Here is a 55,718-nt window from a genome sequence, read left to right as displayed (position 1 = left end):
CGGCGGTGGAGCTGAACGGCTGGGGCGACGATCTCGTGCACGAATACCTGCGCGCCATCGAGGTGGGTGGCCGCATCGGCGTGCTGTACTCGAACAAGGACTACGGCTGCGAGTGGGACTACGACTTCCGCAACAAGCGCTGGCTCGCGGTCGACAACACGCGGTTCGCCGTCAACATCATTCAATATGCGTTAGGAGCCTAGCAAGTGGCAGAAGCTGCATGGACTGAGAACGAGATCGCCGACCTGGCGGCGAAGGTGGACGCGCTCAAGGCGAGCATGGGCCGCGTGATCATCGGCCAGCGCGACGTGATCGATCTGCTGGTGACGTGCCTGTTGGGCGGCGGCCATGCGCTCGTCGAGGGCGTGCCGGGCCTCGGCAAGACGCTGCTCGTGAAATCGCTGGCGCAGGCGACCGACATGCAGTTCCGGCGCGTGCAGTTTACCCCCGACCTGATGCCGTCCGATATCGTCGGCACCGAGATCCTGGAAGAAGACCAGGCCACGCGCCAGCGCGTGTTCCGCTTCCAGCCGGGCCCCGTGTTCACGCAGGTGCTGCTCGCCGACGAGATCAACCGCGCGCCGCCGAAGACGCAATCCGCGCTGCTCGAAGCGATGCAGGAACGATCCGTCACGTTCGCCGGGCAAACGCACAAGCTGCCGAAGCCGTTCTTCGTGCTCGCGACACAGAATCCGATCGAGCAGGCCGGCACGTATCCGCTGCCGGAAGCGCAGCTCGACCGCTTCCTGCTGCGCATCGACGTCGGCTACCCGACCGAGGATGAAGAGATGATGATGGTCGGCGCGACGACGCACGCCGGCCTGCGCGACGCCGATCCCGCGATGGACCTGGAGACGCTGCTGCGCCTGCAGCGGCTCGTGCGCGATATCGAGATTTCGGATGCGATGCTGCGCTACGCGACGCGCCTCGTGCGCGCCACGCGCCCGGCCGATTCGCCGGTGGACGCGATCCGCAAGCACATCGGCTGGGGCGCCGGTCCGCGCGCCGGCCAGGCCCTCGTGCTGGCGTCGAAGGCGCGCGCGCTGATGCATGGCCGCCTCGCCGTCACGCGCGACGACATCAAAGCGATGCTGCTGCCCGTGCTGGCGCACCGCGTGCTGCGCAACTTCGAGGCCGAGGCGGACGGCGTCGCCATCGCGGATATCCTCGCCGCGCTGCACGCCGGGATCCGGGCCGAGTAAGACGTGTTGGCTCCATCGTCGCTGATCGCGCACACGACCAACCTCGACCTCGTGGTGCGCCACGTGCTGGCGGGGCTCGGCCACGGCATCCACGCCGGGCGCGAGCGGGGTGCGGGTGTCGAGTTCTCGGAATACCGGGCCTATGCGCCGGGCGACGAGTGGCGCCGCGTCGACTGGAAACTGCTGGCGCGCGCCGATCGGTACTACGTGCGCGAGGCGGAGCGCGACAGCCACGTCGCCGTCTGGCTCGTGCTGGATGCGACGGCATCGATGGCGGAACCCAGCCGCAGTATCGAAGGGCTCACGAAGCTGCGGTACGCGCGCGTGCTGCTCGCGTGCGTGGCCGCCATCGCGCAGCGCCAGGGCGATGCGTTCGGCCTCGTCGTGTGCCGCGGCGAGCGTGCCGATTTCACGCCGGCGGCGCGCGGGCCGCGCCAGCTGCAGCGCGTGCTGGCGCGCCTGAACGGCGCCGACGCGGGCGGCGTGCTGCCCGGCGCCGACACCCTGCGCGCCAGCCTGCATTTCAGCCGCGCGCCCGGCGTCGTGTGCGTGGCAAGCGACTTCCTCGACTGGCCGTCGCCGCTGTCCGATGCGCTGCTCCGGTTGCGCCGCATGCGCCACGACGTGCGCGCCCTGTGCCTGCACACGCAGGCCGAGGCGGATGCCGCGTTCGACGCGACGCCGGCTTACCGCGACCCCGAGCACGGCGGCGCCGTCTACCGCTTCGGCCGTGACGTGAAGGAAGCGTACGTCCGCAACCGTGCCGCGCATTTCGACGAGGTCGTGCGCGCGTGCCGCAAGAACGACGTGCCGCTGGTCCAGGCGCGCATCGAGCAGGCGCCCGGTGAAGTCCTGCGCGCCTGGTTACGGAGGGCGCGGGTCGCATGAACGGGATGAGCTTGTGGTGGTGGGCGCTGCCGGTCGTGCTGCTGCCCATCCTGTGGCACCGCCAGAAGCGCGAGCAGACGAAGACGGCCTTGCTTGCCTCGGCACGCTTCCTGCCGGCGGCGGAGCCGAAGCAGCAGCGCGTGTGGCGCTGGCACGACGTGATCCTGCTGACGCTGCGCTGCCTGCTGCTGGCGACCCTGATCGCGCTGCTGGCCGACCTCGTGCTGGCGTGGCGCGGGGACACGGTGCTGGTCGTGCCGGGGACGCCGCCGGCGCTCGTCGCCAAAGAGGCTGGCCAGCGCATTACCTTGCCCGATCGCGACGCCGTGACGTGGCTGCACGCGCACGAGCGCGAATTCGAACCGGGTGCGCGCCTGGTCGTCGTCGGCGATGCCGTCATGCCGGCCGTGCTGCCGCGCTTCCGTCACGCCGTCGAGTTGCGCACGGTGGCGGCGCCTGCCGCGCCGGTCGAACGTCACGTCGCCGTCTTCAGCGACCGCGTCGACGACTGGCGCCGGCTGTTCGCGGCGGCCGAGGGGCCGTGGCATATCGTCGTGGATGCGGCGCCCGGTCCGCATACGGAACTCGTCGTGTGGGACCGGTCCGACGCGCCGCCGGCCGGCCTGCGCGCACCGCTGTGGCGCGCCGAGCCGCCGCACGACGCCGACGGTGCCCGCGCCCTGTTCGCCGCCTGGCAGCGCCAGTATTTCGGCGTACGACCCTACACGGCGCCCGCACAGGCGCTCGCGCCGGATGCCGCCGCGCCGGCCGGACCGGCCCCCGGTGCGCTGCGCCATTGGCTGGGTCTCGCGCTCGTCGCGCTGTTCGCACTCGAAAGGATCGTGACCCATGTCCGGCGCCGTTGATCTCGCGCGGCGCTTGTGGCGCGCCGCATTGCTGCGCCGGGCCGGCTTGTGGTTCGTCGGCGCGCTGCCCTGGCTGTTGCTGCGCTCCGGCCCCGGCCTGCTGGCGTGGTCCGCGTTCTGCGCGTGGGACGGCCTGCACCTGCAACGCCGCGTGGCGCATGGCTGGACGCACTGGGTCGACGGCGCCGTGCCCGAGATGGAAGACAGCGCCGCGCTGCTGGCGGAGGAACCGGAGACGCCCGTCGCGCGCCTGCAGCGCGAGCGCCTGCTGAAACGCATCGACGCCGCGCTGCCGCCGCACCGCGTGCGCGCCATCGTGGCCGCGCACGTGCCGTTCGGCTGGACGTGGCTGCTCGCGAATCTCGCGCTCGCGGGGCTGGCGTGGGGTTCGGCCTTGCTGCCGCACGCGGCCGGTCCGCACACTGCCGCTCATGCGGCCGGACGGCCGGCAACCGCGCCCACGACGCATGCGGGACTGGTCGTGAAACTGGCGCCGCCGTCGTACACGGGCGTGGCGCCATCGTCGTCCACACCGAAGGATGCGCAGGTGCCCGAGCAGACCGCGGTCGAATGGTGCCTCGACGACCCACGGAAGACGGATGAAACCATCGAACTGAGCGACGGCCAGGCCCTGCATGCGGGACCGGCGTGCGCGCGCTGGACGGCGACGGAGTCCATCTTCTGGCGCTGGCGCGGCGCGCGCTACACGCTGAAGGTGATCCCGGACCAGCCGCCCGAGATCGCGATCGCGCAGCCCAACGAGATGACGAAGGACCTGCCGCGCGATGCGAAGAACGCGGCCATCGCGGTGACAGTCACCGACGACTACCGCGTCCAGCAGGCCACGCTGCACCTCACGCTGGCGCGCGGCAGCGGCGAGAACATCCGCTTCAGCGACCGCGAACTGCCGCTGCCCGCATCGACCGACCCGCGCCGGCGCAGCTGGAGCCGCGATTGGCTGCTCACGGACCTCGGCATGGAGCCGGGCGACGAGTTGTACTTCTTCGTGCGTGCCAGCGACAACGCGGCGCGGCCGCACACGGTGCAATCGCCCACGGTCACGCTGCGCCTGCCCGCGCCGCCATCGGAACAGGCTGAAGAGACGACGGCGCTGCCCACGCTCGTCAAGCCGGAAAGCCTGCGCAGCCAGCGCCAGGTCATCATCGACACGGAACAGCTGGTGGCGGACATGCGGTCGAAGAAGATGCGAGAGGACGACGTGCGCGAGCGCAGCGAAAGCATCGCCTCCGACCAGGCCGCGCTGCGCCGCCGCTACGGCCAGTTCCTCGGCGAGGAATCCACGTTGTTCGGCAAGGACGACGACCATGATGAAAAGCCGGGTGCAAAGCTCGACGTGCTGCACGAATTCGGCCACGCGCACGACTCGGTCGAGAACGCGACCCTGTTCGACGACGCGACGAAAAAACTGCTGCGGCGCGCGCTGTCCGCGATGTGGGACGCGGAAAAAGCGCTGCGCGCCATCACGCCGAAGACCGCGCTGCCGCCCGAGTACAAGGCGCTGGACGCGATCAAGGCGCTGCAGCAGGCGGAACGCATCTATCTGCACAAGACGGCGTTCGCCCCGCCGGCCATCAAGGAGGACAAGCGCATGAGCGGCGACACGGCCGGCGCGGCCAGCTACAAGCGGGCGCAGTCGGACGCTGCGGAGATCGTGCCGGCGAACCTGCGCGACCTCGTGCAGGCGCTCGGCGGCGACGGTCCGCTGCCCGCATTGTGGACGCGCACGGCGCATGACTGGGTGCGCGAGCGCATCACGGACGACGAGCAGCGGCTCGCGGCGCAGCGGGCGATCCAGGACGTGGCCGACGGCAAGCCGGCCGCGCGTGCGCAACTGGCCGCGTGGCTGCGCGGCGGCGTGCTTGACGCGCCCGTGCTGCTGCAGGCGCGGCCCGTCGTCGAGACGCCGTTCGCGAAAGCGCTGCAAGGAGGCGGGCGATGATTGCCATTGCCATTGCCATTGCCGCTGTCGTCGTTGGCGTGCTGGCCGCGCTGGGGTATGCCGCGCGCCGGCACTGGATCGATGCCGTGCTGGCGCTGGTCGCGGGCGTCGCGCTGGCCGGCACGGTCGGAGAATTTTCGTTGCCGGGGGAGGCGGGGGCCACGCAGATGGTCGATGCGGCCGACCCGCCGCGCACCCTGGCTGGCGTGCGCACCTTGCGCCTGGCCGGCGACGGTCTGCGTGCGGCCGAGTGGGACGACCTGCCGGCCCGTCCGCTCGACTGGAACAAGCCCGACACCCCGGCGATCGATCTCGACTTCCCGCGCACGATCGCGCTGGGCCGCGTGTTCACGCTGAGGGTGCACCGCTCGTGGTCCGCGCCCGGCCGCCTGCAACTGCTGGCGGAAAACGGGCAAGTACTGGCCGAAGCGAAAGGCGACACCGACCTCGCCGTGCAATGGCTGCCGCCCGTCGCGCAACGGCTCGTGCTGAAGGCGCGCCTGCTCGACGCCGCGGGCAAGGTCGTCGATGAAGGCCCCGTGCCGTTCACGGTGACCGATCCCGCGCCGCTGCAGGTGCGCGGCCGGTTCGGCGCGCCGTCGTTCGACCTGCGCGTGCTGGACGACCTGCTCGCGGCGAGCGGCGCCGTCATCGACTGGCAGGTCGAACTCGGTAAAGGACTGGAACGTGCGGAGACGGCGCGCGCGGAAATGGACAAGCCCGAGCTGGAGATCGTCGACGCGGCCTGGTTCGAGCGGGCCGGCGCCGCCTCCCGCGATGCGCTGCTCGCGCGCGTGGCCGGCGGTGCGCGGCTGCTCGTGCTGGGCGCGAATGCGCGCGATGCGAGTACGTGGGCACGCAGCGTGAAATTGCCGCTGGCGCCGCAGCCGGCCAACAAGACCATCGGCACGGTGCTGCCGATGGCGTCCGCCGGCCTGAATCCGAGCGGCGACCGCGCGGGCGAGTGGATCGGCAAGGACGGCCTGTGGACGCGCGACTGGAAAGACGGCCGCATCGCCTGGCTGGGCGTGGGCGACTGGCACCGTCATGCGATCGCGCAGCCGCGCCAGCTGGCGCTGTGGTGGCAGGACGTTCTCGACCACCTGGGCGTGCAGCGCCGCGCGGACGTCGCATGGCTCGATCCGGAGGAGATGCCGCTGCCGCAGCGGCGTCTCGCGATCTGCGCGCGGGGCGTGAGCGGCACCGTGACGGTGGCGGAACTGAAGCAGACGCTCGCCTGGCAGCGCCGCCCGGAACACGTGGACGCCGCCTGCGTGGCCGTGTGGCCGGCGGCCAGCGGCTGGTTGCATCTGCAGACGGGCACGAACGACGGCCAGGTGTACGTGTATGCGCCGGGCGACTGGCCATTGTGGCAACGCAGCGAACGCCGTGCGGCGACTGCGCTGTATGCGGCGCGCACGCCGGCGCCGGTCGCACCGGGCACGCGGCCGCTGCCCGTGTGGCCGTTCGGCGTCGTGTTCGCGCTGGCCATGCTCTCGCTCTGGTGGCGCGAACGGAGGTGAGCCGGCATGAATTTCCCGAACGTGCGATGATCGTTCATCGTCTTTCGATCCATCTCCGCCATGTCTGAATCCACCAACGCCCCACGTCACCCCGACGGCCGTTTCCGCAACGTCGTCCCGCGCCGCCGCCAGGGCATCATGGAGATGCTGGCGCTGTTCTGGAAAGTGTCGACGACGAAGCCGAAGACGGCGGTGCCCGACCAGCCGCTGCCCGTGCAGCCGGTGACAAGGGCCGACATCGAATCCGCGCCCGACGCGAGCCTGTGGCGCCTGGGCCATTCGACGATGCTGTTCAAGCTCGCCGGCCGCTACTGGCTCACGGATCCCGTGTTTTCCGAGCGCGCGGCGCCGGTGCAATGGGCCGGTCCGAAGCGTTTTCACGCGCCGCCGATCGGCATCGAGACGCTGCCGCGGCTGGCCGGCGTGATCCTGTCGCACGACCATTACGACCATCTGGATTACGACAGCATCAAGCGCCTGATTCCCAAGGCCGACAAGTTCATCGCGCCGCTCGGCGTGGGCGACCGCATCGTCCGCTGGGGCGTCGATCCCGCGAAGGTGCGCCAGCTCGACTGGTGGCAGTCGACCGATGTCGAGGGCCTGCGCCTGACGGCGGCGCCGTCGCGGCATTTTTCCGGCCGGAGCTTGAGCGACGGCGACCGCACGTTGTGGGTGTCGTGGGTGATCGAAGCGGCGGGACTGAAGCTGTTCTTCAGCGGGGACACGGGTTACCACGACGACTTCAAGACCATCGGCGAGCGTTTCGGCCCGTTCGACGTGACGTTCGTCGAAAACGGCGCCTACAACGCGATGTGGCCCGAGGTGCACATGCTGCCCGAGGAGACGCTGCAGGCGCACCTGGACCTGCGCGGGCGCTGGCTGGTCCCGGTCCACAACGGCACGTTCGACCTGGCGCTGCATCCGTGGTACGAACCGTTCGAGCGCATCGCCGATCTTGCGCGCGCGGCCGGCGTGAAGCTGGCGACGCCGATGATGGGCGAGCGCCTGGCGCTCGCGCAGCCGCAGGAGGGCGCCGACTGGTGGCGCGAGGCGATGCCCGCGCCGGCCCTGCCGCTCACGCACCCGGCGCGCTGACCACCAGCTTGCGCTTGCCGTTCGGCGCCAGCGGGATGTCGCTTTCTTCCTGCAAGGTGATGTCGAACCGGTCGCCCCAGCGGCGCCGCTGGGCGTCGAGCAGGAAGGCGCGCTGGGCGGCGTCGAGCGGGCCGTGGCGTCCCACCACCGCGAGGACGATCTCGCCGGGACGCCGCTGGCGCACCTGGTACAGGCGCACGACGTCCCACGTGGCTTCGTCGATGACGATGGACAGGCCGGGGATGCGGCTGCCCGCGCGGTCGACCAGGAATTCCTGCGCGCGCCCGTCGATGGCGGCGCAGCGGCCGCCTGCCTCGATCACGCCGTAGTCGCCGGTGCGGTAGCGGATCAGCGGCATCACGTCGTTCCACAGCGAGGTGCCGGCGATTTCCGCGCGCTCGCCGTCCCAGCGGTTTTCCGACCAGCCGTACAGGGGCTGGAAGCGATAGTCCGCGCCCGCAAGCCCGGTGCATGTGGCGAAGGCCAGGTTCGTGCGTTCCGACAGGCCGTAGTTGAGCGAGACGGGGCAATCGAACAGCCGGCGCAGCGCCGCCAGTTGCGCGGGCGTGACGGGCTCGGACGCCAGCAGCACGGCGCGCACGCGGACATCGAGGTCGCCGGGATCGAGCAGTTCGGCCAGCGCGGCCGCGGAGCTGGGATACGCGTGCACGTAGTCCGGGCGGAAGCGGTTGATGGCCGCGAGGATGGCGGCGCGGTGCGCGGCGCCGACGTGGTAGGGCGACAGCATCAGGCGGTTGCCCGCCACACGCACCGGCGGCTCGTGCGCGAGGCGGCGTGCGTCGGCGCCGATGCGCAGGATGCGCGATTTGTCGAACGAGAAGCCGAAGCGCCCCCACTCGTGCGCGAAGAAGGCTTTTTCGATGTCGGCCAGGCGCTTGTTGCGCCACATGCCGATGCCCTGGCCGGACGAGCCGCCGCTCGTCGCGTACAGCAGCCGGCGTGGGTCGAGGCGGCTGTCGAGGAAGTCGCGCTGCCGGGCCATCACCTCGTCCTTGGTCAGCCAGGGAAAGGCGGCCAGCACCTCGGCGAGCGGTTCGTGCGCCGCCTCGGCGACGCCGAGCCGCACGGTGCGGCGGTAGTGCGGCACGTGCGCGAGCGCGTGCACGAGGATGCGGCGCAGGCGGCGCCGCGCGAGCGCATCGACGGCCGCGGCGTCGCCGGCGAGCAGCGCGCGCAGGCGGAAATAGTCCGGGTGGTACAGCAGGCGGGCCGGAAGATACGGGCGCCACGCGTAGTAGCGGCGCGCCAGCCAGCCGTACAGGGCGGCGCGCTCAAGCATCGAGCAGGCGGCGGAAGTCGGCCGCCGAGGCGTCGCCCAGCCCGAGGCTCGCCAGGGTGCGCGCCTCGGGTTCGCTGCGGAAATCGCGGTCGAGCAGGCCCTCGGCGATCACGATCAGCGCATCCGCCACCGGTGTCGGCACGTCCATCAGGCGGCCGATCGAGGACAGCAGGGCGAGGCCCATCGGCACGTCTTCCGTGATGAAGCGCGTCTCCATGCTGGCCGGTCCTTTCGGGCCGCCTTCCCGCGCGTAGCGGCGGAACACGGCCAGCGCGGGTTCGTCCAGGTCGTCGGCGTTGCGGAAGCGGCACTCGTTTAAATACGGCGACGGCTGGCCACCCGTGGCCGCGATGACGGCGTTCTTTTCCGCGTCGAGCCGCGCCAGCAGGCGCAGGACCGAGGGCGTGAACGCTTCGCGGTACATCCAGAATTCGCCTTCCGCGTATTCGATGCGGCTGGCCGAGAGCAGCGTGCCGATGGTGTGCACGACGAGGTTCGGATTGTGCAGCGCGGATTCGACCACGTTGGTGCGGGTCGCGACATACGTCGGGAACAAACGGGCCGCGCGGGCCAGACCCTCGGCCGCGCGGGCCCGCGGCATGAAGGCCAGCGCGTTGCGCACGTTGCGGAACAGGATGTCGACGGTGCCCGGCGCGACGAGGCGTGCGTCGTAGGGCAGGCTTTCGCCTTCGGCCAGCAGGAACCCGGCGCGGGCCTGCCAGGGCAGGAAGTGGAACGACCCCAGGTAGCCGGGCGCCAGCAGCACGAGCGGGCGGCCGTCGAGCCGGGGGCCGATCAGCGCGGCGACGTGCGGATGGCACTGCGTCTGCGTGGTGACGACGACGGCGTCGGGCGCGATGTCGAAGGCTTCGTCCGGATCGCGCGTGGCGAGCGCCAGCGCGGCCGTGCGCGGTGTGCCGTCGCCGGCCTTGCCGTGCACCGTGATCGCGCGTGTTGCGGCGACCGCGTCGAAGTTCTCGTCATGCAGCGCGCGCGACGTCTTGAGCAGGGCGACACGGTGACCATCCAGCGCCAGCAGGGCCCCGAGCGCGCAGCCGGCATTGCCGGCGCCAACCATTAACACGTTCATGCTTGAGCTCCGTCAGAATCGTCGATGACGTTTCATGACAATGCCCATTACACTTTTGGTTGAGTTGCGCTGGCTCAGTCGTATGCGCCGCGCATGACGGAACTATTTGCGGTAGCGGTAGGTCTGCAGGGGACCGTCCGGGAAGCTGACGGTCTCGGCTGCGATGGCCCCGGCTTTCAATGCGACGCGGCGCGACGCTTCGTTGCCGGGCTTGATCAGGCTGATCAACGACGTCATGCCCAGCGTGCCGAACGCGACGTCGCGCACGGCCCGCGCCGCTTCCGTGGCGAGACCGCGGCCGCGCAGCGCGGGCACGATCATCCAGCCCAGTTCCGCTTCGTCCCACCCGGCCGGATGGAACAGGCCGACGCGGCCGACGAAACTGCCGTCGGCGGGATCTTCGAGCATCCACGCGCCGTAGCCGCGCATCTGCCAGTGCCCGATCAGCATGGCGAGGTGCAGCCAGGCGTCCGTCCGGTCGAGCGGGCGGCCCTGGCCGATGTAGCGCATCGTGTACGGGTCCGCATGCAGGGCCGCGAATGCCCCCGCGTGGCGGGCTGCCGGGACGACGAGTTGCAGGCGCGCGGTGCGCAGGAGCGAGATGTCGGTGGCCATGCCCCATGCTAGCCCGAGCGGGGCCGGGGCCGGCGCACGATCAGCCGGCGTGGTCGCGCATCCACTCCTTCAACCCGTTGACCCAGCTCTTGGCCGGCAGGTTGTAGCGCCGCTTGATGTCGGCCGCGCGTTCGTACAGCACGGCGAAGTCGATCTGCGGCGCGTCCTTGAACGCGACGACGACGATGTTGGCGTCGTGGACCTCGGGCAGCCAGACGACGGCGTCGAACGCGTCGCGCATCGCATCGAGGTTCTTGTCGTAGTTGGAAAAATCGCCGAACACGTTGGCGGTCATGACGCCCCCGCTCTTCAGGCAGGCGGCGCACGCGGCGTAGAACTCGGGCGTATCGAGCACGGGGCCGCGCGCTTCCTCGTCGTACAGGTCGACCTGCAGCACGTCCACCGTGCCGTGATTGGCCTCGTCCATCACGAAGTCCAGCGCATCCATCTCGCGCACGTCCAGGCGGCCGTCGTCGGACGGCAGGCCGAAGTGTTCGCGGCAGATGGCGATGACGTTCGGATTCAGCTCGACGGCCGTCACGCGCGCCTGCGGAAAGCGCAGGTGGGAGAACTTCGTCAGCGCGGCGCTGCCGAGGCCCAGTTGCACGATGCGGCGCGGATTCGGCAGGAACAGCATCCACATCATCATCATCTGGACGTATTCCAGCTCGATCGCATCGGGCCGCGCCAGCCGCATCGCGCCCTGCACCCACGAGGTGCCGAGGTGCAGCGAGCGCACGCCTTCGAATTCGGTGATCGTGGCCGGCGGGTGGCCGGGCCGGGCGAAGCGGGGATCCCTGGCGTTGGTCATTACGGCAGCGACCACGCGTACTGGACGGGCTGCCACGCCGCGACCGTATGGCCGTTCTTCAGCGTGGGCTTGAAGCGGCACAGCCGGAGCGCGGCTTCCGCGGCGTGGTCGAGGATCGCGTAACCGCTCGACTTGAGCAGGCGCGATTCGCGCACGGTGCCGTCGCTGCCGACCAGGAAGGCCATCATCGACACGCCGCTCATGCGCGCCTGCAGCGCTTCCTGCGGATAGGCGGGCGGCGCGCAATGCTGGCCCGGCACCTGCTGCTGCGGCGGTTGCTGCGGCTGCGCGGGCGCAGAGGCCGTACGGGTGGCAGGAGACTGGACGCAGCCGGCCAACAGCGCCAGCGCGGTCATGCAAAACAAAGGTAGTCGGATCATTCCTCGCGTACTCCAACGTCGACGAAACCGGGAGTATCGCACGATCGTGCGCTTTCGCGGCAAATTCGGGGTCAGAGCACATTATAAATGGTCGTTGCGCTCAACCTCGCCTATTGTGCGGGCAAGTACGTGGAACGGCGTTCAACCGGCGGAATGGCGTCGGAAAAAAGGGACCTGACCCCGAATCTGAGCAATTTCCTAAAACCGGGCTCTGACCCCGAAGTGTCGAGTTCAGGCGGGCAGGATCAGGGTGACGGCCAGGCCGCCGCCTTCGCGGTTGCCGAGGGTGATGCGGCCGCCGTGGGCTTCGGCGATTTCGCGCGCCAGCGCCAGGCCGAGGCCCGTGCCGCTGCGCTTCGTCGAGTAGAACGGGACGAGGGCGTTCGTCAGCACGGCGTCGTTCATCCCCGTGCCGCGATCGAATACGTCGATGCGGACCACGTCCTGCACGCGCCGTACGTGCAGCTCGACGTCTTCCGGACGCGAGCCGGATTCGTGCGCGTTCTTCAGCAGGTTGAGGAGCGCCTGTTCCATCTGCGCGCGGTCGATGTGCGCCGGAGATTCCGGCAGTTCGCCGCCCAGGCGGAACGCCACCTGGCCCGCGAGGCCGGCCACGAAATCGGCCCACGCGATCGTCTCCAGGCGCGGCGCCGGCAGCTTGGCGAAGCGCGCGTAGCCGAGGATGAAGCTCTCCAGGTGGCGCGTGCGTTCGCCGATGGTCTGCAGGATCTGCGGCAGGCGCTCCGTCTGGCCGCGCCGCACGAGCTCCGCGCCGGAGTGGGCGAGCGATGCGAGCGGGGCCAGCGAATTGTTCAATTCGTGGCTGATGACGCGGATGACTTTTTTCCACGTCTGCACTTCCTGGCGCCGCAGTTCGGCCGTCAGCTGGCGCAGCAGCAGCAATTCGTGGCGCCGGCCGTTCAGGCTGAAGTTGCGGCGGGCGAGGTGGTAGACCTCTTCCTCTTCGCCGTCGCCGGCCGTGAACAGGCCGTCGCCGCCGCGCGCCAGCGCTTCCACGAGGGCCGGCGTCTTTTGCAGCACGTCGTGCAGCGCGTGGCCATCCAGTTTATGGCCCTCGAACAGTAGCTGGCGCGCCGCCACGTTCGCGTAGACGATGACACGGCCGGCGGCGCCCGGCGGCTCCGTCACGAGCAGCATGGCGACGGGCGTGTTCTGCACCATCGTGTCGAGCAGCAGTTCGCGCTGCACGAGGTCCAGTCTCTGCTCGCGCAGCACTTCGCCCAGCGCGTTGTGGGCGGCGATGAGGTCCGACAGTTCGTCGTTCTGCGGCCAGTGCAGGCTGAACGAAAAATCGCCGTCGCGGTAGCTGGTGACCGTGCCCTCCAGCGCGCGGAACAGCGACAGGATCGGCTGCACCTGCGAGCGCAGGGTGATGATGGAAATCGGCACGACGCACAGCAGGCAGATGCCCAGCACCGCGAGCGGACGGCCCGGCAGCAGATGGTCGAGCGCGAGCGCGATGATGATCCCGACCGCCAGCAGCGTGCCGACGAGGGCCGACCAGCGCGTGACGAGCGACAGCCGGAATTTCATGCGGCGCGGTCGATGCCGAGCCGCTCCATGCGACGATACAGGGCCTGGCGCGACAGCCCGAGTTCCGCGGCCGCCTGCGCGATCACGCCGCCCGCGCGCGCGAGCGCCTGCGTGATCGCCTCGCGGTCCGGTTCCGCGTCGAGCGCGGCATGGGCCGGCAGCGGCAGGCCGAGGTCGGGCGGCTTGATCACGTCGCCCTGGGTCAGCAGGTTCGCGCGCGCCATCACGTTCTTCAGTTCGCGCACATTGCCTGGCCAGTTGTGCGCGAGCAGGGCGGCTTCCGCGCCCGGATGCAGGGTCTTGCCGCGCGGGAGGAAGCCGTGCGCCAGCGGCAGGATGTCGCCGGGACGCGCGGCCAGCGCCGGCAGCTTCAGTTCGATCACGTTCAGGCGGTAATACAAATCTTCGCGGAAGGTGCCGGCGCGGATCATCGCCGCGAGGTCCGCGTTCGTCGCGCTGATCACGCGCACCTTCACCTGGCGCTCGCGGTTGGAGCCGAGGCGCTCGAAGCGCCCGGTCTCCAGCACGCGCAGGAGTTTCATCTGGCCGGCCAGCGGCAGGTTGCCGATCTCGTCGAGGAACAAGGTGCCGCCGTCGGCCGCCTCGAACTTGCCTTCGCGCGCCTTCGACGCGCCCGTGTACGCGCCGGCGTCGGCGCCGAACAGCTCCGCCTCGATCAGTTCCGACGGCAGCGCGCCGCAGTTCAGCACCACGAACGGGCCGTCGCGGACCATCGAATTCGCCTGGATGATTTCGGCGATGCGTTCCTTGCCCGTGCCGTTCGGCCCCGTGATCAGGACCGGCACGTCGGCGCGCGCCACCTGGCAGGCGAGGCTCAGCACGCGCTCCGTGGCCGGGTCGGCCCACACGAGGCCGCGCAGGTCGAACTGCTGTTCCAGTTCGCGCCGCGCGCGGCGTTCGCGCTGCAGGCGCTGGCCCAGTGCGCGGTTGGCCTGTCCCAGTTCGATCAGGTTCGTCACCGTCGCGAGCAGGCGGTCGTCGTTCCACGGCTTCGACAGGTAATCGGCGGCGCCGGCCTTGATCAGGTCGACGGCCGCGTCCAGGTGCGTCCACGCCGTCAGCAGGATCACCGGCAGGTCCGGATATTCTTTCCGGATCGCGCGGAACAGCGCGACCCCTTCCTCGCCCGACGTGGTGTCGGCCGTGAAGTTCATGTCCTGGATGACGAGATCGACTTGTTCGCGCGCGAGGAGGGCGAGACCTTCCTCGGGCGAGGCGGCGCGCAGCGAGGCGATGTCGTGCAGCGAAAACAGGACGTCGAGCGCGATGCCGACGGCGGCGTTGTCATCGATGATCAATACGGTAGGCATGCCCGCTAGCATATCACTGCCGGGTCACACGCTGCGCGTCGCGGTGGCCGGCGAAATGCTGGCCGCGCGCCACGCCGGACCGTAGGCCGCGGCCACGCCCAGCAGCCAGAAGCCGAGGGCGCCGAACACGAGATAGCCGGCCGGCAGGCGCGCCATCTCCAGCTTGCTGACGAGGAGCTGGTTCAGCGCGAGGCCCAGCGCCACGCCGCCGAACACGCCGGCGCTCGTGATCATGAAGTTCTCCGTGATGAAGTAGCGCAGGATGTCGGTCTTCTTCGCGCCCAGCGCGCGCCGCACGCCGATCTGCTTGCGGCGCTGCGTGACCCACAGGCTGGCCATGCCGACGATGCCGGAACAGGTGATCAGCACGAGCAGCGCGCTCACGGTGATCAGCATCCACTGCAGCGCGGCGTCGCCGCGGTAGCGGTTCTTGCGGTCGTCGTCGGTGGTCCCGAGCTCCATGATCATCGGCGTGGCTGACGACTTGCGCAGCGCCGCCTCCGCCTCCTTCATCACGCGGTCGCGCTGGCCCTGCTCCGTGCGCACGGCATACAGCGTGCCGCGGCCGCCGCCGTACTGGCGCTGGGGGATCAGCACGGAATGCATGCCGCGTTCCCTGGTCTCGGCGTGCGCGCTGATCAGGTTCTCGACCACGCCGATGATGCGCGCCGGATGCGCGTCGGCGCCGACGCCGAAGTAGATCGTCTTGCCGATCGCGCTCGTGCCCGGCCACAGCTTGTCGGCCGTCGGCTTCGTGATGATGACGCCCGGCGGATACACGTCCTCCGTGCGCTCGTTCACGTCGACGAGTTCCTGCGGCTGGAAATCGCGGCCCTCGACGAGCGTGAGGCCGAACGTCTTGATGAGCGAATCGCCGGACACATAGGTCGATATGTCGGTACTGGACCGCTCCTGGCGCGGGTCGAGCACGATGCTGGTGTTGCTGCCGCTGCGCGACATCGGCACCTGGCTGACCTGGGCCGCGGCGACCACGCCGGGGACGGCGCGCAGGACCTCGGTCTGGCGTCTGATGTCGGCCAGCTGCTGCTCCGGCGTGGCGTTGCTGAGCGTGCGCACGGCGATGTGGAACACCGCGTGCTCGTCGGCGAGGCCGGACGGACGCGACATGACCGCGCGCCGCTCGTTCACGATGTGCACGGCGTTGGCGAGGATCGCCAGGCTGAGTGCGACCTGCAGCGCGACCAGCAGGGGGCCGGTCTTGTTGCGCAGCAGCGCGGATAGGATGGGACGGAATTCCATGGCGTTCTCCTAGGGCCGTTATTGCGATTTGAGCTGGATCGCCGGCGTGACCTGGCACGCGCGCCAGGTCGGCAGCAGGCCGGCGAGGATGGCGGCGCCGACCGAGATCACGAAGGTCAGTCCCAGCATTTCCCAATCCATGTGGGCGACGGCAGCCATCGAATCGCTCGACATGCGGATCAGGGCCAGCGCGCCGAATGCGAGAAGCAGGCCGAGCACGCCGCCGACGAGTCCCACGACGGCGGTCTCGATCAGGAACTGGCGGAAGATCTCGGTGCGTGAGGCGCCCAGTGCGCGCCGCACGCCGATCTCGGTGGCGCGCACGGAAAACTTGGCCAGCAACAGGCCGATGGTGTTCACGAGGCACAGCGCGAGGAAGCCGAAGGACAGCCAGGTCTGCAACTGGCTGTCCTTGCCGACGACGTGCGTGTACTCCATCCAGCCCAGGGCATCGAACAGCTGGTTCGGCGCGTTGCGCGTCAGGCGGCCCAGCTTGCGCTGTTCGGCCGCGTAGCTGTCGAGCCAGGATTGCAGGTCGCCGCGGTCGCCGGACGACGCGGTTTCGAACCACGCGGTGATCCACGTGCAGTCGGACGCGAGGCGCGCGGCGAAGCCCGGCCCGACGTTCGAGGAGCAGCTCATGCCGCCGCGGTGCTGGGTTTCGTGGCGGATGGCGGTCGGTAGCGGAATGAAGAACTCCTCGCCCGTGACGTAGGGCGATCCGCCTTGGAGCAGGTAGACGCGCGGCAGCATCTTCCACTTGGCGGTAACGCCGACGACGGTGAACGGAAAGCCCATCAGGTTCAGGCGCCGGCCGACCGGGTTGACGTCGCCGAACAGCTTGTCCGCCATCGCGCGGCTCAGCACCACGACGTCGGCAGCGCGCGCCTCGTCCGCCTCGGTCCACGGCTGACCGTAGTCGAACGGCACGTCGAACATGGCGAAAAAGTCGCGCGTTGGCGCCAGGCCGCCCATGTTGAACGGGGCGATCTCGCGCCGCGGCGGCTCGACCGACGCTTCGACGCCGTACAGCGCCGTGCGGCGCACGCCCTGGCCGCTCTTGAGCATGTTCATCGCATCCTGGTAGGTGATCTGGATGTCCTCCGGCCGTTCGCCCGGCGTATAGCCTTTCACCGGGCCCGGGTCGATCAGTGGCACGAACAGCCGGGTGCTCTTCTGCGGGATCGGGTCGCTCGACATCATGTGCAGGATCGTCAGCGTGGACACGCTCGCGGCCACGCCGACGGCCAGCGTCAGCACCATCAGCGCCGTGAGGGCGGGGTTGCGGCGCAGGCTGCGCACGCCGAGCCTGAAGTAATAGCCGAACATGGTGCGCTCCTTATGCGGTAACCGTGGCGGACTTCGTGTCGACGAGGGTCGGGCCGCGGCGAACGAGGTCGGACACCTGGCCGTCGATGATGTGCACGTTGCGCGTGGTGCGCACCGCCAGTTCCGGATCGTGCGTGACCATCAGGATCGTCGTGCCGGCCGCGTTGATTTCTTCCAGCAGTTCCATCACGCCGCGCGCCATCTGCGTATCGAGGTTACCGGTCGGTTCATCCGCCAGCAGCAGTTTCGGCGAGCCCGCGAGCGCGCGCGCGATGGCCACGCGCTGCTGCTGGCCGCCGGACAGCTCGGCCGGATAATGCTTCATGCGCGACGCCAGGCCGACTTTCGCCAGGGCGTCCTCGATGCGCTTCTTGCGCTCGGCCGCGTTGAAGCCGCGGTAGCGCAGCGGGACGTCGACGTTGTCGTACAGGTTCAGGTCGGGGATCAGGTTGAAACCCTGGAAGATGAAGCCCAGCTTTTCGTTGCGCAGGCGCGAGCGGGCGTTGTCGTCCAGCCCCTTCACGTTGACGCCGTCGAGGATGTATTCGCCGGACGTGAATTCCTCGAGCAGGCCGGCGATGTTGAGGAAGCTCGTCTTGCCCGAGCCGGACGGACCGGTCACGGTGACGAACTCGCCCTCGCGGACTTCGATCTCGAAGCCGCGCAGCGCGTGCGTCTCGATCATGTGGGTGCGGTATACCTTGGAGAGATTGGTCATGCGCAGCATGGCGGATCCTTTGGTTGGTTACTGGTTGATCGAGATGCGGTTCGCGTTATTGAATGCGTCGGTGCCGGCGACGACGACCTTGTCGCCCAGCTTCAGGCCCGACACGATTTCGACGGCCGACATGCTGGTGGCGCCCATGCGGATCGGCGTGCGCGTGGCGATCCCGTCGCGCACGACGTAGGCATAGCGTCCGCCCTCGCTCTCGACGAACGGGCCGCGCGCCACCATCAGCACGTTCGGGCGTTCCTCGATGAGCAGGCGCGCCGTCACGCGCTGGCTCTGGCGCAGGCCCTTCGGCTGTTCGCCGTCGAAGCGCACGCGCGCCAGCACCATGCTCTTGACGACTTCCGGCGACAGCGCCGACAACTTGCCCGTCGCGGTGCCCGAGGGCAGCGTGACCTCGGCGTTCATGCCCAGGCCCAGGTCGGCCGCATACGTCTCCGGCACCTCGATCTCGACCTCGAGCTTCGACAGGTCGACGAGCGTCATCAGCGGCGCGTTCGCGGCGACGACCATGCGGTCCTGTACGTTCAGGGTGCCGATGAAACCGTCGACGGGCGCGCGCACGGTCAGCTCGTCGACGCGGCGCTGCGCTTCTTCCATCGACAGGCGCGCGCGTTCCAGATCGTTCAGCTTCGTCTTGATCGCGAGCGCGACGTCCTCGCTTTCCAGGCTCGCCGCCTGCGTCGCGTGCTTCGCGCGGATCTGTGCGGACTGCAGCGCGTCCTTCGCCTTCTGGTAATCGATCTTGGCGATGACGCCGAACTGGCCCACGCTGTCGTAGCGCTCCAGGGTGCGCTGGGCGGACAGGCGGTCGATCTCGGCGGTGTCGGCCTCCTTCTGCGCCAGCAGCTTCTGCTTGCGCGACAGGATCTGCTGGCGCGCCACCTCGGCCTTCAGGCCTTCGTACGCGGACGTCTCGCGTTTCAGCACGTCCGCCAGGTCGGGCGATTCGAGCACGGCCAGCACCTGCCCCTTCTTGACGGTGTCGCCGGCCGCGACCTTCAGGTTGACGGTGGCGGGGGCCTTGGCATACAGCGTCGGGCTGACGGCGGCGACGACGCGGCCGTTGACGGAGGCGTCGCGCACGAGCGTGCCGCGCGTGACCTCGGCGATGCGCAGGCGCGACGCGCTGACGGACGCCTCGCTGCCGCGCCATGTCGACACGAGGCCGGCGCACAGGGCGGCCACGAGGACGGCGCTGCCGACCCAGAGCGCGCGGCGCTTCAGCTTGTGGCCCGGGGGCGGGGCAATGACGGCGTCTTGTTGTGAGGTATCGCGGATCATGATGTGGACACGGGTTGTGGACAGTGCCTGTATTTGCACGATCCGTGCCATGTGCTAACCCATTGATTTCACAGGCGGGGACAGTGGACACGGCCGCGTCCGCGACTGTCCGGGGGCGGTGTGGACGGACAGTCGCGGACGGTCTTGATATTCTGGAAACCGGCCATAGTTTCTTGCCAACAATAGTCCGGCGCCGCCCAGGAAAGTCCTGCATGACCTCATACAAATCTGAACCGGACGAGGTGGCGGTCCTGCGCCTTGCCGTGCCGCCCGACGCGGACGATCTGCTCGACGATGCCACCTGGCGCGATCTGCTGCTGCCCGGTTACACGGACACGCTCGCAGCCGGCACGAGCCTCTTCGGGCGCCAGGTGCTGGAGCGCGACCTGCGCGGCGGCCTCGATGACGCGGCGGTGGCATCGAGACGCGCCCGCGTGCAGGCGTTGCTGGACGATCCCGCGCAGCTGGACGCCCTCGAGCGCAAGCTGGCCTGCCTGCGCGAAGCGGACATCGACGTGGCCGCGTTGCTGTTCGCGGACACGCAGCCGCCGCGCCCCGGCTGGGTCGGCCGGCTGCTCTGGCTGCCCGTGCTGCTGGTGGCGTCGATCGCGGCCGCGCTGCTCGTCTCGCCGTGGGGCTGGGTCGGCGTCGGGGCCGCCATGTACTTCCTCGTGATGGTGCACATGCGCTACCAGGACCGCGTCGGCCTCTGGACGCGATCGCTGCGCGCGCTGCAGATGCTATTGCGCGCCTGCTCGCTGCTGGACGGCAGCGATCAGGCGCTGAGCAAGCCCTTCACGGGACGGGGCGCGCGGGCAGGGCGGTTGAGCCGCTCGCTGGACCGTTCGCTGCTGGCCGCATCCGGCGTGCCTGGCGCGCGCGAATACGCGGACTGGTTCGCGGCGGCCGACGTGCGTCACTACTACCGTACGCTGGCCCGGGTGTTCGGCGCGCGCGACTTCCTGCGCGAGTGCTACTGGCTGTGCGCGGAGCTGGAGGCGGACGTGACGCTGGCCCGTCACCTGCGCGAGCGTCCCACCTGGTGCTGGGCCACGCGCACCGGCGCGCGCACGCTGGCGATCGACGGCGGCGTGCATCCGCTGCTGGACGAGGCGCGCGGACTGTCCGTGACCCTGGACGGCAAGGGCGCGTTCCTGTCGGGCCAGAACGGCGTGGGCAAAAGCACGTTCCTGCGCATGCTGGGCCTGAACCTCGTGACCGCGCGTGCGTTCGGCTTCTGCTACGCGCAGTCAGCGAGCCTGCCGGCGTTGCCGGTCGTCGCCAGCATGCAGAACGAAGATTCGCTGCTGGGTGGCCAGAGCCTGTATATCGCCGAGCTGGCGCGGGCGCGGATGCTGCTGGCGCGCGCCCACGGTCCGCGACCCGTGGTGTGCCTCGTCGATGAAATCTTCCGCGGCACGAACCACGAAGAATCCGTGTCCGCCGCAACAGCCGTCGTCGACGCACTCGCGCGGCATGCGCTGGTGGTCGTGTCGTCGCACAACCTCGTGCTGGGTTCGCTGCTTGCCGACGCGCTGGCGCCGTGGCGCATCGTGCGTCGTGGCGACGGTTTGCAACTGGAGTCCGGCGTGCTGGGACGCACGAACGGCGTGGCGCTGCTGGTCGAACACGGCTTCGACACGGACGTGCAGCGCCGCGCGGAGCAGGTGGCCGCGTGGCTGGCGCAAACCCGGCTGTCAGGCAGCCTGTCGTGACCGGTACGCGCGCCAGCCGCCGAACATGCTGATGTCGGTGGCGTCGGCGATGGCGGCCGGTTCGCAGATGAAGCCCTTGACCCAGCGCCCGTCCGCCAGTTCGAGCGAGCCGATGCCCAGCGGCGCCGGGATCTCGGCCACGAATTCGCCGAAGCGGCGCAGCGGCAGTTCCCACACTTCCACCTCGATCGCCGCGCCGTCGCGGTCGACCCGCGCCAGGCCCGGCTTGGGCGGCGTCGTGCCCGGCAGCGCGTACAGGCGGTAGTGCGGCGCCGTGTGCGTGGCCGCCACCTTGCGCGCGCCCCGTTCCAGCAGCTGCCAGTTCAGCGGCTGGCCCGCCAGGTGCGCGCCGACGACGGCCACCTGTACTGTCGGTTCGGCGAACGGCAGGGGATCCGCGGCCAGCGCATCGGCTTCCGCGCCGCCGAGCAGCGCCGCGACCGCCGTCGCCAGTAAGTGGTCGCTGCCGGCGGCGCCGATAAGCGTGACGCCCGCCGGCAGGCCGTCCGCACGGGAAACCCCCGGCACGGCCAGCGCGGCCATGTCGAAGAAGTTCACGAAGTTCGTGTAATACCCCAGTTGCGCATTCAGTTCCACGGGGCGCGCCAGCACGTCGGCGATGCGCGGCATGGTCGGCGTGGTGGGCACCAGCAGGAAGTCGTAGCCCGCGAGGCTGTCCTCGGCCGCACGGCGCAGCGCCGCCAGCCGGTACTGGCCCATGAACGCATCGGTCGCATCGTATTCCCGGGCCTGCCCGATGATGCCTGCGACTACCGGATGCGCGGCGTCCGGCTGCGCGTCGATGAAGGCGCCGACGGCGGCGTGACGCTCCGCGACCCACGGGCCCTGATAGAGCAGGGCGGCGGCGTCGCGGAACGGCGTGTAGTCGACCGTGCCGAACGTGCAGCCGGGGAGGTCGCGCAGGCGTGCAAGGGTCGCCTCGAAGGCGGCTTGCGCGGCGACGTCGCCGAAGAATTCCAGCTGCGCGGGCACGGCGATGCGATAGCCGCGCCGGCGCACGCCCTGCGGCGCAATGCGGCGCGAATACGGGTCGAGCGCATCGTACCCGGCCGCGGCCTGCACGACCTTCCACGCGTCGGCCACGCTCGCCGCGAACACGGAGACACAATCGAGCGTGCGGCACGCCGGTACCACGCCGCGCGTCGAGAGCAGCCCGCGCGTGGGCTTCAGCCCGACGATGCCGTTCAGGCCCGCCGGCACGCGGCCGGATCCGGCGGTATCCGTGCCGAGCGCGAACGCGGCCATCCCCAGCGCCACGGCGACGGCGGAGCCGGAACTGGAGCCGCCCGACACGTAATCCGGATCGACCGCGTTGCGCACGGCGCCGTACGGCGAGCGCGTGCCGACGAGGCCCGTCGCGAACTGGTCCAGGTTCGTCTTCCCGACCAGCAGGGCGCCGGCCGCGACGAGTTTTTCCACCACCGGCGCCGATGCGTCCGGCACGTAGGCGTAGGCAGGGCAGGCGGCCGTGGTGGGCATGCCCGCCACGTCGATGTTGTCCTTGACGGCGAACGGGATGCCCAGCAGCGGCAGGCGCGCCAGCGCGGCGGCGCCTTCGGCCGCCAGCACGGCGTCGAGCGCGCGGGCCTGTGCGCGCAGCGCGGCGGCGTCCATGCGGCTGATCCAGATCTCGGGGCGGTCCGCGGCGGCGATGCGGGCCAGTACCTGCTCGATGCAGCGGCTGGGCGTCGATGCGCCGCCCAGGTAGTCGGCGTGGATGTCGGTGATCGTCATGATGTCTCGCATAAGAGGATCAGAAGGCGTAGCCGAGGGTGGCCAGCAGGCGGTTGCCCTGCTTGACGCCGTAGCGGTTGTCGCCGCCGAGGAGGCCTTGCAGGCCCCAGGTAAAACCGGCGCCGAGCGGCTGCGTGAAGCCGACGGTCAGGTGGCGCCACCCGCCCGACGACGGCGCGCCGCCCGCGAAGCAGCCGTTGACGATGAAGCTCGTGCCGGCCGCGCAGCGCGTGCCGGTCAGCGTGTCGACCGTGCCCAGGTAGCGGCCTTCCTTGTGGTACGTGTAGAAGCCGAGGGTGGCGGAGAGAGTGATGTCGTGCGGGAGCGGCTGGCTCGCGGCCAAGGTCCAGTAGGTGTCGCCCCGGTTGCCCCAGACGACGTCCTTGAGCAGGGTCTGCGCCGTCACGCTGAACGGGCCGTAGCTGGCGCCCAGCTTGGTCTCGAGCGCGTTGGCGTGCTCGCCGTTGATGTAGTAATAGCCCGTCAGGCCGACGGTGTAGCCGATGTCGCCCACCTTGCCGTTGAAGCCGCCGTAGAAGTCGTTCTCGATCGATTTCTTGTTCTGGAAGTCGGCGATGCCGCGGTCGGCATACGATTCGCCCAGGCGTTTGTACGAGTAGTTGATCTGCGACGCCCAGTAGCCGAGGAAGAAGCCGGACGGATCGTTCCAGTCCACGCCCCATTGCAGCGCGGGCTGGTCCGACTCGGGCGCGTCGGCGCCGGCGTTGCCCAGGCCCGGCAGGCCGGGGCCATAGGTCGAGCTGACGCCGCGCAGGATGTATTTGCTGACCAGGTCGACGTGGCCGGTGAACGCGGGCGCGTCGTCGGCCCAGGCGGCGCCGGAACACAGCAGGGTGGCAATGGCGAGGATGATCTTCTTGTCGTGCATGCGGGACTCCTTGTAGGGGATGGGTTGCGGATTCAGGATGCGGCCGTGAAGACGGCGATGCGCTGGCCGGCGGCGACGGGCTTGCCCTCGGCGACGAGCCATTCGTCCAGCGCGCCGTCGGCGGTGGCGACGACGGGGATTTCCATCTTCATCGATTCGAAGATCGCCAGCGTCTCGCCCTCGCACACGGCGGCGCCGGGCGGCACGACGATCTTCCACACGCTGCCGGGAACGACGGCGGACAGGTACTGGCTGCCGTCGGGCAGGTCGGCCGGCGCGCCCGCATCGAGCGTCGCTTCCTCGCTGACCCATTCGGCCTGGCCGCTCGTGCGCCACCGTTCGCGCTCGGCCTCGAACGCGGCCTGCTGGCGCGTCTTGAACGCGGCGATCGCATCCGCTTCGCGCGCCAGGAACGCGTTGTAGTCGGCCAGCGAGAACGTGGTCTCCTCGATGCGCACGTCGAAGCGGCCGAGCGGGAAATCGCGCCGGTGTTCGAGCAGGCGGTCTTCCGTGACCTCGTAGAACCGGATCTGGTCGAAGAAGCGCAGCAGCCACGGTTTGCCGTCGCGGAAGCTGGCCGTCTGGCGGTAGCGGTTCCACATCTGGACTGTCCGGCCGACGAACTGGTAGCCGCCCGGGCCTTCCATGCCGTACACGCACAGGTAGGCGCCGCCGATGCCGACCGCGTTTTCCGGCGTCCACGTGCGCGCCGGGTTGTACTTCGTCGTCACGAGGCGGTGGCGCGGATCGACCGGCGTCGCGACCGGCGCGCCCAGGTAGACGTCGCCCAGGCCCAGCACCATGTAGCTGGCCTTGAACACGACGTCGTACACGTCGCGGATCGAGTCCAGTCCATTGATGCGGCGGATGAATTCGATGTTGCTGGGGCACCAGGGCGCGTCCGGGCGCACGGTCGTCTCGTACTTCTGGATCGCGAGGCGCGTCTGCGTGTCGTTCCACGCGAGCGGCAGGTGCACGATGCGCGACGGGACCACCATGTCCTCGACCGGTCCCTGCGCCGCCAGCAGCGCGCCGATCCGCTCCAGCAGGCGCGTGGCGCCCAGGCGGCGATGGTCGAAGTGGACCTGCAGCGAGCGGATGCCGGGCGTGAGGTCGACGACGCCACCCAGGCGTGCGTCTTCCAGCGCGCACATCAGCGCATGCACGCGGAAACGCAGGTTGATGTCCAGCGCGAGGTCGCCGAATTCCACCAGCAGGTAGTCGTCGCCGGCGCGGCGGAACACGACGCGCGTACCGTCCGGCAGCGCTGCTTCGCCCGCGACGGCCGGCTGGGCCAGGCCTAGCGGCGACGCCGGCGGCGTCCACGCGGGCGCCGCGTCCGGCCGCTCGAACACGGCGTCCAGCGCCGCGCGCATGGCCGCCGCCTCGTCGACGGACACGCGGTGGAAGCGCACCGTGTCGCCCGGTTTCAGCTGGCCCATCTTCCACAGGTCGCTCGATACGATCACCGCGGGGCACACGAAGCCGCCGAGACTCGGGCCGTCCGGGCCGAGGATCACGGGCATGTCGCCGGTGAAGTCGATGGAGCCGATGGCATAGGCGTTGTCGTGGATGTTCGACGGGTGCAGGCCCGCTTCGCCGCCGTCCGCGCGCGCCCAGCGCGGTTTCGGGCCGACGAGGCGCACGCCGGTGCGGCTGGAATTGAAGTGCACCTGCCAGTCCGTGCCGAAGAACGTCACGATGTCGTCGCCGGTGAAGAAGTCCGGCGCGCCGTGCGGGCCGTAGTGGACGGCGATGTCCCAGTGGTGCGCATAGGCCGGGATCGCGGCGGGTGCGAGTTCGCGAGTGAACGCCGGCACGGGCTTCAGCTTGAGCATGTCGCCCGCGCGCACGGCGCGGCCGCCGTGGCCGCCGAACTGGCCCAAGGTGAACGTGGCGCGGCTGCCGAGGTAGTCCGGCACGTCCAGGCCGCCCGCGAATGCGACGTAAGCCCGCACGCCCGCGCCGCGCACGCCGGCGAAGCGCAACGTTTCGCCGGCCGCGATGGCGTGTGCTTGCCAGTTCGCGAGGTCGCGTTTACCGTCCGCCCCGGACACGCTGGCCCCGAGATCGGCGCCGGCCAGCGCGATCGTGCACGCGCAGTTGAAGCGCAGGGCCGCGCCCTGCAAGGTCATCTCCAGCGTCGGCGCGGCGACATCGTTGCCGAGCAGGTGGTTCGCCACGCGGTGCGCGTAGGCGTCCATCGGCCCGGACGGCGGGATGCCGACGGCCCACAGGCCCAGGCGGCCCGGGTAGTCCTGCACCGTCGTCTGGATGCCGCCGTCCAGCACTTCGACGGTCCGCGGCGCGAAGTCCATCGCGGCCAGCATCTGCGTGATCTGGCGGCCGGCGACGAAATCGCCGTAGCGCAGGATGCGCGCGAGGTAGGCAAGATTGGTCTCGATGCCGTCGATGCGCGACGTCTCGAGAGCGCGCACGAGCTGGTCGACGGACGCGGCCCGGTTGTCCGTCTTGACGATCAGCTTGGCCAGCAGCGGGTCATAGTAGGGGCTGACGGTGACGCCGCGCTCGACCCACGTGTCCACGCGCAGGCCCGGCGCGAATTCGACGGCCGTCAGCACGCCGGAGCAGGGTTGAAAATTGCGCGCCGGGTCTTCCGCGTACACGCGCAGCTGCATCGCGTGGCCGTGCGGCACGAGCGATGCCTGGTCCGGCAGCGTGAGCTCGCCGGCCGCCGCGCGGATCATCCATTCGACGAGGTCGACGCCGAACACTTCTTCCGTCACGCCGTGCTCCACCTGCAGGCGCGTGTTCACTTCGAGGAAGTAGAACGCGCCCGTGTCCGCGTCCAGCACATATTCGACGGTGCCGGCCGACAGGTAGTGGATCGCTGCGCCCAGGCGCACGGCGGTGGCGGCCAGCGCATGGCGCGTGCCGTCCGAAAGGTCCGGCGCGGGCGTCTCTTCGATCACCTTCTGGTTGCGGCGCTGGACGGAGCAATCGCGCTCGCCCAGCGACACGACGTTGCCGCGGCCGTCGCCGAAGATCTGCACCTCGACGTGGCGCGCGCGCTGCACGAATTTTTCCAGGTAGATGCCGCTGTTCTTGAAGTTGTTCTCGGACAGGTGGCGCACGGACGCGTAGGCGCCGGCCAGTTCGTCGTCGTCGCGGCACAGGCGCATGCCGATGCCGCCGCCGCCCGCCGTACTTTTCAGCATGACGGGGTAGCCGATGCGGCGCGCTTCCGTCAGCGCTTCCTCGACGCCGTCCAGCAGGCCGGTGCCCGGCAGCAGCGGTACGTCGGCCTGCCGTGCCAGTTCGCGTGCGGTGTGCTTGAGGCCGAAGTCGCGCATCTGCCGCGGCGTGGGGCCGATGAACACGATGCCCGCGGCGGCGCACGCTTCCGCGAAGCCGGCGTTCTCGCTCATGAAGCCGTAGCCGGGGTGGATCGCCTGCGCACGCGTGTTGCGCGCCGCCGCCAGCACGCGCTCGGCCGACAAATAGCTGTCGCTGGCGGCGGCCGGGCCCACGCACACGGCTTCGTCGGCCAGGCGCACGTGCAGCGATTCGACGTCGGCCTCGGAATAGATGGCCACCGTCTTCATGCCGAGACGGCGCGCGGTGCGGATCACGCGGCAGGCGATTTCGCCGCGGTTGGCGATCAGGATCTTGTCGAACATGGCGGTCTTTCAGGCGGAGGGGGAGGCCCCCCAGATCACGAAGCGGACCGGGGTGGGGTTGTAGGCATTGCACGGGTTGTTCAGCTGCGGGCAGTTCGACACGAGCACCAGCACGTCCATCTCGGCGCGCAGCTCGACATACTTGCCCGGCGCGGACAGGCCGTCCTCGAACGACAGGCCGCCGCCTTCCGTCACCGGCACGTTCATGAAGAAGTTCACGTTGGGGACGAGGTCGCGCTTGTCCATGCCGATGTGCGCTCGCGCCAGCGCGAGCAGGTAGTTGTCACGGCAGCTGTGCATGAATTTCTTCTGCAGCGCATAGCGCACCGTGTTGCTCTCGGCCGCGCAGGCGCCGCCCAGCGTGTCATGGCGGCCGCACGTGTCGGCCACGATAGCCAGCATCGGCCGGCCGCGGTTCGAATACAGCACCGAGCCGGCCGACAGGTGGATGCCGCCCTGGCGCTGCAGCGTGTCGGTCACGCTGTAGCTTTCGGCCGTGTCGGCGGCGTTGTAGAAGATCGTGTCGACGGCCTGGTTGCCTTCCAGGTCGACGATGCGCAGCGTCTGGCCGCGTTTGACTTCGTGCAGCCACGGTTCGCCGGCCGGCAGGTCGTGGATGGCCAGGGCGGCGGCGGGATCGAGCGTGCTCTCGCGCAGGGTGTGCATGACGGTCTCCTCAGCGGTAAATCAGTTCGGTGTTATGAAAGCCGCGGCCGTTTTCGGCGCACGACAGGCGGCACACGTCGTCCTCGCCGGCCGGACCGGAATCCCAGGCCACGATGGCGACCTTGCCCGGCGCGTAGTCGGGGCGCGGATCGAGCGGGTGGGGCGCGGTGGAGACCAGGACCAGCGTGTCCATCTCGAAGCGCAGCTCGACGAAGTCGCCGGGCTTTGCGTGGTTCTCGGCGAAGCGGAAACGCCCGTCGGCATCGACCGCCACCCTGGAAAACAGGTTCAGGTTCGGTACGAGGTCGCGCAGGCCCAAACCCCATTTGCCCATCTCGACGAGCAGGCTGTCCTTGCCGTTGCGGTGCATCGCGTTGCGGTGTTCCTGGTAGCGCTTGACGCCGTGGCGGCGCGCGATGCCTTCCGCATCCGACAGGCCGCACAGCGGATCGTGCCAGCCCACCGTGTCGCGCGGGATCGACGCGAGGATGCGGCCCATGTCCGAGTACAGTACGTGGCCCGCCGTCAGGTGTGCCGTGTGCTGGGCCTTCAGCGTGTCCGGCACGTTGAGGCGCTCCATGCGCTCGTCGGCGCGATACAGCAGCACGGACGTGTTGGCGCCGGCTTCCACGGCGATGAAGCGCAGCGTGGTGCCGCGCCGCACGCGGTACGACCAGTGCGCGCCGCCGGGGAAGCGTTCGGTCCACAGCACGCGGGCCGGGTCCAGGTCCGGGGCCAGTTCGAGAGTGTGTTCGGTGTGTGTCATGGTGGCTCCGTCAGGTCGTGCGAGTGAGTTTTTCGAGCTGTTCCAGGTCGGTCTTGACGCCGGACGTCTCGCGGATGCGGTTCAGGATTTGGCGCTTCAGCGCGGAGAATTCGGGCGCGAGCTTCAGGTCCTGGTGGCGTTTGGCGCCGAACGGCACGTCGACGATCGAATCGATGCGGCCCGGACGCGGCGCCATCACGACGACGCGCTCGCCCAGGTAGATCGCTTCCTCGACGTCGTGCGTGACGAACACGATGGTGGTCTTTTCCAGGTGGTGGACGTGGCGGATCAGGTCGTGCATCACTTCGCGCGTCTGCGCGTCCAGCGCGCCGAACGGCTCGTCCATCAGCAGCACGTCCGGCCGCGCCATCAGCGCCCGCGCGATCGCCACGCGCTGCTGCATGCCGCCCGAGAGTTCGGCCGGATACGCATGTGCCACGTGCGCAAGGCCCATCAGGCCGATGAGGGCGTCCGCGCGGCCGGATGCGATTTCGACGTCGCTCGACGTGGCGGCGGCGTGGTGCTTGAGGCGGCGGCAGAAGCGGATGTTGTCCTTCACCGTCAGCCACGGGTACAGGCTGTAGCTCTGGAAGACCATGGCGCGGTCGGCGCCGGGGCCGTCGACGTCGCGGCCGTTGCAGACGATGCTGCCTTGTCCGTATTCCTCCAGGCCGCAGATCGTGCGCAGCAGCGTCGATTTGCCGCAGCCGGACGCGCCGACGAGGGTCACGAATTCGCTGGCGGCGATGTCCAGGTCCACGTGCTGCAGCGCGAGCGTGCGCCGCGCCCCGCGGCCATAGTGTTTGTACAGGCCGCGTACGGCTATCTTGGGTGTCATGGTTCAGCCTCGCAGGTGATGCCAGGGAAAGCAGCGCTTGTGCAGCCAGCGGAACGCCTGGTCCGTGAGCAGGCCCACGAGGCCGATCAGCAGGATGCCGGCGAAGATCTTGTCGGTCTGGAGGAAGCGCTGCGCCTTCAGGATCGCGTAGCCCAGGCCCGAGTTCGCGGCCACCAGTTCGGCCACGACGAGGTACGTCCACGCCAGGCACATCGCGCCGCGCAAGGTGGTCAGGATCGCGGGACGCGCGGCCGGGATCAGCACGTACTTGATGATTTCCTCGTTCGTCGCGCCCATCGTGCGCGCCGCTTCGATCGGCGCGTCCGGCACGCGCGCCACGTCGGCGGCGACGAGCAGCAGCATCTGGAAGAACACGCCGACCCAGATCACCGCGATCTTCGCGCTTTCCTCGATGCCGACCCACAGCATGATCAGCGGGATGAACGCGACGGCGGGCAGGTAACGGGTGAATTCCGTCAGCGGCTCGAGGAACGCGCGCACCGGCGCATACGTCCCGACCAGCACGCCGAGCGGCACGGCGACGAGGGCCGCGACGCAGAAGCCGCCCAGCACGCGGCCGATGCTGACGATGACGTCGCCCAGCAGGTCGCCGTCGCGGTACCACTCGCCCAGCTGGGCCAGCACCTGCCACGGCGGCGGCAGGAATACGGGATCGGCCCAGCCGTTCAGCGACACGAGGATCCACACGGCGAGCGGCAGCACGAAGCCGGCGACGGCCAGCGCGAGCGCGCTGCGGCGGCGCAGATCGCCGCGCACGTCCCACGGCGAGCGGCGGTTGCGCATCACCGTGGGGCCGGCCGCGCCGTCAAGAGGGGGCAGGTCGTCGCGCATGGCTTACTTCTTGAGGGCGTCGGCTAGCAGCGAGGCGTCGATGCCGGCGGCGTAGTCGACCGGGCCGGCGACCAGCTTGTTCGTGCTGAGGAATTTGTGGATCTCGGGACCGGCCGCGACGAGCGACTGCGGCTTGCTGGCGTCGAGCGCGGCCTGGTTGTCGGCGCGGTCGAAGAAGCGCGTGCCCGGCAGGAAGACCTTGTACTCGGCCGGCTTGATGCCGACCACTTTCGACATGATCTGCACCGCCTCGTCCGGATGGTCGTGGATGAAGGCCTGCGTGTCGAACCACGCCTGGATCATGCCGACGAGGTCCTGGCGCTTGATCTTGTCGCGCAGGGACTTGCCGTGGGCGACGAGCAGGTCGGGCACGAGGCCCGGCATGTCGCGCGACGTGAACAGCGCGTGGCCCTTGCCGCTCGCCTGGATCTTGTTGACCCACGGGTTCCACACGACGGCGGCGTCCACGCGGCCGGCCACGAACGCGGCGGCCGCATCACCGGCGGACAGGTTGACGACCTTGACGTCATTCATGCTCATGCCGTTGCGGGCCAGCGCCGTGGCGAGCACGAAGTGCGAGATGCTGAATTGCTCCAGCGCCACCGTGCGGCCCTTCAGGTCCGCGAACGACTTGATCTTCGGGCCGACCATCAGCGCGTCATTGCCGGCCGAGTTGTCGTTGACCAGCACGGCCTTGACGTCGACCTTCTTCGCCAGCGGCGTCATGGTGTCCGACCAGGTCTGCGCATTGGCGTCGAGCTGGCCGGCCGACAGCGCGGCGACGGAGTCCGTGTAATTACCGAACCAGACCAGCTTGACGTTGGCGCCGTGCCGCTTGAAGAACCCTTTCTGGTCCGCGACGTACCAGGCCACCCAGCCCGGCCAGTCGGACAGGCCGACCTTGACCTCGGCGTGCGCGGGCCCGGCGGCCGACAGCGCCGCGCACAGGGCGAGGACCGTTGCGATGGAACTGCGAAGGATGCGGTGATGCTGGAAGAAACGCATGATGGAGCTCCCGAAGTGGATAAAAACGAGAGGCAAGCGATTGCGGCGCAATCGTCCTCCCGGGCTTTTATCCCTCCGTGTAGCTCCTTGCCGCGTGGCGGCGGGGAACCGGCAGCTCTCGGACCAGCACCGCTCGCGCGGTCGGAACCCTAGCCACCTTGTCGAGATGTGCGCGATGCCGACATCGGCCCACCTCTCGTTGCAGGTTCAATTTGCAAGAACGGTGCCAGCGGGTTTCGTACAAGCGCTCCCTGTGTGCGTGTGCCATGCGCACGTTCGCGGCGCGCCGCGGCGGTGCGTCCATGCGCCGATCTGGTGCGTATTTCGCGCAGGCCCGTGCGCCACGGCGATGGACGCGGGCGGGCATCGACCTTGCATGGGATGGATCACGATCACGCAGCGGAGCACCGATGTCCACCTTTGCCAGCACCTTGTGTCGCCGTCTCGCCCGGCTTGCCTGGGCGTTCCTGTACCTGCTGGCCTCGCAGCCAGCGCACCGCTATCCGTGGATGGCGCGGCCGGCCCCACCGGGGTCAGAGCCCGATTTTTGGAAATTTCCTAAAAAAGGGCTCTGACCCCGGTTTGAGATGGCGCATCAGTTGCGCGGCAATGGCTTGCCCTTGGCGATGACTTCGTGGCAGTCGCCCTTGATGGTGGCGTTGTCGTAGTCGGTCCAGCCGTAGCTGTCGACGTAGCGCTTGTGTTGCTTGAAGGCGGCGTTGACGAAGCTCCACGCCAGGCGCTCGTCCGGGTAGCGCACGTCGCCCAGGTCGAGCAGGGTGTGGAACATGTTTTCGGTTGCCAGCTTCGCCTTGCGGTGGCGGCGCAGCTGCGTGACCTTGTCCGGGAAGCGCGCCGCGTACGCATCCGAATACCAGGCGAACGCGGGGACGTGGAATTCGTATTGCGTGTTGTGGCCATGGAAGGCGAGCCGGCAGCTGTTGTCGTACAGCGTCTGGCCGTGGTCGGCCACGTACAGCATGGCGGCCGGCTTGTCGGCTTCCTTCAGCGTGCCGATGACGTGGTCGAGGAACCAGTCCGTGTACAGGATCGAGCTGTCGTAGCTGTTGTTCAGCTTGTCCTTGATCCTGATGTCCGTGTAGACGGGCTTGTCGATGCCGTACAGCGACGGCAGCCATTTGTCGAACTGCTTCGGGTAGCGGTGGCTGTAGTTCCAGTGGCTACCCAGCGTGTGCAGCACGATCAGTTTCTTCGGCGCCGGATCCGCGACGGCATGTTTCAAAGGGCCGAACAGGATTTCGTCGTAATTCGAATTGTCGGTAAAACCGCCCAGATTCAGGAAGTCGACGACGTCCGCTTCCTTCGCGAACACGGACACGGGGGTGTCGAACTTGCCGAACGAGATCTGGTTCGACAGCCAGAACGTTTTATAGCCCGCTTCCTTGAACGCGGTCAGGAACGATTTTTCCGAGAACCCGTCCTTGAGGCTTTGCGTGGCCGGCTTGCGCGAGATGATGACGGGGACGCTCAGGCGCGTGGCGGAGACGGACGTGATCACGTCGCGCAGCGGCACCACGTTCGGCTCCTGCGACAGCAGCGGGTTCGTGTCGCGGTCGTAGCCGTTCAGGCTCCAGCGGTCGTAGCGCGACGATTCGCCAATCACCATCACGATCACCTGCGGGTCGTCGTTCGGCTCGGCCAGGTGGGCGTGGAAGCGGAAGTTGGCGCTGCGACGGTTCAGGTCGGCGAGATAGACCCGTTCCTTGTAAAAATCGACGCCGCGCGCGGCCAGGCCGAACGGCCACGAATGGGCGAACGTGTCCAGGTCGAACGGCAGCTTCATCCAGTGCGCCAGCGGCGGCAGCGAGGCGGGGCGCGGTATGCTGGACGGACGCGGCGCCGCGGTCTCTTCGCTGGCGGCCTCGACGCTGTCGGAGGCTTTCACGAGCCGCGCGCTGGCAGCTGCCGGGCCGGCAGCCGCGAGTGGCGGCGGAGCGACGCCGTACTTCAGGCCGTAGGCGAACACGACGGCCACGACCGCCAGCACGCCCAGCACGACGGGGCGCGACACGTCGGCCCAGTCGAGGTCGCGCGTGCGCCAGGCCGCGATCCAGCTCGTGACGAACCACGCGAGCATGCCGACGAAGACGCCGATCAGCAGCCAGACTTTGCTGCCGAGGAATTCCATGGCCTCGGCCGGGCTCGTCTCCGCGATGATGCCGAGGTGGTGCGTGGAAATGCCCTGGCCGTAGAACGCATATAAATAAAGCTCGACGGGCAGCGCGAGGAAGGCGGGCAGCAGCAGCCAGTGGAAGTACGCCGGGCGCTTGAACACGCCCCACACGCCCAGCCAGGCCAGCAGTTCGATGCCGGCCACCTGGCCGGGGTGCGACAGCGGCTGGCCGAACAGCGGCGCCACGTACGGCACGCAGGACAGGAGCAGATAAGTGAGCGCGACGTACAGGTTGCGCGGGCGTAGCAGGAATGACATCGAACGAACGTGTGCGGCAGCGCGGAGGCGAAGTCGGCTATTATCCGGTTTTTGCCACTGGTAACGCTATTCCATCTGCACAACGGATGAAATCCGGCGTACACTGGTTGTGTCGTTATCACGACATCTACTGAGCAATTACACAATCTTCCGCCGCTGTCGCGGTGCCCGGTCTGCAAGTTTGTTGACCCGGCCCCGCTTCAGGTCTATACTCGCGAGTTCTCGAATTATTCTGCGCATGGTTTACGCATAACAGCCGCTCCCGCTGGTGAGTGGCTTTCGTCGCCTGTACGGAGAGTTGCGGGACAAGGTTTCAGCCCCCGGAAAGCAAGAGCCCCGGGTCATTAACTAGTAGTTATTTTGTTGGATTTTTGAACGATGCCAACCATCAATCAACTGATTCGCAAGCCGCGTGAAGCCGCGGTTGTGAAGAGCAAGTCGCCGGCACTGGAAAACTGCCCGCAAAAGCGTGGTGTCTGCACCCGTGTCTACACGACGACCCCGAAGAAGCCGAACTCGGCACTGCGTAAAGTCGCCAAAGTTCGCCTGACCAACGGTTTCGAAGTCATTTCGTACATCGGCGGTGAAGGCCACAACCTGCAGGAACACTCGGTCGTGCTGATCCGCGGCGGTCGTGTGAAAGACTTGCCGGGTGTGCGTTACCACATGGTCCGCGGTGCACTGGATACCCAGGGCGTGAAAGACCGTAAGCAGGCCCGTTCGAAGTACGGTGCCAAGCGTGCCAAGGCTGCCAAGAAGTAATCTTCTTGCAATCTGGGTAAATTAATATTGAGTTAGTTGAGGCGGCCGGAAGGCCGAGTAAGTGAAGGGCTTTGATGGCCTTTCGCGAGTGCGGTAAGCACTCAACTGAAGACAGGAAGGAATTGAAATGCCACGTCGTCGTGAAGTACCCAAGCGCGAAATTCTGCCGGATCCGAAATTCGGCAACATCGATCTCGCCAAGTTCGTCAACGTTCTGATGTTGTCCGGCAAAAAGTCGGTCGCAGAAAACATCATCTACGGTGCATTCGACTACATCCAGAGCAAATCGGGCAAGGACCCGCTGGAAGTGTTCGCAACCGCGATCAACAACTGCAAGCCGATGGTCGAGGTGAAATCCCGCCGCGTCGGTGGCGCCAACTACCAGGTGCCGGTTGAAGTGCGTCCGGTCCGCCGTATGGCCCTGTCTATGCGTTGGTTGCGCGAAGCCGCAAACAAGCGTAGCGAAAAATCCATGCCGCAGCGCCTGGGTGGCGAGCTGATGGAAGCAGCAGAAGGCCGCGGCGGCGCGATGAAGCGTCGTGACGAGGTGCACCGTATGGCTGAAGCGAACAAGGCGTTCTCGCACTTCCGCTTCTAAGCGAATGGCCAACTACCCTTGGAGGCAGAACGCCTCCGGGGTCGTGCGGCCATGCAGTATCAGTTGTTCAGGCCGAGCTCATTTTGATCACCAGAATGCTGCTCGGTTTTGTCCATTCAAAAGTTAGGAAAATTTATGGCACGCACTACCCCTATTGAGCGCTACCGTAACATCGGTATCTCCGCTCACATCGACGCCGGTAAGACGACGACCACCGAGCGCATCCTGTTCTACACCGGTGTTAACCACAAGATCGGTGAAGTGCACGACGGTGCAGCCACCATGGACTGGATGGAGCAGGAGCAAGAGCGCGGCATCACCATTACCTCGGCAGCGACGACCTGCTTCTGGAAGGGTATGGCCAATAATTTCGAGCCGCACCGCTTCAACATCATCGATACCCCGGGCCACGTCGACTTCACCATCGAGGTGGAGCGTTCGATGCGCGTCCTGGACGGCGCCTGCATGGTCTACTGTGCAGTCGGCGGCGTGCAGCCGCAGTCGGAAACCGTGTGGCGTCAGGCTAACAAGTACAAAGTCCCGCGTCTGGCATTCGTCAACAAGATGGACCGTACCGGTGCGAACTTCTTCAAGGTGTACGAGCAGATGCGCGCCCGCCTGAAGGCCAACCCGATCCCGCTGCAGATCCCCATCGGCGCCGAAGACAACTTCAAGGGCGTGGTCGACCTGGTCAAGATGCAGGCGATCTATTGGGACGACGCGTCCCAGGGCATGAAGTTCGACTACCGCGAGATCCCGGCCGAGCTGGTCGATCAAGCCAACGAATGGCGCGAAAAACTGGTCGAGACCGCTGCTGAAGCGTCGGAAGACCTGATGAACAAGTACCTCGAAGAGGGCGAGCTGACCGAAGCCGAGATCAAGCAGGCACTGCGCCAGCGCACCATCGCTTCGGAAATCGTTCCGATGATGTGCGGCACCGCCTTCAAGAACAAGGGCGTGCAGGCCATGCTGGACGCGGTCATCGAGTACCTGCCGTCGCCGGTCGACATTCCGCCGGTCAGCGGTACCGACGAGGACGACCAGCCGGTCACCCGTACGGCATCGGACGACGAGAAATTTGCCGCGCTGGCATTCAAGATCATGACCGACCCGTTCGTCGGCCAGCTGATCTTCTTCCGCGTGTACTCGGGCGTCATCAAGTCGGGCGACACTGTGTTCAACCCGATCAAGGGCAAGAAAGAACGCGTCGGCCGTATCCTGCAGATGCACGCGAACCAGCGCGAAGAGATCAAGGAAGTCCGTGCAGGCGACATCGCCGCTGCCGTGGGCCTGAAAGAAGCGACCACAGGTGAAACGCTGTGCGACCCGGCTGCTCCGATCATCCTGGAAAAGATGGTATTCCCGGAGCCGGTGATCCAGCAGGCCGTCGAGCCGAAAACCAAGGCCGACCAGGAAAAGATGGGCCTGGCACTGAACCGTCTGGCTCAGGAAGACCCGTCGTTCCGCGTGCGCACCGACGAAGAATCGGGCCAGACCATCATCGGTGGTATGGGCGAGCTGCACCTGGAGATTATCGTCGACCGTATGAAGCGTGAATTCGGCGTGGAAGCGACCGTCGGCAAGCCGCAGGTTGCTTACCGCGAAACGATCCGCAAGTCGGTCAGCGACGTCGAAGGCAAGTTCGTCAAGCAGTCGGGTGGTCGTGGTCAGTACGGTCACGCCGTGCTGTCGATCGAACCGCAGGAGCCGGGCAAAGGCTTCGAGTTCATCGACGCGATCAAGGGTGGTGTGATTCCGCGTGAATTCATCCCGGCAGTCGAGAAGGGTGTGCGCGAGACGCTGTCGAGCGGCGTGATGGCCGGCTATCCGGTGGTCGACGTGAAAGTCACGCTGACCTTCGGTTCGTACCACGACGTGGACTCGAACGAAAACGCGTTCCGCATGGCCGGTTCGATGGCATTCAAGGAAGGCTGCCGTCGCGCCAACCCGGTCATCCTCGAGCCGATGATGGCCGTGGAAGTCGAGACGCCGGAAGACTACGCCGGTACCGTGATGGGCGACCTGTCGTCCCGCCGCGGTATGGTGCAGGGCATGGACGAAATCCCGGGCGGCGGCGGCAAGATCATCAAGGCCGAAGTCCCGCTGTCGGAAATGTTCGGTTACTCGACCGTGCTGCGTTCGGCAACCCAGGGTCGTGCGACCTACACGATGGAATTCAAGCACTATGCTGAAGCACCGAAGCATGTGATGGACGCCATCGTGACGGCTAAAGCCAAGTAATAGTCAGTTGGGGACAGAGCAAAGGCGATGAACCCTGCTCTGTCCCGCAAGAGCGTTACAAATAACAGGCCGGCGGTACCCCGCTTGGCCTGAACAAAAACTAGATAATTGTTCTTTTAAAGGAAGATCAAAATGGCAAAGGAAAAATTCGAACGGACCAAGCCGCACGTGAACGTCGGCACGATCGGTCACGTTGACCACGGCAAAACCACCCTGACGGCTGCAATCGCAACCGTCCTGTCGAAGAAATTCGGCGGTGAAGCCAAGGCCTACGACCAGATCGACGCGGCTCCGGAAGAAAAAGCACGCGGCATCACGATCAACACCGCGCACGTCGAGTACGAAACGGCCAACCGCCACTACGCACACGTCGACTGCCCGGGCCACGCCGACTACATCAAGAACATGATCACCGGTGCTGCCCAGATGGACGGCGCGATCCTGGTGTGCTCCGCTGCTGACGGCCCGATGCCGCAGACCCGCGAACACATCCTGCTGGCTCGCCAGGTGGGTGTTCCGTACATCATTGTGTTCCTGAACAAGTGCGACCTGGTCGACGACGCAGAACTGCTGGAACTGGTCGAAATGGAAGTGCGCGAACTGCTGTCGAAGTACGAGTTCCCGGGCGACGACCTGCCGATCATCAAGGGTTCGGCTCGTATGGCGCTGGAAGGCCAGCAGGGCGAAATGGGCGAAGACTGCATCATCCGCCTGGCTGAAGCCCTGGACACCTACATCCCGACCCCGGAGCGTGCCGTCGATGGCGCCTTCCTGATGCCGGTGGAAGACGTGTTCTCGATCTCGGGCCGCGGTACCGTGGTGACCGGTCGTGTCGAGCGCGGCATCATCAAGGTCGGCGAAGAGATCGAAATCGTCGGTATCGTCGATACGGTCAAGACCACCTGCACCGGCGTGGAAATGTTCCGCAAGCTGCTGGACCAGGGTCAAGCTGGCGACAACGTCGGCCTGCTGCTGCGCGGTACCAAGCGTGAAGACGTCCAGCGTGGCCAGGTCCTGGCCAAGCCGGGTTCGATCAAGCCGCACACCGACTTCACGGGCGAAGTGTACGTCCTGTCGAAGGACGAGGGTGGTCGTCACACCCCGTTCTTCAACAACTACCGTCCGCAGTTCTACTTCCGTACGACTGACGTGACCGGCTCGATCGTTCTGCCGGCCGACAAAGAGATGGTCATGCCGGGCGACAACGTGTCGATCACCGTCAAGCTGATCGCTCCGATCGCGATGGAAGAAGGTCTGCGCTTCGCAATCCGCGAAGGCGGCCGTACCGTCGGCGCCGGCGTGGTTGCCAAGATCATCGCTTAATTTAGCGATCATCCAAGTAGTCGCAATACGACAGAAGGGGCAGGACGAAAGTTCTGTCCCTTCTGTTTGAGCAGTAAGGGATAAAACGGTGTTATACTGCCGTCCCCTCCGCAGTACACGCAGTACCTGACACATGATTGCCGGCCCGTGTGCCGGTTCGTTCTTTTTTAAGGAAATAGCATGTCCGCTCCGAATCAGAAAATCCGTATCCGCCTGAAAGCGTTCGACTACAAGCTGATCGACCAGTCCGCTCTGGAAATCGTCGACACCGCCAAGCGCACCGGCGCAGTCGTCAAGGGCCCGGTTCCGCTGCCGACCCGCATCCAGCGTTTCGACGTGCTGCGTTCCCCGCACGTCAACAAGACCTCGCGCGACCAGTTCGAAATCCGTACGCACCAGCGTCTGATGGACATCGTGGACCCGACCGACAAGACCGTCGACGCGCTGATGAAGCTGGACCTGCCGGCTGGCGTTGACGTCGAAATCAAGCTGCAGTAATCGTATCAAGCGCCACGGCGGCCCTGCCGCCGGCGCATGCAAAACGGCCCATCTACTTCGCGGTAGATGGGCCGTTTGCTTTTGCACGTCATCCGCGCGAAAGCGGGGACCCATGCAGAAGATACGAAGTCGAAATTGAAGCGCATTGCGGCGTTTCCGACATACTGAATTCTGCCGCTCTGCATGGTTTCCCGCTTTCGCGGGAACGACGACTAGGCCAGCACCAACTCCTCCGCCAGCCGGTTATGCCGCTCCAGCACGACCGGCAGGTCGACCGTCCTCAACACCCCATCCTTCACGACAACCTTGCCGTTGATGACGCTGTGATTGACGTTGGCCGGCGTGCAGAACACGAGCGCCGCCACCGGGTCGTGCAGCGCGCCCGCGAAGCCCACGCCATCCAGCTTGAACATGACGACATCCGCCGACATGCCCGGCGCGATGCTGCCGATGTCGTCGCGGTTCAGCACTTTCGCGCCGCCCAGCGTGGCGAGTTCCAGCGCCTGGCGCGCGGTCATCGCATCCGGACCGAAGCCCACGCGCTGCAGCAGCATCGCCTGGCGCACTTCGCCCAGCATGTGGGCGCCGTCGTTCGACGCGCTGCCGTCCACGCCGAGGCCCACGGGCACGCCGGCGTCGACCATCTTGCGCACGGGCGCGATGCCGGACGCGAGGCGCATGTTAGAGCACGGGCAGTGCGCGACGCCGGTACCGGTCCGCGCGAACAGGCCGATGCCCGCATCGTCCAGCTGCACGCAGTGCGCGTGCCACACGTCGTGGCCGACCCACCCGCAGTCTTCCGCATATTCGGCCGGCGTCATCGCGAACTTCTCGCGGCTGTACGCGATGTCGTTGACGTTTTCCGCGAGGTGCGTGTGCAGCGACACGCCGTGGCTGCGCGCCAGCAGCGCCGCTTCCTTCATCAGGTCGCGCGACACGGAGAACGGCGAGCAGGGCGCCACGACGATCCGCTGCATCGCGTGGCGCGACGCGTCGTGGTACGTTTCGATCAGCCGCTGCGTGTCCTTCAGGATCGCCGCCTCGTCTTCCACGACGCTGTCCGGCGGCAGGCCGCCTTTCGAGCGGCCCACGCTCATCGCGCCGCGCGCCGCGTGGAAGCGCATGCCGATGGTGTGCGCCGCTTCGATGCTGTCGTCGAGGCGGCAATCGTTCGGGTAGATGTACAGGTGGTCGCTGCTCGTCGTGCAGCCCGACAGGATCAGTTCCGCCATCGCGGTGAGCGTCGACACGTGGACCATCTCGCCCGTCAGGTTCGCCCACACGGGGTACAGGTTCGTCAGCCAGTTGAAGAGTTCGCCGTCCTGCGCGGCCGGGATGACGCGCGTGAGACTCTGGTACATATGATGGTGCGTGTTGACGAGGCCGGGGATGACGACGTGGCCGGCCGCGTCGATCACCTCGTCGGCGTCCTGGGGGAGTGCGTCCGTCGTGCCCACGCTGACGATCACGTTGTCGCGGATGAAGACGGCACCGTCTTCGATTTCGCGGCGTTGCGCGTCCATCGTGACGAGGACGCGCGCATTCTTGATCAGGAGAGTTTTGCTCATAAGTTCCACTTTTTTAGATTTCAACACTGCGGAAACAATGCGCGGGCACTGCGGAAACAATGTCGGGAGTATCCCCGTCAGACCGCCTCCAGGTCTTTGACCAGCAGCGGCTGGGGGACGTCTTCTTCGTCGTCGTGGACTTCCACGGGACGGTTCGGCAGTACCAGGTTCAGCAGGACGGCCATGATGGCGCCCGTGCTGATGCCCGAGCCGAAGATTTCATTCACGAACGGCGGCAGCTTGGCCAGCAGTTCCGGACGCACGCTGACGGCGAGCCCGCAGCCGATCGAGACGGCGATGATGAGACCCGTGCGCTTGTCGTGCTCGACCTTGCCCAGCATCTGCACGCCGGCGGTAAGAATCATCGCGAACATCATGAGGCCCGCGCCGCCCAGCACGGGCTGCGGGATCGTGACGACGACGGCGCCCAGCACCGGGAACAGGCCGGCCAGCGCCAGCATCACGCCGGTGAGGGCGACGACGTGGCGGCTCGCGACACCGGTCAGCGAGATGACGCCCACGTTCTGCGCGAACGTCGACATCGGCGGCGCGCCCAGCGTCGAGGCGAATGCGGAGCCAACGCCGTCGCACAGCACGCCGCGCTTGAGCAGCGTGCCGCGCATCTTCGTTTCGGTCGCGGCGCCCAGCGCCATGAAGGTGCCGGTCGTTTCGACCATCGTCACGACATAGGCCAGGGCCATCGCGAAGATGCCGCTCGGCGGGAAGCTCATGCCGAAGTGCAGCGGCTGCGGCAGCGCGAACACGGCGGCCTTCTGCACGCTCGAGAAGTCGACGAGGCCCAGGCCCAGGCAGACGGCGTAGCCGATCGCGATGCCGATCACGATGGCGGAGGCGGAGATGATGCCTTTGCCGAACTGGACGAGCGCGACGACGATGGCCAGCACGAACAGCGCGATGCCCAGGTTCGCGGGCGCGCCGTAGTCCGCGCCCGGCGCCTTGCCACCGGCCGCCCAGTCGACGGCGACGGGGACGAGCGACAGGCCGATCATCGTGACGACGACGGCCGTCACCTGGTGCGGGAACAGTTTGCGGATCTGCGGCATGAAGAAACTGCCGACGATCATGACGACGGAGCCGGCGAGCGACGAGCCGAGGATGCCCGCCACGCCATGCTCGAAACCGATGCTGATGGCCGCGCCGACGAAGGCGAAGCTGGTGCCCATCACGCACGGCAGCCGGATGCCGACGGGGCCGATGCCCTTGCACTGGACGATCGTGACGATGCCCGAGCCCAGCAGCGCCGCGTTGACGAGCGCGACGACCTGGTCCGCGGGCAATTTGAGGATGGCGCCGACGACGAGCGGCACGGCGATGATGCCGCCGAGGGCGGCCAGCATGTGCTGGGCGGCGAGGAGGGTGGTGGTGACGAGAGGAGGGCGGTCGTCGACCTTGTACAGCAGATTGTTCATGTATGTCTCCGTCGAATGTTGTCCTGAACTGCGTCGGGTGGTTCGATGATTTCCGGACGGTGGAGACGATGAACCACGGCAGGCAATCCGGGATCCGGATGCAACCGATTGCGACGTCTCCACAATGCTTGGGCCACTCTGCGGCGGCTTGTTTTCAAATCATGATGCCCCTGCATGCCGGCACTGTCAACGAATTTGTATACAGTTTCTATTGGCTAAGAAGTCGGTGATTCTGCTGTCTCACAGAGGGAAGATGGGGATTTTTGGCGTCCTCTGTATACAATTTTTCAAGACCGTTTTGCGTGGAAATATCAGATCGACTGGCCGGCCACAGCCCTCTTGATAAGCCGGATAGCGACCTGATCTTGAAGAATGAACCCCGGGAGTTGTGATTACTGAAACACATCGGTAATAATCGCGCCTCAGGAGGAAGCGATGGCGACCATGAAACAGGTAGCGGAGCGTGCCGGGGTGTCGATCTCCACGGTCTCGCACGTGATCAACAACACGCGCGTCGTCAGCAACGACGTGCGCCAGCGCGTGCTCGGCATCATCGACGAGATGCGCTACATCCCCAGCGCCGTCGCCCGCAGCCTCAAGAACGACAAGACCCACACCATCGGCGTGCTCGTGCCGAACTCGTCCAATCCATACTTCGCCGAACTGATCCGCTGGATCGAGGACGCGGCGTTCGAGCTCGGCTACAACATCATCCTCTGCAACGCGCACGGCGGCGCACGGAAGCAGGCCGCCTATCTGCGGCTGCTGATGGAAAAGCGCATCGACGGCATGGTCCTCGTCGCCAGCGGCGCCGACGACGAACAGGATCTGTTGCTGCGCCATCAAGCCGTCCCGATCGTCCAGCTGGAACGGGCGCTGCCCGGGCTCGATGCGGACCTCGTCCTGGCCGGTCAGGAAGAGGGGGGCTACCAGGCCACGCGCCACCTGGTCGAACTGGGGCACCGCGAGATCGCCTGCGTGTCCGGCCCGGCCGACCTGCCGCGCACGCGCGAACGCGTCGGCGGCTTCCTGCGCGCGATGGCGGAGGCGGGGCTGGCGGTGGCGCCGGACCGCATCGTGCACGAGGAATTCACGAGCGCGGGCGGCCACGCGGCCTTTACGCGCCTGCTGGGCCAGACGCAACGCCCGACCGCCGTGTTCGTCACGAGCGACCTGATGGCGCTGGGCGGCCTGTGCGCCGCCGGTGCGGCCGGGGTGCGCGTGCCGGCGCAGTTGTCCGTGGTCGGCTATGACGATATCGCCGGCGCGGGCTATGCGCTGCCGCCGCTGACGACGGTGGCGCCGCCCAAGCGCGACATGGCGAATCTTGCGATCGAGCTATTGATCGATCGCATACGCGGCCAGTACGCGCCGCCGCGCAGCACGGCGCTGGCCAGCACGCTCGTCGTGCGGGCGTCGACCGCGCCGCCGCAATGATCCGTCAGGTGGTCGCCGGCTCGCGCGCATCGTGCAGATGCAGCCGCTGCGTCGGAAACGCGAACTCGATCTCCAGCGCGGCGAAACGGTCCATCAGCTGCAGATAGATCTCCTGCTGGATGTCCATGTAGCGGACGTAATCCGCCGACTCCACCCAGTACACGACGTCGAAGTTCAGCGAGGGCGCCACCATGCCGGCGAAATGGGCGCGGTCGAACGTCACGCCTTCCTGCGACTTGACGAGTTCCGTCAGCAGCGGCGGAATCAGGCGCAGCTTGTCCGTCGGCGTCTCGTACGCGACGGCGACCGTGAACACGACGCGGCGCCGGCTCATGCGCGTCATGTTCTGCAGCCGGCTCTTGAGCAGGTCCGCGTTCGAGAACACGAGCTGCTCGCCGCCCAGGCTGCGCAGCCGGGTCGTCTTCAGGCCCACGTATTCCACGGTGCCCAGGTATTTGTCGACGATGATGAAGTCGCCGACGACGAAGGGCTTGTCGAGCACGATGGACAGCGACGCGAACAGGTCGCCCAGGATATTCTGGACGGCCAGTGCCACCGCGATACCGCCGATCCCCAGCGAGGCGACGAGCGTCGTGATGTTGACGCCGAGATTGTCCAGCACCATCAGCATCAGCACGGTCCACAGCACGGTCTGCGCGATGAAGCCGACGGCCGCCGCCGACGTGGCGCGGGCCGGGTCGTCGGCGCGGTTCTGGTAATAGTCCGTCAGCCAGGCGCGCAGGGCGCGGTGGCCCCAGACGGCGGCCTGGATCAGGCCCGTGACGATGGCGGCCCGCGCCGCGAACAGATGTACCTCGGGCGGCAGTACGAGGAACTTGCTGCCCGCGAACAGGCCCATGATGACGATGGCCAGCAGCCGCGTGCCGTCGAGCGCTTCGACGGCAATGTCGTCCAGCCGCGTCTCCGTGCGCTCGGCCAGCTTGCGCAAGTGGTGCACGCCCAGCTTCTTGGCGACGTACAGGGCCAGCGCGACGCCGGCCGCGATGCCGAGGGCCGTGAGCCAGGCCAGCGTCGTGTTATCGAAAAACACTACATTCATCCGATCATCCTTTCCGGTAGTTGCGGTGGGATTGCTCAGGCGGCTTCGGGCAATGCCTCGGTGCCGGCTGCCGCGTCGGCGACGGCGGCGAGGAATTCCCCGCCCCAGCGCGCGACGTCATGGTCGGCGACGATGGCGGCCATGCGCTCCGCGCGGTAGGCGGCCTCGTCGGGCCCCATTGTAATGGCGCGGTACAACCTGTCCGTCATCGAGTGCGCGTCGTAGGGATTCGTCAGCAGGGCGCCATGCAGTTCGACCGCGGCGCCGGCGAATTCCGACAGGATCAATACGCCCGGCTTGCCGACCGCGTGGCGCGCCGCGATGTATTCCTTCGCGACGAGGTTCAGGCCGTCGCGCAGCGGCGTGATCCACGCGATGTCGCAGGCCGCGTAATGGGCCAGCACGGCCTCGAACGGCAGCGAGCGATAAAAATAGCGTACCGGCACCCAGTCCAGCGTCGAGAAACGCCCGTTGATCCGGCCCACCGTGCGGTCCAGTTCTTCGCGCAGCGTGTCGTAGATCTCCATGCCGGGCGCGGCGGGCGTGATGATGTTCAGCAGCGTGACCTTGCCCGCCAGCGCCGGATGCTGCTCCAGCAGGCGCTCGAACGCCTGCAGCTTTTCCAGCGACCCTTTTACGTAGTCCAGGCGCTCGATCGAGACGATGCCGGTGCGGCCGGCCAGGTAACCGTCGATCTCGGCGAGATCCGCCGCGACCTGCGGCGTCCGCATCAAGCGCCCGATCAGCGCGACGTCCGTGCCGACCGGATGGGCACCCAGCGCGACGCGGCGGCCGCCGGCCTCGATCGCCGTCGTCGTCGTATCGACGCCCAGCGCGCAGCCATAGGTGAGGAAGCGGGGCGCGCACGGGGCGCTGGCGACGACTTCGACCGGCGCGCAGGAGCGGGCCGCATCGACGAAGTTCTCGACGTAGCGGGGGATGTGGAAGCCCACGTAGTCGCATTGCAGCAGGCTGGCGACGATGTCGCGGCGCCACGGCAGGATGTTGAAGACGTCGCTGGACGGGAAGGCGGTGTGGTGGAAGAACGCGATCTTCAGGTCCGGACGCAGCGGACGCAGGAATGCGGGCACCATCCACAGGTTGTAGTCGTGCACCCAGACGGTGGCGCCTTCCGCCGCCTCGCGCGCGGCCTGCTCGGCGAACAGGCGGTTCACGTCGAGGTAGCGTTCCCAATGGTCCTGGCGGAATTCGGCGCGGTCCGGGAACGAGAAGATGATCGGCCAGAACGCCTCTTTCGAAAACTTTTTATAGAACAGGTCGATGTCCTCTTCGGTCAGCGCGATGCGCGCCGCCTGCAGGTTCGGATACTGCTCCGGATCGACGGCGACGTGGCTCGCAAAACCGTCCGGATCGCGCGAGTCCTGCTGCGACCACGCGACCCAGGACCCCGTGCGGCCGCCCGAAAACAGGCTCAGCAGGGTCGGCATGATGCCGTTCGGGCTTTTCGGGCGGCGCCGCACGGCCACGCCATCCTCGACCGCCTCGTCGAACGGCAGCCGGTGGTAGACCATCACGAGTTCGGCCTTGCCGGGCAGGTGCGCGACCTCCGCCGTGCCCGCGTGATGCGCGCGCAGGCCGTGGTGGGCGAGGCCGTCGAGGATGCCGCCGCAGCCGGCGTTTTCCGCGATGAACACGCTGGGCATGCGGCGCACGCGCGCGACGAGCGCGGGCTCCGCGCCGCCGACCACCACGCCGCGCAAGCCCGTCTCGAACAGCGACAGGTCGTTCAGGGTGTCGCCCGCGACGACGACGTGGGCCGGGTCGAAGCCGGCCGCATCGATCAGCCGGCGCAGCGCGGGACCCTTGCCGACGCCGCGCGGCAGCACGTCCAGGTAGCGCCCGGCGGAGAACAGCAGCTCGCAGCCGAGCGCCTGCACCGCGCTGCGCAGCGCCGGCGTGACGGCACCCTCGGGCGCGATGAACGAGCAGCGCCGCTCCTGCGGCACGCTCTGGCGTTCCAGTTGCGGAAAGCCGGCCAGCGCCTTCAGCACGGCCTGGCTGCCGGGCCAGCGCGCCGCGATCTCATGGTGCAGCGGTTCGACGGGGCGCAGGTTGCCGTGCACGATGGTGGCGCCCACGTCGGCGATGATGTAGTCGGGCGTGGGAATGGTCGGATCGGCCAGCAGGGGCATCACGGATTCCAGTCCGCGGCCCGTGACGAACACGAGCGTGGCGCCCTCCAGGCCGCCGCCGAACAGCTCGCGTACTCTCCGGCGCGCTTCCTGCGGGCCGGCCAGCAGGGTGCCGTCGAGGTCGGTGGCGAGCACGAGCTTGCGCGGATCGAGGTGAGGGGTACGGGAACGGAAAGGCAATGCGGTCATGGTCATCCTTGTCGAGCGATGTCCGCCACGCGGCCCGCTCGAGCGCGGACGTGGCAGGGAGTGAGGCGTGCAGGGCCGCGGCCGGTGGCCGGGTGCGCGCGCAAGAAAGCGGATGCGGCATGGCATCCACGCGACGGGGACGGACGGTGAGCTTGAAACGGGGCGCCAGCGTGAGGATTGTATTTATGGTGTGAGACGGCGCTCGTCCCCGGTGGAACCCGTCAAGGATAACATTGCAAAATAACATCGACAACCCGTGAGACGATTGCACCGAATCACGGAATGACGAGTTTTTTGGATTGGGTATTGCGCTTTGCTAAAACATCCTCGTATAATGCGGCTCCCCGGGCGGTTAGTTCAGCTGGTTAGAATACTTGGTCGACATCCAAGGGGTCGCAGGTTCGAATCCTGCACCGCCCACCAGAATTCCTCCATATCGCAGGCCTCGAGCCTGTAGAGAAAAGATGCCAAGGTGTCTTTTCTGTGCCGTTCAGCTTGAACGGATTCTCTGATCTCCACGACTCTAGCGTAAAGCGCAACAGGCCGCGTCAGCTTCGCATTTTCCTGTTGCGTCCATCCGTTGCGCGCGCTATACTAGCCGGCTTCGGTGTGGGCCTATCTTTTTTTGGTCCACGCGTTTAAGAGGAAGTTTTTTTAAAACTTCCGATAGTCAACTAGCCCCGCCCAATCGTAGGTGGGAATGGAGAAAAAATGAGCCTGGGCCTTCTCGGTCGCAAGGTTGGCATGATGCGCATCTTCACGGACGACGGCGATTCGATTCCCGTCACCGTGCTGGACGTGTCGAACAACCGTGTTGCGCAAATCAAAACTCCTGAAACTGATGGTTATGCCGCAGTTCAGGTCGTCTTCGGTCAACGTCGCGCTTCCCGCGTGAACAAGGCCGCTGCCGGTCACTACGCCAAAGCTGGCGTCGAAGCTGGCACGATGCTGAAGGAATTCCGCGTCGAAGCCGCTCAAGCCGCTGGTTTCAAAGCTGGCGACGCAGTCAACGTCTCGCTGTTCGAAGTGGGCCAGAAGATCGACGTGCAAGGCACCTCGATCGGTAAAGGCTACGCCGGTACCATCAAGCGTTACAACTTCTCGTCGGGCCGCGCCACCCACGGTAACTCGCGTTCGCACAACGTGCCGGGTTCCATCGGTATGGCACAGGATCCGGGCCGTGTGTTCCCGGGTAAGCGCATGACCGGTCACATGGGTGATGTCACTGTCACCACCCAGAACCTGGAAATCGCCCGTATCGACGCCGAGCGTCAACTGCTGCTGGTTAAGGGTGCCGTTCCTGGCGCCAAGAACGGTCAAGTGATCGTCAAGCCGGCAGTCAAAGTCAAAGCCAAGAAAGGAGCGTAAGAGATGGAACTGAAGCTCCTGAATGAGCAAGGTCAAGCTGGCGCCGCAGTCAACGCCGCCGACACCGTGTTCGGCCGTGACTACAACGAAGCCCTGATCCACCAGATCGTGGTCGCCTACGCCGCCAACGCGCGCTCGGGCAACCGCAAGCAGAAGGATCGTGAAGAAGTCTCCCACACGACCAAGAAGCCGTGGCGTCAAAAAGGTACGGGCCGTGCTCGTGCCGGTATGTCGTCGTCGCCGCTGTGGCGCGGTGGTGGTCGTATCTTCCCGAACTCGCCGGACGAGAACTTCTCGCACAAGGTCAACAAGAAGATGCATCGCGCAGGTATCTGCTCGATCTTCTCGCAGCTGGCCCGCGAAGACCGCCTGAGCGTCATCGAGAACCTGACCGTCGAAGCACCGAAGACCAAGCTGCTGTCGCAAAAGCTGCAGGGCATGGGTCTGGACTCGGTCCTGGTGATCACCGACACCATCGATGAAAACCTGCTGCTGGCATCGCGCAACCTGCCGAACGTGCTGGTTGTCGAGCCGAAGCACGCCGACCCGATGTCGCTGGTGTTCTACAAGAAAGTCCTGGTCACCAAAGCTGCTCTGGCCAAGATCGAGGAGATGTACGCATGAGCGCCGCAATCAAATTCAGCGAAGAGCGCCTGATGAAGGTGCTGCTGGCTCCGGTCATTTCCGAAAAGGCGACCTTCGTCGCGGAAAAGAACGAACAGATCGTGTTCAAGGTCCTGCCGGACGCGACCAAGCCGGAAATCAAAGCCGCCGTCGAGCTGCTGTTCAAAGTCGAAGTGGAATCGGTGCAGACCGTGAACCGCGAAGGCAAGCAGAAGCGTTCGGGCCGTTTCACCGGTCGCCGCAACCACACCAAGCGCGCTTTCGTGGCCCTGAAGCCGGGCCAGGAAATCAATTTTGTCGAGGAGGCTAAATAATGGCACTCGTTAAGATGAAGCCAACCTCCCCAGGCCGCCGCGGCATGGTGAAGGTTGTGAACGCCGACCTGTACAAGGGTCGTCCGTTTGCAGCCCTGGTTGAGAAGAAATCGAAGACCGCTGGCCGTAACAACAACGGTCACATCACCACCCGCCACATCGGCGGTGGCCACAAGCACCACTACCGCGTGGTCGACTTCAAGCGCAACAAGGACGGTATCCCGGCCAAGGTCGAGCGCATTGAATACGACCCGAACCGCAGCGCGCACATCGCCCTGGTGTGCTACGCCGACGGTTTCCGCGCGTACATCATCGCCACCAAAGGCATGGCCGTGGGCGATACCGTCATGAACGGCTCGGAAGCGCCGATCAAGTCGGGTAACTGCCTGCCGATCCGTAACATCCCGGTCGGCACCACCATGCACTGCGTCGAAATGCTGCCGGGTAAGGGTGCCCAGATGGCCCGTACCGCAGGCGCCGGCGTCGTGCTGATGGCTCGCGAAGGTACCTACGCTCAGGTTCGCCTGCGTTCGGGTGAAGTGCGCCGCGTGCACATCGAGTGCCGCGCAACGGTTGGCGAAGTCGGCAACGGCGAGCACAACCTGCGCAAGATCGGTAAAGCCGGTGCAATGCGCTGGCGAGGTGTCCGCCCGACCGTTCGCGGTGTGGTGATGAACCCGATCGACCACCCGCACGGTGGTGGTGAAGGTCGTACGGCTGCCGGTCGTCATCCGGTGTCGCCATGGGGCCAGCAGACGAAGGGCAAGAAGACGCGTTCGAACAAGCGCACGTCGTCGATGATCGTCTCGCGCCGCGGCAAGAAATAAGGATAAGACATGACTCGTTCATTGAAAAAAGGGCCGTTCATTGACGCCCACCTGGTGAAAAAAGTCGAAGCCGCGCAAGCGAACAAAGACAAAAAGCCGGTCAAAACCTGGTCGCGCCGCTCGACGATCACCCCGGACTTCATCGGTCTGACGATCGCCGTCCACAACGGTAAAGTGCACGTGCCGGTGTACGTGTCCGAGAACATGGTGGGTCACAAGCTGGGCGAATTCGCCCTGACCCGCACGTTCAAGGGCCACGCCGCTGACAAGAAGGCGAAGAAATAATGGAAACTAAAGCTATCCTCAAAGGCGTCCGCCTGTCGGAACAGAAAGGCCGCCTCGTCGCCGATCTGATCCGCGGCAAGAAAGTCGACGCCGCGCTGAACATCCTGCAGTTCAGCCCGAAAAAAGGCGCGACCATCATCAAGAAAGTGCTGGAGTCCGCAATCGCGAACGCCGAGCACAACGATGGTGCCGACATCGACGAACTGAAGGTCGTTCAGATCTATGTCGAAAAGGGCCCGATCCTCAAGCGCTTTACGGCACGTGCCAAAGGCCGCGGTGATCGCATTTCGAAACAATCCTGTCACATCTTCGTGACTGTCGGTAACTAAGGAGTCACACGATGGGTCAGAAAATCCACCCAACCGGCTTCCGCCTGGCGGTCACCCGTAACTGGGCATCGCGCTGGTACGCTGGCAACGGCAACTTCGCCGACATGCTGAAGGAAGACCTGGAAGCCCGCGCTTTCCTGAAGAAGAAACTGAAGAACGCCTCCGTCGGCCGCATCGTCATCGAGCGTCCGGCCAAGAACGCGCGCTTCACGATCTACTCGTCGCGTCCGGGCGTCGTCATCGGCAAGAAGGGCGAAGACATCGAAGTCCTGAAGTCGTCGCTGACGAAGATCATGGGCGTGCCGGTGCACGTCAATATCGAAGAGATCCGCAAGCCGGAAATCGACTCGCAGCTGATCGCCGATTCGATCGCCCAGCAGCTCGAAAAGCGCATCATGTTCCGCCGCGCGATGAAGCGCGCCATGCAGAACGCCATGCGTCTGGGCGCCGTCGGCATCAAGATCATGTCGTCGGGCCGCCTGAACGGCATCGAGATCGCGCGTACCGAATGGTACCGCGAAGGCCGTGTGCCCCTGCACACCCTGCGCGCCGACATCGACTACGGCACCAGCGAAGCCTCGACCACGTACGGCATCATCGGCGTGAAAGTCTGGGTCTACAAGGGTGACCGTTCGCCGACCGGCGAAGCACCGGTGATCGACGTTCCGGCCGACGAGAAAAAGCCGCGCGGTCCGCGTCGTGACGATGGCAAACCGGCTGGCCGTGGCCGCCCGGGCGCCAAGCCAGGTACCGCACCCGCAGGCCGCCGTGCTGCCAAGCCGGCCGCTGAGAAAGCAGGAGAATAAGCATGCTGCAGCCATCCCGCAGAAAGTATCGTAAAGAGCAGAAAGGCCGCAACACCGGCATTTCGCACACCCGCGGCACCGCGGTCTCGTTCGGCGAATTCGGTCTGAAGGCAGTTGCCCGCGGCCGTATCACCGCACGCCAGATCGAAGCTGCACGTCGTGCCATGACCCGTCACATCAAGCGTGGCGGCCGTATCTGGATCCGTATCTTCCCGGACAAGCCGATCTCGAACAAGCCGGCTGAAGTCCGTATGGGTAACGGTAAAGGTAATCCGGAGTACTACGTGGCCGAGATCCAGCCGGGCAAGGTCCTGTACGAAATGGACGGCGTCGCTGAAGAACTGGCGCGCGAAGCCTTCCGTCTGGCTGCCGCCAAACTGCCGCTGGCGACGACGTTCGTCGTGCGTCAAGTCGGTCAATAACAGGAGTTAAGAATGAAAGCAACGGAACTCCGCGGCAAGGACCAGGCAGCTCTGCAACAAGAGCTGAATGAGCTGCTGAAGGCACAGTTCGGCCTGCGCATGCAAATCGCTACGCAGCAACTGACGAACACCGCCCAGCTCAAGAAGGTGCGCCGCGATATCGCGCGTGTCAAGACTGTGATGAACCAGAAGGAAGCCAAATGAACGACACCACTAAAACGGCGCTGAAGCGTACGCTGGTCGGCAAAGTCGTGTCCGACAAGATGGACAAGACGGTGACCGTGCTGATCGAACGTCACGTCAAGCACCCGCTGTACGGCAAGATCATCGTGCGTTCGAACAAGTATCACGCGCACGACGAGACCAACCAGGCGAAAATCGGCGACACCGTCGAGATCGCGGAAGGTCGCCCGATCTCGAAGACGAAGGCTTGGACCCTGACCAAAGTTCTGCAGGTCGCTCCGGTTCTGTAATGCCCGAAGGGGTGTTGTTACAACGCCTCTAAAATTTGTCTTGCGTGGCCCGCTGGTATGTGGAATACTAGCGGGCTTCGTTCATGTGTTGCCGCAGTTTGTCCTTCGGTAACTGCGGCCTGCAACGAACATTGGAAAGTCCAATCACCCAAACGTACGCGCTTGCAATGAGTGCGGACGGCGGGACCAAGACTGACCGCAGGCCTACGGTTTTCCGTGGGGTTTCTTCGGCTTAAGTTGGGAAAGAAAATATCATGATTCAAACCGAAAGCCGGCTCGAAGTGGCCGACAATACCGGTGCAAAAGAAGTTCTGTGCATCAAGGTATTGGGCGGCTCCAAGCGCCGTTACGCCAGCATTGGCGACGTGATCAAGGTCACCGTGAAGCAAGCTGCTCCGCGCGGCCGCGTCAAGAAAGGTGAAATCTACAACGCCGTGGTCGTGCGTACCGCTAAAGGTGTGCGCCGCCAGGACGGCTCCCTGGTGAAGTTCGACGGCAATGCCGCCGTCCTGCTGAACAGCAAGCTGGAGCCGATCGGTACCCGCATCTTCGGACCGGTGACGCGCGAACTGCGTACCGAGAAGTTCATGAAGATCGTGTCCCTGGCACCTGAAGTTCTGTAAGGGAGCAGCAATGGATAAGATTCGTAAAAACGACGAAGTCATCGTTCTGGCCGGTAAAGACAAAGGCAAGCGCGGTGTCGTTCAGCAGCGTGTAGATGCTGAGCACGTCATCGTCGAAGGCGTGAACGTGGCCAAGAAGGCCGTCAAGCCGAACCCGATGACCGGCGTAACTGGTGGTATCGTCGACAAGACCATGCCGATTCACGTGTCGAACGTCGCGCTGTTCAATGCAGCGACCGGCAAGGCTGATCGCGTTGGCTTCAAAGAAGTGGATGGCAAAAAAGTCCGCGTCTTCAAGTCGAACGGCGAAGTAGTGAAAGGGTAATGAGAAATGGCCCGTCTCCAACAAGTTTATAAAGACAAAGTCGTTGCCGAACTGACCGAAAAATTCGGTTACAAGTCGGTGATGGAAGTGCCGCGCCTGACCAAGATCACCCTGAACATGGGTCTGTCGGAAGCTGTCGCCGACAAGAAGATCATCGAGCACGCAACCGGCGACCTGACGAAGATCGCTGGCCAGAAGCCGGTCGTGACCAAGGCTCGCAAGGCAATCGCAGGTTTCAAGATCCGCGAAGGCTACCCGATCGGCACGATGGTGACCCTGCGTGGCGCCCGCATGTACGAATTCCTGGACCGTTTCATCACCGTGGCCCTGCCGCGCGTGCGTGACTTCCGTGGCGTCAGCGGCAAATCGTTCGATGGTCGCGGTAACTACAACATCGGCGTCAAAGAGCAGATCATCTTCCCGGAAATCGATTACGACAAGATCGATGCGCTGCGTGGCATGAACATCTCGATCACCACGACCGCTAAGACCGACGAAGAAGCCAAAGCGCTGCTCGCCGCATTCAAATTCCCGTTCCGGAACTAAGAACATGGCAAAACTTGCACTGATTAACCGCGAACAGAAGCGTGCAGACCTGGTGGAGAAATTCGCCGCAAAGCGTGCCGCTCTGAAAGCAATCATCGACGACCAGTCGAAGACCGAAGAAGAGCGTTACGAAGCACGCCTGAAGCTGCAGGCCCTGCCGCGTAACTCGGCCCCGACCCGCCAGCGTAACCGCTGCGCCATGACCGGCCGTCCTCGTGGCACTTTCCGTAAATTCGGTCTGGCCCGTATTAAACTCCGCGAATTCGCCATGAAAGGCGAAATCCCGGGTATGACCAAAGCTAGCTGGTAATAGGAGAATAAGCAATGAGTATGAGCGATCCTATCGCCGATATGCTGACCCGTATTCGCAACGCGCAAGGCGTGCAGAAGACCACCGTCGAAATGCCGTCGTCCAAGCTGAAAGTTGCGATTGCCAACGTCCTGAAGGATGAGGGTTACATCGAAGATTACGCCGTGTCCACCGAAGGTGGCAAGGCTGAACTGAAAATCGGTTTGAAGTACTACGTCGGCCGCCCGGTTATCGAGCGCATCGAGCGCGTCTCCCGTCCTGGCCTGCGCATCTACAAGGGCAAAGACGAGATCCCTCAGGTCATGAACGGCCTGGGTGTGGCGATCGTCTCGACCCCGAAGGGTGTGATGACCGACCGCAAAGCACGCGCTACCGGTGTCGGTGGCGAAGTGATTTGCTACGTGGCTTAAGGAGTAGACGATGTCTCGAGTAGCTAAGATGCCAATCGCCGTCCCGGCCGGTACCGATGTCGCGATCAACGCGTCGTCGATCACCGTCAAGGGCCCGCTGGGCACCCTGACCCAGCCGCTGAACGGCCTGGTCAAAGTGGAAAACAACAATGGCACGCTGACCTTTGACGTGATCGACGATTCGCGCGAATCGAACGCCATGTCGGGCACCCTGCGTGCACTGGTGAACAACATGGTGACCGGTGTCACCAAAGGTTTCGAAAAGCGCCTGACCCTGGTCGGCGTGGGTTACAAGGCCGCCGTCCAAGGCAACGCCCTGAACCTGTCGCTGGGCTTCTCGCACCCTGTGCTGCACGCGATGCCGGAAGGCGTCACCGCAGCGACCCCGACCCCGACCGAGATCCTGATCAAGGGTATCAACCGTCAACAGGTCGGCCAGGTTGCCGCAGAAGTGCGTGCTTACCGCTCGCCTGAGCCGTACAAAGGCAAGGGTGTCCGTTATGCGGACGAAGTGGTGAAGCTTAAAGAAACCAAGAAGAAATAATCGGAGCTGACGATGGACAAGAAAGAATCGCGTCTGCGTCGCGGACGCCAAACCCGCATCAAGATCGCGCAGTTGGGCGTGAACCGCCTGTCGGTGCACCGCACCAACCTGCACATCTATGCGAACCTGATCAGCCCGGATGCGAAGGTCCTGGTTTCGGCTTCGACGCTGGAAGCAGAAGTGCGCGCCGAGCTGGGCGGCAAGTCGGGTGCGGGCGGCAACGCCGCTGCAGCCGCACTGGTTGGCAAGCGCGTCGCAGAAAAAGCACTGAAAGCAGGGATCACCGAAGTCGCATTCGACCGTTCGGGTTTCCGTTACCACGGCCGTGTGAAGGCGCTGGCAGAAGCCGCGCGCGAAGCTGGTCTGAAGTTCTAAGGAAGAATCGTCATGGCAAAAATGCAAGCGAAAATGGCAAGCGACAAGCCGGATGATGGCATGCGCGAGAAAATGATCGCG

At 66.3% G+C, this 55,718-nt stretch carries 56 protein-coding genes, 1 tRNA gene and 1 riboswitch (2 of these 58 only partly in view); of the genes, 33 read left to right on the top strand and 24 right to left on the bottom strand.

All coding sequences use genetic code 11. The annotated features are described in order from the left end of the window. The 7 genes in view from QPK29_RS07660 to QPK29_RS07630 are tightly spaced (at most 60 nt apart) and all read left to right on the top strand, a layout consistent with a single transcriptional unit that may run on beyond the window. Positions 1-203, top strand: partial view of a DUF4159 domain-containing protein gene (locus QPK29_RS07660; RefSeq protein WP_036240140.1) — the 3' end only. 418 nt of this gene lie to the left of the window's left edge; only the last 203 of its 621 coding nucleotides appear in the window; its start codon lies beyond the left edge, outside the window; the stop codon is at positions 201-203. A 3-nt stretch (positions 204-206) separates the two neighbouring features. Further along, complete coding sequence (locus tag QPK29_RS07655) at positions 207-1,202, top strand: AAA family ATPase (protein ID WP_449819937.1); 996 nt, start codon at positions 207-209, stop codon at positions 1,200-1,202. Positions 1,203-1,205: 3 nt separating this feature from the next. Beyond that, the gene (locus QPK29_RS07650) at positions 1,206-2,090 is read left to right on the top strand and encodes a DUF58 domain-containing protein (RefSeq protein ID WP_371771608.1); all 885 of its coding nucleotides are present in this window, start codon (positions 1,206-1,208) and stop codon (positions 2,088-2,090) included. Then, entirely contained in the window at positions 2,087-2,956 is an 870-nt protein-coding gene (locus QPK29_RS07645) for a BatA domain-containing protein (protein ID WP_371771607.1), read from the top strand. The genes QPK29_RS07650 and QPK29_RS07645 overlap by 4 nt, the downstream gene beginning before the upstream one ends. Then, complete coding sequence (locus QPK29_RS07640; RefSeq protein ID WP_371771606.1) at positions 2,940-4,916, top strand: DUF4175 family protein; 1,977 nt, start codon at positions 2,940-2,942, stop codon at positions 4,914-4,916. Before QPK29_RS07645 ends, QPK29_RS07640 begins: the two co-directional genes overlap by 17 nt. Continuing rightward, positions 4,913-6,439, top strand: coding sequence for a hypothetical protein (locus QPK29_RS07635; protein WP_371771605.1), 1,527 nt, complete (start codon positions 4,913-4,915; stop codon positions 6,437-6,439). Before QPK29_RS07640 ends, QPK29_RS07635 begins: the two co-directional genes overlap by 4 nt. Positions 6,440-6,499: 60 nt before the next feature. Next, positions 6,500-7,534, top strand: a complete 1,035-nt coding sequence (locus QPK29_RS07630) for an MBL fold metallo-hydrolase (protein WP_371771604.1) — start codon at positions 6,500-6,502, stop codon at positions 7,532-7,534. Here QPK29_RS07630 and QPK29_RS07625 read toward each other — a convergent pair. From QPK29_RS07625 to QPK29_RS07575, 11 genes are all read right to left on the bottom strand, one after another. Next, positions 7,515-8,834: a phenylacetate--CoA ligase family protein gene (locus QPK29_RS07625; protein WP_371771603.1), complete on the bottom strand. Its 1,320-nt coding sequence runs from the start codon at positions 8,832-8,834 to the stop codon at positions 7,515-7,517. The genes QPK29_RS07630 and QPK29_RS07625 overlap by 20 nt on opposite strands. Next, complete coding sequence (locus QPK29_RS07620; RefSeq protein WP_371771602.1) at positions 8,827-9,924, bottom strand: NAD/NADP octopine/nopaline dehydrogenase family protein; 1,098 nt, start codon at positions 9,922-9,924, stop codon at positions 8,827-8,829. The genes QPK29_RS07625 and QPK29_RS07620 overlap by 8 nt, the downstream gene beginning before the upstream one ends. A 102-nt stretch (positions 9,925-10,026) precedes the next feature. After that, positions 10,027-10,539, bottom strand: a complete 513-nt coding sequence (locus QPK29_RS07615; protein WP_056329139.1) for a GNAT family N-acetyltransferase — start codon at positions 10,537-10,539, stop codon at positions 10,027-10,029. A gap of 40 nt (positions 10,540-10,579) precedes the next feature. Further along, positions 10,580-11,350: a spermine/spermidine synthase domain-containing protein gene (locus tag QPK29_RS07610; RefSeq protein ID WP_371771601.1), complete on the bottom strand. Its 771-nt coding sequence runs from the start codon at positions 11,348-11,350 to the stop codon at positions 10,580-10,582. Beyond that, the gene (locus tag QPK29_RS07605; RefSeq protein ID WP_082579137.1) at positions 11,350-11,730 is read right to left on the bottom strand and encodes an energy transducer TonB; all 381 of its coding nucleotides are present in this window, start codon (positions 11,728-11,730) and stop codon (positions 11,350-11,352) included. Before QPK29_RS07605 ends, QPK29_RS07610 begins: the two co-directional genes overlap by 1 nt. A 231-nt stretch (positions 11,731-11,961) precedes the next feature. After that, a complete protein-coding gene (locus QPK29_RS07600) occupies positions 11,962-13,284 on the bottom strand; it encodes a sensor histidine kinase (protein WP_371771600.1) in 1,323 nt (440 codons plus the stop codon). Further along, positions 13,281-14,615, bottom strand: a complete 1,335-nt coding sequence (locus QPK29_RS07595; protein ID WP_371771599.1) for a sigma-54-dependent transcriptional regulator — start codon at positions 14,613-14,615, stop codon at positions 13,281-13,283. Before QPK29_RS07595 ends, QPK29_RS07600 begins: the two co-directional genes overlap by 4 nt. A 24-nt stretch (positions 14,616-14,639) precedes the next feature. Next, positions 14,640-15,875 (bottom strand): ABC transporter permease, encoded by a 1,236-nt coding sequence (locus QPK29_RS07590; protein WP_056329156.1) that lies wholly within the window; start codon positions 15,873-15,875, stop codon positions 14,640-14,642. Between the two features lie 18 nt (positions 15,876-15,893). Then, positions 15,894-17,204, bottom strand: coding sequence for an ABC transporter permease (locus QPK29_RS07585; protein ID WP_056128547.1), 1,311 nt, complete (start codon positions 17,202-17,204; stop codon positions 15,894-15,896). 10 nt (positions 17,205-17,214) lie between these two features. Continuing rightward, on the bottom strand, positions 17,215-17,931 hold the full coding sequence (locus QPK29_RS07580; protein WP_056128535.1) for an ABC transporter ATP-binding protein: 717 nt from the start codon (positions 17,929-17,931) through the stop codon (positions 17,215-17,217). An 18-nt stretch (positions 17,932-17,949) separates the two neighbouring features. Further along, on the bottom strand, positions 17,950-19,218 hold the full coding sequence (locus QPK29_RS07575) for an efflux RND transporter periplasmic adaptor subunit (protein ID WP_056128532.1): 1,269 nt from the start codon (positions 19,216-19,218) through the stop codon (positions 17,950-17,952). A 212-nt stretch (positions 19,219-19,430) separates the two neighbouring features. Between QPK29_RS07575 and QPK29_RS07570 the strand changes: the two genes are divergently transcribed. Next, the gene (locus tag QPK29_RS07570) at positions 19,431-20,933 is read left to right on the top strand and encodes a MutS-related protein (protein ID WP_371771598.1); all 1,503 of its coding nucleotides are present in this window, start codon (positions 19,431-19,433) and stop codon (positions 20,931-20,933) included. Here the strand turns inward: QPK29_RS07570 and atzF are convergent. The 9 genes from atzF to QPK29_RS07525 all read right to left on the bottom strand — a co-directional run bounded on the left by atzF (position 20,916) and on the right by QPK29_RS07525 (position 33,797). Then, on the bottom strand, positions 20,916-22,688 hold the full coding sequence (atzF, locus tag QPK29_RS07565) for an allophanate hydrolase (RefSeq protein WP_371771597.1): 1,773 nt from the start codon (positions 22,686-22,688) through the stop codon (positions 20,916-20,918). The genes QPK29_RS07570 and atzF overlap by 18 nt on opposite strands. Before the next feature lie 19 nt (positions 22,689-22,707). Continuing rightward, positions 22,708-23,577 carry a TorF family putative porin gene (locus QPK29_RS07560; RefSeq protein ID WP_371771596.1) on the bottom strand — a complete coding sequence of 290 codons (870 nt, stop codon included), beginning with the start codon at positions 23,575-23,577 and terminating at the stop codon, positions 22,708-22,710. Positions 23,578-23,609: 32 nt separating this feature from the next. Beyond that, entirely contained in the window at positions 23,610-27,218 is a 3,609-nt protein-coding gene (gene uca, locus QPK29_RS07555; protein ID WP_371771595.1) for an urea carboxylase, read from the bottom strand. Between the two features lie 9 nt (positions 27,219-27,227). Next, complete coding sequence (locus QPK29_RS07550; protein ID WP_371771594.1) at positions 27,228-27,884, bottom strand: urea amidolyase associated protein UAAP2; 657 nt, start codon at positions 27,882-27,884, stop codon at positions 27,228-27,230. A 10-nt stretch (positions 27,885-27,894) separates the two neighbouring features. Next, a complete protein-coding gene (locus QPK29_RS07545) occupies positions 27,895-28,650 on the bottom strand; it encodes an urea amidolyase associated protein UAAP1 (RefSeq protein ID WP_056128518.1) in 756 nt (251 codons plus the stop codon). 10 nt (positions 28,651-28,660) lie between these two features. After that, positions 28,661-29,488, bottom strand: coding sequence for an ABC transporter ATP-binding protein (locus QPK29_RS07540; RefSeq protein ID WP_056329165.1), 828 nt, complete (start codon positions 29,486-29,488; stop codon positions 28,661-28,663). 3 nt (positions 29,489-29,491) lie between these two features. Further along, positions 29,492-30,340 (bottom strand): ABC transporter permease, encoded by an 849-nt coding sequence (locus QPK29_RS07535; RefSeq protein ID WP_371771593.1) that lies wholly within the window; start codon positions 30,338-30,340, stop codon positions 29,492-29,494. Between the two features lie 3 nt (positions 30,341-30,343). After that, positions 30,344-31,345 (bottom strand): ABC transporter substrate-binding protein, encoded by a 1,002-nt coding sequence (locus tag QPK29_RS07530; protein ID WP_371771592.1) that lies wholly within the window; start codon positions 31,343-31,345, stop codon positions 30,344-30,346. 54 nt (positions 31,346-31,399) lie between these two features. Further along, positions 31,400-31,509, bottom strand: a riboswitch (guanidine-I (ykkC/yxkD leader). Positions 31,510-31,940: 431 nt separating this feature from the next. Beyond that, on the bottom strand, positions 31,941-33,797 hold the full coding sequence (locus QPK29_RS07525) for a phosphoethanolamine transferase (protein WP_371771591.1): 1,857 nt from the start codon (positions 33,795-33,797) through the stop codon (positions 31,941-31,943). Positions 33,798-34,175: 378 nt separating this feature from the next. Here QPK29_RS07525 and rpsL point away from each other — a divergent pair, with 378 nt between their 5' ends. From rpsL to rpsJ, 5 genes are all read left to right on the top strand, one after another. Next, entirely contained in the window at positions 34,176-34,559 is a 384-nt protein-coding gene (rpsL, locus tag QPK29_RS07520) for a 30S ribosomal protein S12 (protein WP_036240557.1), read from the top strand. A gap of 127 nt (positions 34,560-34,686) precedes the next feature. After that, entirely contained in the window at positions 34,687-35,157 is a 471-nt protein-coding gene (gene rpsG / locus QPK29_RS07515) for a 30S ribosomal protein S7 (RefSeq protein WP_056128507.1), read from the top strand. A 135-nt stretch (positions 35,158-35,292) separates the two neighbouring features. Next, a complete protein-coding gene (gene fusA / locus QPK29_RS07510; protein ID WP_056128506.1) occupies positions 35,293-37,398 on the top strand; it encodes an elongation factor G in 2,106 nt (701 codons plus the stop codon). 132 nt (positions 37,399-37,530) lie between these two features. Next, positions 37,531-38,721, top strand: a complete 1,191-nt coding sequence (gene tuf, locus QPK29_RS07505) for an elongation factor Tu (RefSeq protein ID WP_160406738.1) — start codon at positions 37,531-37,533, stop codon at positions 38,719-38,721. A 180-nt stretch (positions 38,722-38,901) separates the two neighbouring features. Continuing rightward, a complete protein-coding gene (rpsJ, locus tag QPK29_RS07500; protein WP_005663509.1) occupies positions 38,902-39,219 on the top strand; it encodes a 30S ribosomal protein S10 in 318 nt (105 codons plus the stop codon). Between the two features lie 212 nt (positions 39,220-39,431). Here rpsJ and QPK29_RS07495 read toward each other — a convergent pair whose 3' ends face one another. Both QPK29_RS07495 and QPK29_RS07490 read right to left on the bottom strand, forming a co-directional pair. After that, positions 39,432-40,787: an 8-oxoguanine deaminase gene (locus QPK29_RS07495; RefSeq protein ID WP_371770645.1), complete on the bottom strand. Its 1,356-nt coding sequence runs from the start codon at positions 40,785-40,787 to the stop codon at positions 39,432-39,434. A 77-nt stretch (positions 40,788-40,864) separates the two neighbouring features. Beyond that, positions 40,865-42,217, bottom strand: a complete 1,353-nt coding sequence (locus QPK29_RS07490; RefSeq protein ID WP_056329180.1) for a uracil-xanthine permease family protein — start codon at positions 42,215-42,217, stop codon at positions 40,865-40,867. A gap of 435 nt (positions 42,218-42,652) precedes the next feature. Here QPK29_RS07490 and QPK29_RS07485 point away from each other — a divergent pair, with 435 nt between their 5' ends. Continuing rightward, entirely contained in the window at positions 42,653-43,654 is a 1,002-nt protein-coding gene (locus QPK29_RS07485) for a LacI family DNA-binding transcriptional regulator (protein WP_056126486.1), read from the top strand. A gap of 4 nt (positions 43,655-43,658) precedes the next feature. Here QPK29_RS07485 and QPK29_RS07480 read toward each other — a convergent pair whose 3' ends face one another. Beyond that, positions 43,659-44,714 carry a mechanosensitive ion channel family protein gene (locus tag QPK29_RS07480; protein ID WP_371770644.1) on the bottom strand — a complete coding sequence of 352 codons (1,056 nt, stop codon included), beginning with the start codon at positions 44,712-44,714 and terminating at the stop codon, positions 43,659-43,661. 35 nt (positions 44,715-44,749) lie between these two features. Further along, a complete protein-coding gene (ggpS, locus tag QPK29_RS07475; RefSeq protein WP_371770643.1) occupies positions 44,750-47,056 on the bottom strand; it encodes a glucosylglycerol-phosphate synthase in 2,307 nt (768 codons plus the stop codon). A gap of 346 nt (positions 47,057-47,402) precedes the next feature. Here ggpS and QPK29_RS07470 point away from each other — a divergent pair. The 19 genes from QPK29_RS07470 to rpsE all read left to right on the top strand — a co-directional run. Beyond that, positions 47,403-47,479, top strand: a tRNA-Val gene (locus QPK29_RS07470). 288 nt (positions 47,480-47,767) lie between these two features. Then, positions 47,768-48,424 (top strand): 50S ribosomal protein L3, encoded by a 657-nt coding sequence (gene rplC / locus QPK29_RS07465; RefSeq protein ID WP_036240330.1) that lies wholly within the window; start codon positions 47,768-47,770, stop codon positions 48,422-48,424. Positions 48,425-48,427: 3 nt separating this feature from the next. After that, positions 48,428-49,048: a 50S ribosomal protein L4 gene (gene rplD / locus QPK29_RS07460; protein WP_056126492.1), complete on the top strand. Its 621-nt coding sequence runs from the start codon at positions 48,428-48,430 to the stop codon at positions 49,046-49,048. Further along, positions 49,045-49,362, top strand: coding sequence for a 50S ribosomal protein L23 (gene rplW / locus QPK29_RS07455; protein WP_036240333.1), 318 nt, complete (start codon positions 49,045-49,047; stop codon positions 49,360-49,362). Before rplD ends, rplW begins: the two co-directional genes overlap by 4 nt. Beyond that, the gene (rplB, locus tag QPK29_RS07450; RefSeq protein WP_036240335.1) at positions 49,362-50,189 is read left to right on the top strand and encodes a 50S ribosomal protein L2; all 828 of its coding nucleotides are present in this window, start codon (positions 49,362-49,364) and stop codon (positions 50,187-50,189) included. The genes rplW and rplB overlap by 1 nt, the downstream gene beginning before the upstream one ends. Before the next feature lie 9 nt (positions 50,190-50,198). Next, positions 50,199-50,474 (top strand): 30S ribosomal protein S19, encoded by a 276-nt coding sequence (rpsS, locus tag QPK29_RS07445; RefSeq protein WP_036240336.1) that lies wholly within the window; start codon positions 50,199-50,201, stop codon positions 50,472-50,474. Beyond that, complete coding sequence (gene rplV / locus QPK29_RS07440; protein ID WP_179966292.1) at positions 50,471-50,803, top strand: 50S ribosomal protein L22; 333 nt, start codon at positions 50,471-50,473, stop codon at positions 50,801-50,803. Before rpsS ends, rplV begins: the two co-directional genes overlap by 4 nt. An 11-nt stretch (positions 50,804-50,814) precedes the next feature. Then, positions 50,815-51,609 (top strand): 30S ribosomal protein S3, encoded by a 795-nt coding sequence (rpsC, locus tag QPK29_RS07435; RefSeq protein WP_036240339.1) that lies wholly within the window; start codon positions 50,815-50,817, stop codon positions 51,607-51,609. Between the two features lie 2 nt (positions 51,610-51,611). Next, a complete protein-coding gene (rplP, locus tag QPK29_RS07430) occupies positions 51,612-52,031 on the top strand; it encodes a 50S ribosomal protein L16 (RefSeq protein ID WP_005663456.1) in 420 nt (139 codons plus the stop codon). A 12-nt stretch (positions 52,032-52,043) separates the two neighbouring features. Beyond that, positions 52,044-52,235, top strand: coding sequence for a 50S ribosomal protein L29 (gene rpmC / locus QPK29_RS07425; protein ID WP_036240341.1), 192 nt, complete (start codon positions 52,044-52,046; stop codon positions 52,233-52,235). Next, positions 52,232-52,504 carry a 30S ribosomal protein S17 gene (rpsQ, locus tag QPK29_RS07420; RefSeq protein ID WP_036240344.1) on the top strand — a complete coding sequence of 91 codons (273 nt, stop codon included), beginning with the start codon at positions 52,232-52,234 and terminating at the stop codon, positions 52,502-52,504. Before rpmC ends, rpsQ begins: the two co-directional genes overlap by 4 nt. 254 nt (positions 52,505-52,758) lie before the next feature. Next, positions 52,759-53,127, top strand: a complete 369-nt coding sequence (rplN, locus tag QPK29_RS07415; RefSeq protein WP_056126494.1) for a 50S ribosomal protein L14 — start codon at positions 52,759-52,761, stop codon at positions 53,125-53,127. Between the two features lie 10 nt (positions 53,128-53,137). Continuing rightward, positions 53,138-53,452: a 50S ribosomal protein L24 gene (gene rplX / locus QPK29_RS07410; protein ID WP_036240348.1), complete on the top strand. Its 315-nt coding sequence runs from the start codon at positions 53,138-53,140 to the stop codon at positions 53,450-53,452. Positions 53,453-53,458: 6 nt separating this feature from the next. Next, a complete protein-coding gene (gene rplE, locus QPK29_RS07405) occupies positions 53,459-53,998 on the top strand; it encodes a 50S ribosomal protein L5 (protein WP_036240349.1) in 540 nt (179 codons plus the stop codon). A 4-nt stretch (positions 53,999-54,002) separates the two neighbouring features. Beyond that, positions 54,003-54,308 (top strand): 30S ribosomal protein S14, encoded by a 306-nt coding sequence (rpsN, locus tag QPK29_RS07400; RefSeq protein ID WP_056126496.1) that lies wholly within the window; start codon positions 54,003-54,005, stop codon positions 54,306-54,308. Between the two features lie 14 nt (positions 54,309-54,322). Further along, entirely contained in the window at positions 54,323-54,718 is a 396-nt protein-coding gene (gene rpsH, locus QPK29_RS07395) for a 30S ribosomal protein S8 (protein WP_036240352.1), read from the top strand. Between the two features lie 10 nt (positions 54,719-54,728). Further along, positions 54,729-55,262: a 50S ribosomal protein L6 gene (gene rplF / locus QPK29_RS07390; protein ID WP_056126497.1), complete on the top strand. Its 534-nt coding sequence runs from the start codon at positions 54,729-54,731 to the stop codon at positions 55,260-55,262. 12 nt (positions 55,263-55,274) lie between these two features. Then, positions 55,275-55,637, top strand: a complete 363-nt coding sequence (gene rplR / locus QPK29_RS07385; protein WP_036240357.1) for a 50S ribosomal protein L18 — start codon at positions 55,275-55,277, stop codon at positions 55,635-55,637. A 12-nt stretch (positions 55,638-55,649) separates the two neighbouring features. Continuing rightward, on the top strand, positions 55,650-55,718 hold the 5' end (the start) of the coding sequence (rpsE, locus tag QPK29_RS07380) for a 30S ribosomal protein S5 (RefSeq protein WP_036240359.1). Its footprint extends 450 nt past the window's final position; 69 of the gene's 519 nt are visible here — the first part of the coding sequence; it begins with the start codon at positions 55,650-55,652; its stop codon lies beyond the right edge, outside the window.

The organism is Massilia orientalis (assembly GCF_030411975.2).
In the GTDB taxonomy this organism is placed as follows: Bacteria; Pseudomonadota; Gammaproteobacteria; order Burkholderiales; family Burkholderiaceae_D; genus Telluria; species Telluria orientalis.
The sequence above is the reverse complement of the archived record's forward strand: the minus strand, read 5'-3'. Positions and strand labels throughout refer to the sequence as shown.

What these genes read in the sequence shown, in the direction of transcription:
- rpsJ (WP_005663509.1), top strand. Translation starts at nt 38,902, where the DNA reads ATGTCCGCTCCGAATCAGAAAATCCGTATCCGCCTGAAAGCGTTCGAC.
- rpsN (WP_056126496.1), top strand. Translation starts at nt 54,003, where the DNA reads ATGGCAAAACTTGCACTGATTAACCGCGAACAGAAGCGTGCAGACCTG.
- rplR (WP_036240357.1), top strand. Translation starts at nt 55,275, where the DNA reads ATGGACAAGAAAGAATCGCGTCTGCGTCGCGGACGCCAAACCCGCATC.
- rplW (WP_036240333.1), top strand. Translation starts at nt 49,045, where the DNA reads ATGAGCGCCGCAATCAAATTCAGCGAAGAGCGCCTGATGAAGGTGCTG.
- QPK29_RS07615 (WP_056329139.1), bottom strand. Translation starts at nt 10,539, where the DNA reads ATGGCCACCGACATCTCGCTCCTGCGCACCGCGCGCCTGCAACTCGTC.
- rplB (WP_036240335.1), top strand. Translation starts at nt 49,362, where the DNA reads ATGGCACTCGTTAAGATGAAGCCAACCTCCCCAGGCCGCCGCGGCATG.
- rpmC (WP_036240341.1), top strand. Translation starts at nt 52,044, where the DNA reads ATGAAAGCAACGGAACTCCGCGGCAAGGACCAGGCAGCTCTGCAACAA.
- rplE (WP_036240349.1), top strand. Translation starts at nt 53,459, where the DNA reads ATGGCCCGTCTCCAACAAGTTTATAAAGACAAAGTCGTTGCCGAACTG.
- QPK29_RS07605 (WP_082579137.1), bottom strand. Translation starts at nt 11,730, where the DNA reads ATGATCCGACTACCTTTGTTTTGCATGACCGCGCTGGCGCTGTTGGCC.
- rplN (WP_056126494.1), top strand. Translation starts at nt 52,759, where the DNA reads ATGATTCAAACCGAAAGCCGGCTCGAAGTGGCCGACAATACCGGTGCA.
- QPK29_RS07490 (WP_056329180.1), bottom strand. Translation starts at nt 42,217, where the DNA reads ATGAACAATCTGCTGTACAAGGTCGACGACCGCCCTCCTCTCGTCACC.
- QPK29_RS07570 (WP_371771598.1), top strand. Translation starts at nt 19,431, where the DNA reads ATGACCTCATACAAATCTGAACCGGACGAGGTGGCGGTCCTGCGCCTT.
- rplD (WP_056126492.1), top strand. Translation starts at nt 48,428, where the DNA reads ATGGAACTGAAGCTCCTGAATGAGCAAGGTCAAGCTGGCGCCGCAGTC.
- QPK29_RS07645 (WP_371771607.1), top strand. Translation starts at nt 2,087, where the DNA reads ATGAACGGGATGAGCTTGTGGTGGTGGGCGCTGCCGGTCGTGCTGCTG.
- rplF (WP_056126497.1), top strand. Translation starts at nt 54,729, where the DNA reads ATGTCTCGAGTAGCTAAGATGCCAATCGCCGTCCCGGCCGGTACCGAT.
- ggpS (WP_371770643.1), bottom strand. Translation starts at nt 47,056, where the DNA reads ATGACCGCATTGCCTTTCCGTTCCCGTACCCCTCACCTCGATCCGCGC.
- QPK29_RS07595 (WP_371771599.1), bottom strand. Translation starts at nt 14,615, where the DNA reads ATGCCTACCGTATTGATCATCGATGACAACGCCGCCGTCGGCATCGCG.
- rplX (WP_036240348.1), top strand. Translation starts at nt 53,138, where the DNA reads ATGGATAAGATTCGTAAAAACGACGAAGTCATCGTTCTGGCCGGTAAA.
- QPK29_RS07485 (WP_056126486.1), top strand. Translation starts at nt 42,653, where the DNA reads ATGGCGACCATGAAACAGGTAGCGGAGCGTGCCGGGGTGTCGATCTCC.
- QPK29_RS07525 (WP_371771591.1), bottom strand. Translation starts at nt 33,797, where the DNA reads ATGTCATTCCTGCTACGCCCGCGCAACCTGTACGTCGCGCTCACTTAT.
- QPK29_RS07575 (WP_056128532.1), bottom strand. Translation starts at nt 19,218, where the DNA reads ATGATCCGCGATACCTCACAACAAGACGCCGTCATTGCCCCGCCCCCG.
- atzF (WP_371771597.1), bottom strand. Translation starts at nt 22,688, where the DNA reads ATGACGATCACCGACATCCACGCCGACTACCTGGGCGGCGCATCGACG.
- tuf (WP_160406738.1), top strand. Translation starts at nt 37,531, where the DNA reads ATGGCAAAGGAAAAATTCGAACGGACCAAGCCGCACGTGAACGTCGGC.
- QPK29_RS07495 (WP_371770645.1), bottom strand. Translation starts at nt 40,787, where the DNA reads ATGAGCAAAACTCTCCTGATCAAGAATGCGCGCGTCCTCGTCACGATG.
- rplC (WP_036240330.1), top strand. Translation starts at nt 47,768, where the DNA reads ATGAGCCTGGGCCTTCTCGGTCGCAAGGTTGGCATGATGCGCATCTTC.
- QPK29_RS07590 (WP_056329156.1), bottom strand. Translation starts at nt 15,875, where the DNA reads ATGGAATTCCGTCCCATCCTATCCGCGCTGCTGCGCAACAAGACCGGC.
- QPK29_RS07635 (WP_371771605.1), top strand. Translation starts at nt 4,913, where the DNA reads ATGATTGCCATTGCCATTGCCATTGCCGCTGTCGTCGTTGGCGTGCTG.
- QPK29_RS07630 (WP_371771604.1), top strand. Translation starts at nt 6,500, where the DNA reads ATGTCTGAATCCACCAACGCCCCACGTCACCCCGACGGCCGTTTCCGC.
- QPK29_RS07545 (WP_056128518.1), bottom strand. Translation starts at nt 28,650, where the DNA reads ATGACACACACCGAACACACTCTCGAACTGGCCCCGGACCTGGACCCG.
- QPK29_RS07600 (WP_371771600.1), bottom strand. Translation starts at nt 13,284, where the DNA reads ATGAAATTCCGGCTGTCGCTCGTCACGCGCTGGTCGGCCCTCGTCGGC.
- rplP (WP_005663456.1), top strand. Translation starts at nt 51,612, where the DNA reads ATGCTGCAGCCATCCCGCAGAAAGTATCGTAAAGAGCAGAAAGGCCGC.
- QPK29_RS07610 (WP_371771601.1), bottom strand. Translation starts at nt 11,350, where the DNA reads ATGACCAACGCCAGGGATCCCCGCTTCGCCCGGCCCGGCCACCCGCCG.
- uca (WP_371771595.1), bottom strand. Translation starts at nt 27,218, where the DNA reads ATGTTCGACAAGATCCTGATCGCCAACCGCGGCGAAATCGCCTGCCGC.
- QPK29_RS07530 (WP_371771592.1), bottom strand. Translation starts at nt 31,345, where the DNA reads ATGCGTTTCTTCCAGCATCACCGCATCCTTCGCAGTTCCATCGCAACG.
- QPK29_RS07640 (WP_371771606.1), top strand. Translation starts at nt 2,940, where the DNA reads ATGTCCGGCGCCGTTGATCTCGCGCGGCGCTTGTGGCGCGCCGCATTG.
- rpsL (WP_036240557.1), top strand. Translation starts at nt 34,176, where the DNA reads ATGCCAACCATCAATCAACTGATTCGCAAGCCGCGTGAAGCCGCGGTT.
- QPK29_RS07580 (WP_056128535.1), bottom strand. Translation starts at nt 17,931, where the DNA reads ATGCTGCGCATGACCAATCTCTCCAAGGTATACCGCACCCACATGATC.
- QPK29_RS07550 (WP_371771594.1), bottom strand. Translation starts at nt 27,884, where the DNA reads ATGCACACCCTGCGCGAGAGCACGCTCGATCCCGCCGCCGCCCTGGCC.
- QPK29_RS07540 (WP_056329165.1), bottom strand. Translation starts at nt 29,488, where the DNA reads ATGACACCCAAGATAGCCGTACGCGGCCTGTACAAACACTATGGCCGC.
- rpsH (WP_036240352.1), top strand. Translation starts at nt 54,323, where the DNA reads ATGAGTATGAGCGATCCTATCGCCGATATGCTGACCCGTATTCGCAAC.
- rpsC (WP_036240339.1), top strand. Translation starts at nt 50,815, where the DNA reads ATGGGTCAGAAAATCCACCCAACCGGCTTCCGCCTGGCGGTCACCCGT.
- QPK29_RS07620 (WP_371771602.1), bottom strand. Translation starts at nt 9,924, where the DNA reads ATGAACGTGTTAATGGTTGGCGCCGGCAATGCCGGCTGCGCGCTCGGG.
- QPK29_RS07560 (WP_371771596.1), bottom strand. Translation starts at nt 23,577, where the DNA reads ATGCACGACAAGAAGATCATCCTCGCCATTGCCACCCTGCTGTGTTCC.
- fusA (WP_056128506.1), top strand. Translation starts at nt 35,293, where the DNA reads ATGGCACGCACTACCCCTATTGAGCGCTACCGTAACATCGGTATCTCC.
- QPK29_RS07535 (WP_371771593.1), bottom strand. Translation starts at nt 30,340, where the DNA reads ATGCGCGACGACCTGCCCCCTCTTGACGGCGCGGCCGGCCCCACGGTG.
- QPK29_RS07480 (WP_371770644.1), bottom strand. Translation starts at nt 44,714, where the DNA reads ATGAATGTAGTGTTTTTCGATAACACGACGCTGGCCTGGCTCACGGCC.
- rpsS (WP_036240336.1), top strand. Translation starts at nt 50,199, where the DNA reads ATGACTCGTTCATTGAAAAAAGGGCCGTTCATTGACGCCCACCTGGTG.
- rpsQ (WP_036240344.1), top strand. Translation starts at nt 52,232, where the DNA reads ATGAACGACACCACTAAAACGGCGCTGAAGCGTACGCTGGTCGGCAAA.
- QPK29_RS07625 (WP_371771603.1), bottom strand. Translation starts at nt 8,834, where the DNA reads ATGCTTGAGCGCGCCGCCCTGTACGGCTGGCTGGCGCGCCGCTACTAC.
- rpsG (WP_056128507.1), top strand. Translation starts at nt 34,687, where the DNA reads ATGCCACGTCGTCGTGAAGTACCCAAGCGCGAAATTCTGCCGGATCCG.
- QPK29_RS07585 (WP_056128547.1), bottom strand. Translation starts at nt 17,204, where the DNA reads ATGTTCGGCTATTACTTCAGGCTCGGCGTGCGCAGCCTGCGCCGCAAC.